At 68.5% G+C, this 43,626-nt stretch carries 29 protein-coding genes and 5 tRNA genes; 13 read left to right on the top strand and 21 right to left on the bottom strand.

What is annotated here, in order from left to right:
- Nucleotides 1-100: 100 nt before the first annotated feature.
- Both VE326_08805 and VE326_08800 read right to left on the bottom strand, forming a co-directional pair.
- The gene (locus VE326_08805; protein ID HYJ33302.1) at nt 101-3,769 is read right to left on the bottom strand and encodes a FlgD immunoglobulin-like domain containing protein; all 3,669 of its coding nucleotides are present in this window, start codon (nt 3,767-3,769) and stop codon (nt 101-103) included.
- Between the two features lie 157 nt (nt 3,770-3,926).
- Nucleotides 3,927-7,028: a protein kinase gene (locus tag VE326_08800; protein ID HYJ33301.1), complete on the bottom strand. Its 3,102-nt coding sequence runs from the start codon at nt 7,026-7,028 to the stop codon at nt 3,927-3,929.
- 113 nt (nt 7,029-7,141) lie between these two features.
- Here VE326_08800 and VE326_08795 point away from each other — a divergent pair, with 113 nt between their 5' ends.
- On the top strand, nt 7,142-7,570 hold the full coding sequence (locus tag VE326_08795) for a nuclear transport factor 2 family protein (protein HYJ33300.1): 429 nt from the start codon (nt 7,142-7,144) through the stop codon (nt 7,568-7,570).
- A 54-nt stretch (nt 7,571-7,624) separates the two neighbouring features.
- Here VE326_08795 and VE326_08790 read toward each other — a convergent pair.
- Nucleotides 7,625-7,700, bottom strand: a tRNA-Lys gene (locus VE326_08790).
- Nucleotides 7,701-7,856: 156 nt separating this feature from the next.
- On the opposite strand from VE326_08790, the gene VE326_08785 reads away from it, so the two are divergent.
- Genes VE326_08785 through VE326_08775 form a run of 3 tightly spaced genes read left to right on the top strand, consistent with a single transcriptional unit; the run spans nt 7,857 to nt 10,471 of the window.
- Nucleotides 7,857-9,179 (top strand): alkaline phosphatase family protein, encoded by a 1,323-nt coding sequence (locus VE326_08785; protein HYJ33299.1) that lies wholly within the window; start codon nt 7,857-7,859, stop codon nt 9,177-9,179.
- A gap of 45 nt (nt 9,180-9,224) precedes the next feature.
- Complete coding sequence (locus VE326_08780; GenBank protein ID HYJ33298.1) at nt 9,225-10,061, top strand: sulfite exporter TauE/SafE family protein; 837 nt, start codon at nt 9,225-9,227, stop codon at nt 10,059-10,061.
- Nucleotides 10,061-10,471 carry a DUF1634 domain-containing protein gene (locus VE326_08775; protein ID HYJ33297.1) on the top strand — a complete coding sequence of 137 codons (411 nt, stop codon included), beginning with the start codon at nt 10,061-10,063 and terminating at the stop codon, nt 10,469-10,471. Before VE326_08780 ends, VE326_08775 begins: the two co-directional genes overlap by 1 nt.
- On the opposite strand, the gene VE326_08770 is transcribed toward VE326_08775, so the two are convergent.
- On the bottom strand, nt 10,468-10,836 hold the full coding sequence (locus tag VE326_08770) for a VOC family protein (protein HYJ33296.1): 369 nt from the start codon (nt 10,834-10,836) through the stop codon (nt 10,468-10,470). The genes VE326_08775 and VE326_08770 overlap by 4 nt on opposite strands.
- Nucleotides 10,837-11,074: 238 nt before the next feature.
- Here VE326_08770 and VE326_08765 point away from each other — a divergent pair, with 238 nt between their 5' ends.
- Nucleotides 11,075-13,330, top strand: a complete 2,256-nt coding sequence (locus VE326_08765; protein HYJ33295.1) for a FlgD immunoglobulin-like domain containing protein — start codon at nt 11,075-11,077, stop codon at nt 13,328-13,330.
- Between the two features lie 124 nt (nt 13,331-13,454).
- On the opposite strand, the gene VE326_08760 is transcribed toward VE326_08765, so the two are convergent.
- Nucleotides 13,455-13,907 carry a single-stranded DNA-binding protein gene (locus VE326_08760; GenBank protein HYJ33294.1) on the bottom strand — a complete coding sequence of 151 codons (453 nt, stop codon included), beginning with the start codon at nt 13,905-13,907 and terminating at the stop codon, nt 13,455-13,457.
- A 163-nt stretch (nt 13,908-14,070) separates the two neighbouring features.
- On the opposite strand from VE326_08760, the gene VE326_08755 reads away from it, so the two are divergent.
- The 4 genes from VE326_08755 (at nt 14,071) to VE326_08740 (ending at nt 15,466) form a co-directional block, all read left to right on the top strand.
- Nucleotides 14,071-14,144, top strand: a tRNA-Pro gene (locus VE326_08755).
- A gap of 51 nt (nt 14,145-14,195) precedes the next feature.
- Nucleotides 14,196-14,269, top strand: a tRNA-Arg gene (locus tag VE326_08750).
- Between the two features lie 14 nt (nt 14,270-14,283).
- Nucleotides 14,284-14,358 (top strand) — tRNA-His (locus VE326_08745).
- Between the two features lie 25 nt (nt 14,359-14,383).
- Entirely contained in the window at nt 14,384-15,466 is a 1,083-nt protein-coding gene (locus VE326_08740; protein HYJ33293.1) for an AI-2E family transporter, read from the top strand.
- A 25-nt stretch (nt 15,467-15,491) separates the two neighbouring features.
- On the opposite strand, the gene VE326_08735 is transcribed toward VE326_08740, so the two are convergent.
- The 10 genes from VE326_08735 to smpB form a co-directional block, all read right to left on the bottom strand.
- Complete coding sequence (locus VE326_08735; protein HYJ33292.1) at nt 15,492-16,700, bottom strand: M20/M25/M40 family metallo-hydrolase; 1,209 nt, start codon at nt 16,698-16,700, stop codon at nt 15,492-15,494.
- A complete protein-coding gene (locus VE326_08730) occupies nt 16,697-17,314 on the bottom strand; it encodes a GntR family transcriptional regulator (GenBank protein HYJ33291.1) in 618 nt (205 codons plus the stop codon). Before VE326_08730 ends, VE326_08735 begins: the two co-directional genes overlap by 4 nt.
- 56 nt (nt 17,315-17,370) lie before the next feature.
- On the bottom strand, nt 17,371-17,832 hold the full coding sequence (locus VE326_08725) for a chromate resistance protein ChrB domain-containing protein (GenBank protein HYJ33290.1): 462 nt from the start codon (nt 17,830-17,832) through the stop codon (nt 17,371-17,373).
- A gap of 104 nt (nt 17,833-17,936) precedes the next feature.
- Nucleotides 17,937-18,704: a CTP synthase gene (locus tag VE326_08720; GenBank protein HYJ33289.1), complete on the bottom strand. Its 768-nt coding sequence runs from the start codon at nt 18,702-18,704 to the stop codon at nt 17,937-17,939.
- A 119-nt stretch (nt 18,705-18,823) separates the two neighbouring features.
- Nucleotides 18,824-19,420, bottom strand: a complete 597-nt coding sequence (rdgB, locus tag VE326_08715) for an RdgB/HAM1 family non-canonical purine NTP pyrophosphatase (GenBank protein HYJ33288.1) — start codon at nt 19,418-19,420, stop codon at nt 18,824-18,826.
- Nucleotides 19,417-20,280, bottom strand: a complete 864-nt coding sequence (gene rph, locus VE326_08710; GenBank protein ID HYJ33287.1) for a ribonuclease PH — start codon at nt 20,278-20,280, stop codon at nt 19,417-19,419. Before rph ends, rdgB begins: the two co-directional genes overlap by 4 nt.
- Nucleotides 20,247-21,143, bottom strand: a complete 897-nt coding sequence (murI, locus tag VE326_08705) for a glutamate racemase (protein HYJ33286.1) — start codon at nt 21,141-21,143, stop codon at nt 20,247-20,249. The genes rph and murI overlap by 34 nt, the downstream gene beginning before the upstream one ends.
- Nucleotide 21,144: 1 nt before the next feature.
- On the bottom strand, nt 21,145-21,735 hold the full coding sequence (locus VE326_08700; GenBank protein ID HYJ33285.1) for a GerMN domain-containing protein: 591 nt from the start codon (nt 21,733-21,735) through the stop codon (nt 21,145-21,147).
- Nucleotides 21,732-23,201, bottom strand: a complete 1,470-nt coding sequence (locus VE326_08695; GenBank protein HYJ33284.1) for an N-acetylmuramoyl-L-alanine amidase — start codon at nt 23,199-23,201, stop codon at nt 21,732-21,734. The genes VE326_08700 and VE326_08695 overlap by 4 nt, the downstream gene beginning before the upstream one ends.
- The gene (gene smpB / locus VE326_08690) at nt 23,201-23,710 is read right to left on the bottom strand and encodes an SsrA-binding protein SmpB (GenBank protein HYJ33283.1); all 510 of its coding nucleotides are present in this window, start codon (nt 23,708-23,710) and stop codon (nt 23,201-23,203) included. Before smpB ends, VE326_08695 begins: the two co-directional genes overlap by 1 nt.
- Before the next feature lie 137 nt (nt 23,711-23,847).
- Between smpB and VE326_08685 the strand changes: the two genes are divergently transcribed.
- The 3 genes from VE326_08685 (at nt 23,848) to VE326_08675 (ending at nt 26,758) form a co-directional block, all read left to right on the top strand.
- Nucleotides 23,848-23,934, top strand: a tRNA-Leu gene (locus VE326_08685).
- Nucleotides 23,935-24,044: 110 nt separating this feature from the next.
- Nucleotides 24,045-26,168 (top strand): hypothetical protein, encoded by a 2,124-nt coding sequence (locus tag VE326_08680; protein ID HYJ33282.1) that lies wholly within the window; start codon nt 24,045-24,047, stop codon nt 26,166-26,168.
- Between the two features lie 26 nt (nt 26,169-26,194).
- Nucleotides 26,195-26,758: a DinB family protein gene (locus VE326_08675; protein HYJ33281.1), complete on the top strand. Its 564-nt coding sequence runs from the start codon at nt 26,195-26,197 to the stop codon at nt 26,756-26,758.
- Between the two features lie 53 nt (nt 26,759-26,811).
- Here VE326_08675 and VE326_08670 read toward each other — a convergent pair whose 3' ends face one another.
- Both VE326_08670 and VE326_08665 read right to left on the bottom strand, forming a co-directional pair.
- Nucleotides 26,812-26,991, bottom strand: coding sequence for a hypothetical protein (locus VE326_08670; protein ID HYJ33280.1), 180 nt, complete (start codon nt 26,989-26,991; stop codon nt 26,812-26,814).
- Nucleotides 26,992-27,116: 125 nt separating this feature from the next.
- Complete coding sequence (locus VE326_08665) at nt 27,117-38,900, bottom strand: LamG-like jellyroll fold domain-containing protein (protein HYJ33279.1); 11,784 nt, start codon at nt 38,898-38,900, stop codon at nt 27,117-27,119.
- Nucleotides 38,901-39,103: 203 nt separating this feature from the next.
- Between VE326_08665 and VE326_08660 the strand changes: the two genes are divergently transcribed.
- Nucleotides 39,104-39,691: a hypothetical protein gene (locus tag VE326_08660; protein ID HYJ33278.1), complete on the top strand. Its 588-nt coding sequence runs from the start codon at nt 39,104-39,106 to the stop codon at nt 39,689-39,691.
- A 241-nt stretch (nt 39,692-39,932) separates the two neighbouring features.
- Here the strand turns inward: VE326_08660 and VE326_08655 are convergent, their stop codons facing one another.
- The 4 genes from VE326_08655 to VE326_08640 all read right to left on the bottom strand — a co-directional run.
- Nucleotides 39,933-40,595, bottom strand: a complete 663-nt coding sequence (locus VE326_08655) for a lamin tail domain-containing protein (GenBank protein HYJ33277.1) — start codon at nt 40,593-40,595, stop codon at nt 39,933-39,935.
- Nucleotides 40,596-40,724: 129 nt separating this feature from the next.
- Nucleotides 40,725-41,402 carry a response regulator transcription factor gene (locus VE326_08650; protein ID HYJ33276.1) on the bottom strand — a complete coding sequence of 226 codons (678 nt, stop codon included), beginning with the start codon at nt 41,400-41,402 and terminating at the stop codon, nt 40,725-40,727.
- A 193-nt stretch (nt 41,403-41,595) separates the two neighbouring features.
- On the bottom strand, nt 41,596-42,219 hold the full coding sequence (locus tag VE326_08645) for a TlpA disulfide reductase family protein (GenBank protein HYJ33275.1): 624 nt from the start codon (nt 42,217-42,219) through the stop codon (nt 41,596-41,598).
- 1,134 nt (nt 42,220-43,353) lie between these two features.
- Nucleotides 43,354-43,626, bottom strand: a 273-nt coding sequence (locus tag VE326_08640; GenBank protein ID HYJ33274.1) for a hypothetical protein, incomplete at its 5' end; no start/stop codon positions are given.

Raw genomic sequence — 43,626 nt, 5'->3', positions numbered from 1 at the left:
CGTCTCGAGCCCGCGCGCGGTCGAGCCCGTTCGTGGGAGATTCTCTCGGCATGGATCGTTCGCGGAACGTGGGTGCGCCGCCTGGGAATCGAAAGGGCGCTCAGCGCAGCATCATCATCTTCTTGGCCGAGATGCCGCCGTTGGGATACGTGATGCGGTAGAAGTAAACGCCGCTCGCGGCGCGGCCCTCGTGTTCCGTCGTGCCGTTCCAGCGGGCCTCGTGCGGGCCGGCTTCCTCCCTCTGATCGATGAGGGTCCGAACCAGCCGCCCTCCAATATCGAAAATCCGGATCACGACTCGTCCCCTGGCCGCGAGCCGGTAGGGAATGATCGTCTCCGGATTGAACGGGTTGGGGCGATTCTGGCCCAGCGCGTTTACCCGCGGGACCGCGTCGGTTGCGGGAACCTCCTCGACGCCCGTCGCCGTCAGGTTGTCCTGGATCGGATAGAGCGGACCGTACGAGCCGGTCTGGAACCCCGACAGCGCCGCCCAGTTGCCCGTCATGTTCGCGTCCGTCGGACACGGCCAGCACTTCGCCGTATCCGCGCCGCCCGCGCGGGCGCCGCGACAGCTCGCGAGGAACTTGTACAGGACCTGCATCCGCTCCTGGACGCCGGAGTGGGGGTAGTTCATGGCGTTCGTCGGGATTCCCGCCTTGCGGACGTACTGGATCGAGTAGCCGTATCCCAGCGCCTTGCTCCGATCGTTGTCCGTCACGACGTCCTTCTCGGACATGTTCGCCACCGCCGCCACGTCGTTCACGCCCGCGAAGAGCGGATAGAACGCCGCGTTCTGCGCGTCGGTGCCGCCCATCTTCGTCAGGGCGTCGAAGCGATTCGCCACGGGGCAGCCGCCGTCCACCGGGTAGGTGTAGCCGGCCGCCAGTCCGGGACCCGAGGCCGGATTGGCGAAGCGATCTTCGACCGTCGGATACAGGACCGCAAAGGTACCGTTCCACGAGCCCGTCGCGGAGTTCACCCCGAGCACGTTGTTGCCCATCGAATGACGGCGCGGGGCCGGATCCGCCCCGGAGGTATTCAACAGCGCGTTGAAGTAGTCGTCACCCGAAACGAACATGCAGCGGTCGCCGCCGTTGGTGCCAGGCGTCGCGCTCGCCCACCACTCCTCGATGAGCCGAGCGTCGGACTCATCTTCCAGCGTGGCGGCGCGGATGTGGCTCGACTGGATCAGGATCCGGTACCAGGTGGAGAGCGACTCGCGAACGGAGTACTCGGTCATGTTCGGGAAGTAGTTCGAGACGCGGCTCGGGCGCTGATTGTCCGGAGCGCCCGTGAGCTCGTGCCCGCCGACGTTGGAGCCCTGGTCCAGCCCCTGGAGGAAACGATACCGGTCGGCGCGCACGCCCAGGCCGCGCAACGCCTGCGTCACGGGATCGAGGCCGTTGGACCAGATGGTGTACGCGCCGTCCAGGTTGAGGATGGGTGTGTTCGTCCTGCCGGCCAGCAGGGTGCCTCCCGCGCCCGGCGCGTAGGTGCCGGGCAGGACACGGAATTCCAGAATGTCGGGAGCCCTCGGGGAGCCACCCGGCAGCGCCGGCAGATCCTCGACCTCGTTCGCCGCGCCTTCTGATCCGAACTGATAGACGACCCCTCCGTTGATGTCCACGGCCTTGAAGTAATACTGCAGGCGCGTGCCGCGCGGCAGGAACGCGAGGCTGTTGTACGCGCCCACGCCGTTGATCGTGAAGCCGCCCGGAAGGTTCAGGCCGGCCTTGTCGCGCGGCGGCCAGTCCATCCGGTACTCGCCGTCGATGACGACGGTGTCCGCGGGCGGACCGGCCGAGATCGACACGTTGTTCGCGTCGAGCGCCGACGAATCCCACGGGCTCCAGGTCTTGTTCGTCGGATCGAACAGGCGGTAGATCACCCGCGGCTGGTCGAACGCCGCGTTGTACGAGGCGTTCGTGCGAGCGATCGTGAGGCCTTCGCTGACGGTCCGGTCGAAGCCCTGCATCCAGTTGATGCCCATCCCGTTCTTGCGAAGACCGGTCACGAGAGAGACCACGATCGAGTCGCCAAGCGGGGTGTTGAAGTTGTCGTGCAGAGCCACGTTCGAGTTGCCCACGGAGCCCGGAACGTCGGAGCCGCGGATCCCCGGCCAGCACGGCGGCGTCGCGCAGTTCGAGCCCGTCATCGTTCCGTCCACGAACGTGCTCTGAGGAAGCGTGCCGGGATACAGACCGAACGTGGGAGCCGGGACGCCGGTCGTTACCCTGAGGCCCAGGTCGTCGTAGAAGAGGCCGTACTGCACCAAGGAACAGTTGGTGAGGTCGCTGGCAAGGAGCGGCACGCACTGCAGCGTGAATCGGAGCTGGACGGAATCCGCCTGGACGGCAGACGCGAGCTCCGCCGAGACCGCGCTCCACGCCTTATCGCCCCCGACCCGGAGGGACAGGTCCGCTTGGGCGTTCGTCCAGTCGGACCATCCGCCCGCGCCGAAGACCCGGTACTCCGTGACCGCGACGAGCCCCGATCCGCGCTGGAGATCCCGGTATTCCCGCCAGCTCGCGGTGACGGAAGCGGTCCCGGCCGGAATCGGAAACGTGCACGTCACGATGGAAGCGAAGGAGCGCGGATTGGTTATACCGGTGCCGGTGTCCGACGCCTCGAAGAAGAGATTCGAGCCGAGCGCTTTGTCCGGGGAGCAGAAATCGGAGGTCGGCTTGGCCGACCCGGTCGCGAGATGCCATAGCGTGCCGGCGCCTGGCACCACCCGCCCCGAGATGTAGCCGGCTGAACCGAACGAGCCCTGGATGGTCTGACCCTCGGAACCGACCGGGTCCGCACCGCCGACCCCCGTGCCGTCGGCGAAGATCGATCCGTTGTCGCTCGTGGCCAGGTCATCGAGCACGACGCCGTTTCCGTAAGGCCAGAGCCCGTCCTCCGAGGACATCCGCTCTTCGCTCGTGAACAGGAGATAGACCGCGCGATCAGCCTGCGCCATGGAGACCGAAACCGCGGTCACCGCGGGCTGGCCCGAACCGGAACCCGTCACCGTCACGCCGCCCGCGACGCCGTTGAGTGAAAGCGCGCCCGGGGTCGAGGGGCTGATCGAGCCGGTCCACGTGACGAGCAGACGAGAGTTGCCGTCGGTCCCGGTCGCGACCAGGTCGTCCAGCTTCGGACGCGAGTTGCCGATCGGATCCACGTCGTTGTTCCCGCCGCCGATCAAGTACACGAAGTCGTAGTTCTGCTCGCACGACTGGTATTGTTGGAACGTCATCGTGTAGTTGCCGGCGTGCGCGCCGGTGTCGATGTAGAGGAGCTGGTAGGTGACGTTGGGATAGCCGACCTTCACGACCCAGTTCGCCTCGTACTTGCCGGCCCAGAGGGCGGCGGTCCCGAAGATGGGGCCGCCGGCGCCGGCGGCCGGCCGCTCGCCCGCCGGAACCGAGGTCGTCACCTTGTGCCAGAGGATCTCCTTCAGCGATTGATCCTGCGCCGTGTAGGGACCTGTGGTGCCGGCCGAGTAGGAGTTCAACGAGTCCGCGACGGGACTGGTGCGCGGAGACCACGTGTTGGATGCCCGGTCGGCGCACGCGCCTGGATACAGGAACCACGAGGTCGTGGTGGCGGATCGCTTGAGAAGCGTTCCCGAGAGGAGCGCCCTGGGAGGCGCGAGAAGTGTCGCGCCCGAGGTCGTCCCGGTGGTGACGGCCCCGCCCTTCGTCTCTTGCTCCCTGGCCGCTCCCGGAAGCGGCAGCGCCAGAAGCAGGAAACCGGTGATCAGGACCGCGCAAAGCGGCAAAGCGGTCGATCGGCGCAAGGCCAGGGCTGGTTTTGCTACGGGAAAGAACGGCCCACGACGGGGCCCATCAGGAATACCGCTTCCGCCAGTGCGCACGGATCCTCCCCCGCGCGCCCCATGACGGATTGACATATCCTAGCACCGACGACGGCGCAAGTCAATCGCTAAGTGCGTATAAAAACGCAGCTTCCACTGACAGGCGCCTACCTCTGTCGAACCCCTCACCGGCTTCCTTCTCGCCCAGCCCGTCTCGGGCAGGAATCAGGTCGCGGTCCAGCTTCGCGCGCTCGCTCTCGGTCAGGGGAACGCCGATCGCGTCGCGGAGCGCGGCCGCCGCGCCCGCGAGGCGCAGCGCGCGCTCCGCGTGCCCCCGCACCGCGGCCAGGACGGCGAATCGCTCCAGAGAGTCCGCCACCCAAACGCTGTCCCCCAGATCGCGCACGATGCGGAGATTCTGCTCCAGGAGCGATCGTCCCTCTTCGAGCGATCCGAGCGAGCACGCGATGCTTCCGAGCTCCCCCGACGTGTAGGCGATCCCCCTCCGGTCCCCGAGCTGCTGCTGGAGCGCCAGCGCCTGCTCGTGGAAGGCTCGCGCCTCACGCAGCTCTCCCCGGTCGCGCGCCACGCTCCCCAGGCCGTTCAGCGCCATCGCTTCCCAGACCGTGTTGCCGATCTCGCGGTTGATCTCGAGCGCCTCCTGGAACAGGGCCGCGGCGGCGTCATAGCGGCCCTGTGCCTGCGCCTCGTTGCCCAGATTGTGGAGGACTCCGGCCTCGGACCGGCGGTCCTTGAGCTCGCGGAACATGCCCAGGCTCTCTTCATACAGAGCCTGCGCCCGCTCGCCGTGGCCACGGTCGTGCGCGAGGCTTCCCAGCGCCTGCAGGGTCGAGGCGATGCCGCGGGGATTGCCGAGCTCGCGACGAATCGCCAGGCTCTCGTTCAGATAGCGCTCGGCGATCGCCTGCGCGCCTTGTCGTCGCGCGAGCACGGCCGCGCCCTGCAGCGCTTCGGCGCGCGCCTCCGATCGAACCGATCCTGCCGGAGACGACAGGATCTGCTCGAGCTGTCTTCGCCCCTCGTTCCAATGGCCGTGCATCCACCAGAACCGATCGAGGGCCGAGGCGAGCCGGAGCGCGGTCTCGCCCGACCCGCTCGCCGCGGCCCAGGCAAGCGCGTGGCGGAAGTTGTCATGCTCCTCTTCGAGGCGGTCGAGCCACGCCCGCTGCGCGGGGCCCATGAGCTCCGGGCTTGCCGCCTCGGCAAAGCGAAGGAAATAGGCGCCGTGCCGTTCCCGGTACGCGGCGTCCGAGCCCGCGGCGGCCAGGCGCTCCTTTCCGTATTCCCGCAAGGTCTCGAGGAGACGGTAGCGCGCCGTGCCCCCGGCCCCCTCTTCCGGAATCACGAGCGAGCGGTCGACGAGCTGGGTCATGAGATCGAGGACGAGATCTTCCGAAATCCCTTCTCCCGAGCAGACCGATTCCACCGCCTCGAGCGTCGCGCCGCCCGCGAAGACGCTCAGCCTCTGGAAGAGCGACCGCTCCGGATCGGTCAGAAGGTCGTAGCTCCAGTCCACGGCGGCGCGCAGCGTCTGCTGGTGCGGAAGCGCGGTCAGGCTTCCCCCCGTGAGCAGACGGAAGCGCGATTCGAGCCGCGCCAGGATCTGCCCGGCGGGAAGGACCTTGATGCGGGCCGCGGCGAGCTCGATGGCCAGGGGAATTCCGTCGAGCCGGGAACAGATCTGCGCGATCGGTTCGGCATTCTCGTCGGTCAGGGCGAACGAAGGCATCACCGTGGAGGCGCGCTCGACGAAGAGCCGCACCGACTCGTACGCGCCGACCTCATTCCTCTTTCGCGGAGCGCCTGCCGAGGCAGCCGGGATGCGAAGGGGCGGCACCCGCCATACGACCTCGCCCGGAACGCCCAGGGGCATGCGGCTGGTCGCGAGCATCCGCCCGTTGGGGCAGGCTCCGACGAGGACCCGCGCGATCTCGAAGCACCCCGGGATCAGGTGCTCGCAGTTGTCGAGAATCAGAAGAAACGCGCGGCCGGAGAGGGACTCGCTCAAGGTCTGAAGAAGGGGACGGCCCGGAATCTCCCGGATGCCGAAGACGCCCGCGACGCCTTGCAGCACGAGCGAGGGATCCGAGAGGGGAGCGAGCTCGACGAGCCACGCGCCGTCGGGAAAGCTCTGAAGGAGGTTTTGCGCGATCTGGATCGAAAGTCGTGACTTCCCGCAGCCTCCCGCTCCCGTGAGCGTGACGAGGCGGGTGGAACGTAGGTGGCGGCCGACTTCCTCCATCTCGTCCCGTCTTCCCACGAAGCTCGTGAGGGCGGGCGGCAGGTTGTTCGGGATCGCCGCGGACCGCGCCTCCATGGCGTCGGGCCGGGTCACCATCGTCTCGGCTTCCTCGGACAACGTCTCCCGAAGCGCCCCCGCCAGCTCTTCGGCCGTCGCGTAGCGCCGCTCCCGATCCTTGGCCATGGCCCGTAGGAGCACGTGGTCGAGCCTTCTCTGGAGTCCCGGGCGGATCCGCGAAGGCGCCGGAGGCTCCACGAGAGCGATCTCGTGCAGGACCGAGAGGGCGGTCGGTCCCTCGAAGGGAAGACGGCCCGTCGCGGCCTCGTAGAGCACGACCCCGAGGGAGAAGATGTCCGAGCGCGTGTCCAGCGTCTCGCCCCGCGACTGCTCGGGCGACATGTACAGGAAGGTCCCCACGAGCGCCCCGGTCGCGGTGAGGGAGAGCGCCGCCGTCGCCATCGGATCCGCGTTTGGGGCAACGAGTCGCTTGGCGATGCCGAAATCGGCCAGCTTGGCCCTGCCGTCGCCCGTCAGGAGAACGTTCGAGGGTTTGATATCCCGGTGGATCAGGCCCACCTTGTGCGCGGCCCCGACCGCGTCCGCGATCTGCGCGCCGATCGAGACCAGCTCGGGGGCGTCGAGAGCGCCCCGCTGGATCCTTTGGTGGAGCGTCTCCCCTTCCACGAGCTCCATCACGATGTAGGGAACGCCGTCGGCCTCTTCGATCGCGAAGATCGCGACGATGCCGGCGTGATGGAGGGAGGATGCGGCCCGGGCTTCCCGCGTGAGCCGCTCGACGGCTTCGGCGTCCCGCGCCAGTGCGGGCGGAAGGAGCTTGATCGCGACCGACCGCTCCAGCCGGAGGTCCTCGGCGCGAAATACCTCGCCCATCCCGCCGGCCCCGAGGCGGCTCACGATGCGGTAGTGACCCAATTGTTGCCCGGGCTGGATCGATTCCATGTTGTGCCTACCTCGGGCGATATTCCAGGATGTCTCCTGGCGGTCAGTGCCTGCGCACGAGTGTGACGAGCAGGGTACCCTAGGAATCGGACCTAAGAATCAGGAGATATGACGTGGACTTGCGCCAAGTCGTCGAGCAGTCCCACGGGGCGTTGGACAAATTCGCGCAGGGAGAGGGACAAGCCTTCAAGTCGCTCTGCTCGCATCGAAACGACATCACGCTTGCGAATCCATTCGGTCCGGTCGCACGCGGATGGACTCAAGTCGGCGAAGCGCTTGACTACGCCTCATCTCGCTTCAGGGATGGGACCGTGACCCGGATCGAGACCATCGCAGCGTATGAAACCGCCGATCTGGCAACCATCCTGGAGATCGAGTATTGGAAGGCCCGGGTCGGCGGCGGAGAGCAGGTGGAACCCTTTGTTTTGCGCGTGACGACGACGTTTCGTCGCGAAGACGACGACTGGAAAATCGTCCATCGCCACGCCGATCCTCTTGCCACGTTTGATCCCAACGGTCCCGTGCGCCAGACACTTCGTTGAGCATCGACCGTCACAGGCGAGCTGGTGAGCGTGCCGTGAGGGCAGCATGCGGGATGGTGCGCCGCCTAGGAATCGAACCTAGAACCTACTGATTAAGAGTCAGTTGCTCTGCCAATTGAGCTAGCGGCGCGCACGTAAGACAGGCGGACGCACCAAGCTACGGGAGCGGGCGGCCAAAGTCAATGGGAACCGCAGCCTGCCGGTCCGGGTGTCACTGGCACGGGGCCACCATGCCTGATACCGTCACCGGATTGGCCCGGCGTTCGCCCATCTCCAAGGAGCTTCCGTGAACCCGTCTCTCCGCTTCTACGCCCGCCTCGCGCTGGCGCTCGCGATCGGCCTCGTCCTGGCGGGAGGCGTCTGGACCTGCGCCCGCGCGAGCGAGAAGCCGCCCAAGGTTCTGGTCATCGGCGTGGATGCCGGCGAGTGGGACGTCCTGGGGCCGCTCCTCGACCGGCAGAAGGTGCCGAACTTCGCGAGACTGCGGGACAAGGGGGCCTCGGGGCGGATCCGGTCGCTCGAGCCGCTGACCAAGAGCCCGATCATCTGGGCGAGCATCGCCACGGGCAAGGTGCCGAGCAAGCACGGCATCTCCGACTTCTTCGTGAAGCGCGGGGAGCGCTCGCGGGCCCGCACGGGCGCCGAAGGGGAATCCCCCACCACGTCGAACCTCTGGAAGGCGCGGCCGGTCTGGGACATCCTCGGCTCGCTGGGCAAGAGAGTGGGGGTCGTGGGCTGGTGGACGACGTGGCCCGCGCAGCCGGTGAACGGCTTCGTGATCAGCGACTACGTGCAGTACGACGACGGCTCGTGGCCCTCGCGCGATTCGCGCCGGACCTACCCCGCCGATCTCGACGCGCTCACCAAGCAGCTGCGCCGCTCCCCGGAGAGCGTCTCGTGGGCCGAGCTTTTCCAGTTCGTCCCGGCGTTCGACACCACCAAGGTCACGCCGCGCCAGGAGCAGCTGGTCCACGACCTCAAGTGGATCTATGCCGCCGACATGACCTTCTATCGCGTGGGCCTCGAGCTCTACCGCAAGAACCACCCCGACTTCATGACCGTCTATCTGCGCGGCACCGACGAGGTCTCGCACCGCTACTGGGACATGGACATGCCGGGCACCTTCTCGCCGCCGCTCAGCGACGCCGAATACCAGTGGATGAAGAACCTGATCCCCAACTACTACGTGTTCACCGACCGCCTCATCGGGGGTCTCCTGAAGGAGGCCGATCCCTCGACGAACGTGATCGTCACCTCCGACCACGGCTTCATGGGCGGCGGCAAGGGGGTCATGGCGCACAAGCTGGATGGGATCCTCTTCCTGCAGGGCCCCGGCGTGAAGCCCGGCGTGACGATCTCCGGCGCGACGGTGCTCGACATCACGCCGACCATCCTCGCGCTGTACGGGCTGCCCACCGCGGCCGACATGGACGGACGCCCCATCGAGGACGCGCTGAAGCCCGCGGTCATGAAGCGGATCTCGCGCGAGAAGGGGCTCAAGACCTACGAGACGGCGGCCTCGGCGCGCCGCGAGGGCGAGCAGCCGATCGCCTCGCCGGTGGACCAGGAGCTTCGCGAGCGGCTGCGTTCGCTCGGCTACATCCAGTAGGAGAGGTCCCCGGCATGCGTCCGATCCGCTAGGATCGCCGGCGCCATGACCATCCTCGATTCCACGCTCTGGATCGCGGCCGGCTCCTTCGGCGCCGGGCTCCTCGGCGCCCTCACCGGTCTGGGCGGCGGGATCGTCATCGTCCCGCTCCTCACCCTCGTCTTCCACGTGCATCTCCGCTACGCCATCGGCGCGGCCCTCGTCTCGGTGATCGCGACCTCCTCGGGAGCCGCGGCGGCCTACGTGCGCGAGGGCTACACGAACATCCGCGTGGCGATGCTGCTCGAGATCGCGACGGTGATCGGGGCCCTGCTCGGCGCGTACGCGGCCGGCTTCATCGCGCCGCGAGCACTCGCCGTCGCCTTTGCGCTCGTGCTCCTCTACTCCGCCTATCGTTCGATTCGACCGCTGCCGGACCGTGTATCGGCGGCGCCGCCTCACCCCCTGGCCGTGAGGCTCCGCCTGAACGGAACGTGGCCGGCCCCCGGGGGCGAGCGGCCCTACACCGTGCAGAACGTTCCCGGCGGGTTCGCGATCATGATGGTGGCGGGCGCGATCTCGGGTCTGCTCGGCATCGGATCGGGAGCGCTCAAGGTGCTCGCGCTGGACCAGGCGATGCGGCTTCCGTTCAAGGTCTCTACCGCGACGAGCAATTTCATGATCGGGGTGACGGCCGCCGCGAGCGCCGGGATCTACCTGCGACGCGGCTACGTCGATCCGGGGCTCGCGCTGCCGGTGATGCTCGGCGTGCTCGCGGGAGCGCTGGTGGGGGCGCGCTTGATGGCCGCCGCCCGCACCCGAACCCTGCGCACGCTGTTCACGGGCGTGATCGTGGTGCTCGCAATCGAGATGCTGGTGCGCGCGGCGCGGGGGGAATTTTGATGGCCAACGACATCGACGGTGGCGTGGCCCGGCCTCCGGAGCGGCGCGAGAGCGCCCTTCAGCTCTGGATCGGCCGCGTGCTGCGCGGAGGCGTCTTCACCGCGGCTCTCGTCGCGGTGTTCGGGGGACTGATCTATCTGCGGCGCCACGGCGCGTCTCTTCCCGAGTACGCCACGTTCCACGGCGTTCCGAGCGGGCTCGACAGCGTGCACGGGATCGTCCGCGGCGCGTTGCAGGGGCGCGGCCGCTGGATCACCCAGCTCGCGCTGCTCCTCCTGATCGCCACGCCGGTGGCGCGGGTCGCGCTCTCGGCCGCGGCGTTCGTCAAGGAGCGCGACGGGACCTACGCCGCGATCAGCGCGCTGGTGCTGGCGCTATTGCTCTACAGCTTCCTGGGCGGGAACTTCTAGCGGGCGGGCTCGAAGAGCTCGACGACGTTCCCCCACGGATCCTCGCAGAGAATCTGCTTGCCGCCGGGACCTTCCACGATCTCGTTCCGAAAGGCCACGCCCTTCGTGCGAAGCGTCGCGACGAAGCTCGCGAGATCGTCCACCTCGATCACGAAGCGGTTCCATCCTCCCGGCTCGGGCTTCCGCCCGTCGGGCATCGGCCGCGCCGCGGATGCCATCGGCCCCGCCGTCCAGAGCGTGAGGTCGCCGCGCGTGAGGATGGCCATGGCCGGGCCGAACTGCTGCTTCAGCTCGAAGCCCAGGGCCCCCGCATAGAACGCGACCGCGGCGTCGACGTCATGAACGATGTAGCGGACCGTGGTCACGGGAAGAGTATACTCGGGCTCCTCGCTGCTTGGACGATTTGCGCGCAACCCTGGGCCGGTCGTAGCGCCGGCCGTCGTGGAGGCACCCGTGACCGCGCCCCTCGCTCAACCGTCTCGTCCTGTCCTGCTCCTGCTCCTGTTGCTCGCGCTCATTGGTTCCAGCTCGGAGGCTCTTGCCGCATGGCCTCAGCACCCCTATGTCTACCCGCCAATCGCTCCCTCCTCGGGAGACCAGTCGTTGGCTCAAGTCCTTGCGGACGGGACTGGCGGCGCCTTCTTCCTCTTCACCGACAAACGGAATGGGACGGAGGACGTCTACGTTCAGCGCCTGAACGCCAAGGGTGACGTCGCAACGGGCTGGTCCTCAACCGGAGTGCAGGTGGCCGCGATCGCCGGGCAGAAGCTCCAGCCGCAGATGACGAATGACGGGTCCGACGGCGTGATCGTCGTGTGGGCGGACCGTCGCTCTGGAAACGGCGATATCTACGCCCAACGTGTGCTGGGGAACGGCACGCTGGCGGGCGGGAGCTGGCCTTCGACCGGGCTCGCGATCTCCACGTTGATCTACAACGAGCGGCGGCCCCAGGTCTGCTCGGACGGGAACGGCGGCGCGCTGATCAGCTGGGAGCTCTCCTTCAGCAACACCGACACCGACGTCTACGCCTCGCATGTCACGGGCGGCGGAAGCATCGTTTTCAGCTGGTCCCTCGACAACAGCCTCCAGGACGCGCGCCAGATCTCGATGGCGACGGACGGATCGGGTGGGTTCTTCGTCGTCTACCAGGACTCTTCGTCTCTGTACAGCGGCCGTCCTCAGATCTACGGACTGCGGTCCAATGGATCGGGGACGCTGATCGTCAACCCTACCCGGATCCTGCTCGAAGGAGGTTTGTACACCGACGTCAACCCCCGTGCGGTCGCCGACGGAAGCGGGGGATTTCAGCTCATGTGGGAGACGAACGAGTCGCACGCCAACTACGATCTCCGAACCCAGCGCTACGCCTCCAACTTCACGGCGACCGGCTATGGCCTGTACACCAGCTTCGGGCTCGACAGTCCCGACTACAACGTGATCCCGGACGGCACGGGAGGCGTGATCGTCTCGTGGCAGGAACGGTTCGGGCATAGCATGATCAATCGCGCCAGCGCGAACGGCGCGGCGCTTGGCTGGCCCGTGGATCTCGGGAGCATCGGATTCGGCCTTCCCGCCGCGATCGCGTCCGACGGCTCCGGGGGCGCGATCGAAGCAACGGGCAATGGCAATCTCTACGCCCAGAGACTCCCGGCAGACGGCGGGAGCGTGGCCCACTGGGGATCGGGTGTCGCCGTGAATCTGAACGGCTTCTATGGTCCGATCGGCGCGGCGTCGGACGGAGCGCACGGTGTGATTGTCGGCTGGGGCTATCCCGATCCGGTCGCGATGCAGGTGCACGCCCAGCGTATCGACCGCTTCGGCGCGCTCGCGAATCCGGAGCCCGCGATGTCCGGAGTCACGGACGTCCGCGGCGACCAGGGGGGACATGTCCGGCTGGCGTGGAACGCGAGCTACCTCGACGCGGATCCGTACTACTCGATTTCCAGCTACTACGTCTGGCGGCAGGCGCCGGCGTCCCTGGCCAGCGCGGCGATCCAGCGCGGCGCGCGCTGGGTCGACGATCCCGCGTCGCTTCAGGCGGCGATCGGAACCGGTTCCTCGGCGACGCGGCTGTTCCGGCACTCCGCGTCATCGGCGTACGCCTGGGAGTTCGTCGCTTCGCAGTCGGCGAACGGCTCGACGCAGTACACGTTCGTGGCTCCGACCACGCGCGACTCCCTTCCGAACGCCAACCCACGGACGTCCTTCATGGTCGAGGCGCGCTGGACGGGGGGTGACGCGTTCTGGGATTCCGCGCCCGACAGCGGGTACTCGGTCGACAATCTCGCTCCCGGTCCCCCGGCCCAGCTGGCCGCGCGCTGGTACTCCGGAACGAGCGTGCTGTCGTGGGCTCCGAACCTCGAGACGGATCTCTATGGATATCGCGTCTACCGCGGGACCGCGAGCACCTTCACGCCCGGACCGTCGAACCGGGTGGCTTCCCCGCCGGACACCGGATACGTCGATGCGGCGGGCGCGGCCTACTGGTACAAGGTCTCGGCGGTGGACGTCCATGGCAACGAGTCCGCCTTCGCAACGGTGCTGCCGCAGGGAGTGAACGGAGTGCCTCCGGGAGCGTCCGCGCCGGAGCTGGTGCTGGCGGTGGCTTCGCGCAATCCGGGGAACGAGGCGATGCTGCGCATCGACCTCACCCGCAGCGGACCGATCCGGCTCGCGCTCTACGATGCGGCAGGCCATTTCATCCGCGATATCGCATCCGGCGAAACGCCGGCCGGAACGACCTTCAAGAAATGGGACGGCCGCACGCGGAGCGGAGCGCCTGCGCCAAGCGGACTCTATTTCGCGCGGCTCGAGGCGGAGGGACGAACGTTGGTTCGGCGGATCATGCTCGTCCGCTGACCTCTTCGCCGAAGTACGTTGTCGGCGCCCATTGAACACGGCGAGTGAAGCGAGACGCCCGCGCGGGGGTTACCCACGCGGGCGTTTCTTCGTTGTCGCTTTCCGCGCGCTTCGCGCGCGGTACCTAGAACGGCAGGTCGTCGTCCGATCCGCCGCCGCTCGGCGCCGGCTGATAGCTGTCGTCCGGAGCGCTGCCGCGGGCCGGCGCGTCGTAGCTCGGCTCGCCGCCTCCGTTCCGCTCGCCGGGGCGCCCGAGCATCTGCATCTGCTCGCAGATGATCTCGGTCTTGTAGCGGGTCTGCTGCGTCTCCTTGTCCTGCCAGGAGCGCGTCTCGAGGCGTCCCTCGACGTAGACCTGCTTCCCCTTCTGGAGGTAGCGCTCGACGATGTCGGCCAGCTTCCCCCAGGCCACGATCGAATGCCATTCCGTCTTCTCCTGGCGCTGGCCGTCCTGGCCCGTCCACTGGCGCGAGGTCGCGAGGCGGAAATTGGCGACGCGCTGCCCGCCGGGCGTGGACCGGACCTCGGGATCCGATCCCAGATTGCCGACCAGGATGACTTTGTTCACTCCTGCCACGGTGTACCCCCAATCCAAGGATGTGTGCGTCGGGGCTTATGCCTCGACGATAGGCGCTGGGGGACCCGTGCGTCAAGGCGATCCGGGCGAGCCCGCTCCCCCGGAGGCCATTGACTGAGCGGCACTTGGCCGGTACTCTCTCTTGCTCGGCGCCGGCAGAAACCGGGGCGTGGCGCAGCCCGGTAGCGCACCTGCCTTGGGCGCAGGGGGTCGGAGGTTCAAATCCTCTCGCCCCGATTTGTGGCCGGCGCCCCCCGACTCCTTCCCTGAGCGCGGCGAAACGCGCGTGGGCCTGTAGCTCAGTCGGATAGAGCAACGGATTTCTAATCCGTCGGTCGGGGGTTCGATTCCCTCCAGGCCCGAGCCAGCTAAGGTGGTGGATGTAGCTCAATGGTAGAGCACTGGACTGTGGCTCCAGTGGTTGCGGGTTCGATCCCCGTCATCCACCCCATTTCTCATACGGCCTCACGGTTCCCATGACCGAAGACCGCACTTCCGATCCGCGTCGCGACCTGTTCTTCATCGTCCGGGCGATCGCGTTCCTCGGGCTCATGCTGTTCCTCCTGTGGCTCGCCGGGGATGTGCTGCTCCTCCTGTTCGCCGGCGTGCTCGTCGCGATCTTCATCGACGGCATCGCGAACTGGATCCGGTGCCACACCCGAATCGGGCGCGGAGCTTCCATCGCGATCGCGCTCCTTGGCCTCGTGCTGGTATTCGGCGTGGTGGGGGTCTACTCCGCGCCGGATATCGCGGACCAGGTGAGCCAGCTGGGGCAGGAGCTCCCGCGAGCGGTGGATGCGGTCCGCCAGCAGCTCGACAAGCACACCTGGACGAAGCTGATCCTCGACCAGCTCCCCAGCGCGAAAGAGCTGCGGTCCCCCGGGACCGGGCTCCTGCGACGGGCAACGGGAGCTCTCTCCAGCACGGCGATCGCCCTCGCGCGCATGGTCCTGATCGCGGCGATCGGCGTCTTCCTCACGATCCAGCCCGGCTTGTATCGCCGCGGCCTCCTGCGGCTCATCCCCATTCGGAAGCGCGAACGCGCGGCCGACGTGCTCGACGCGGTCACGAACAATCTCCGGGGCTGGCTCGTGGGCAAGGTGCTCTCGGCGATCGCGATCGGGGTGGCGACGTGGACCGGACTCCAGCTCCTCGGGATCCCGCTCGCGCTCATTCTCTCCGTGCTCGCCGGCGTGTTCAGCTTCATTCCCAATGTCGGCCCCGTCCTCGCGGTGGTGCCGGCCATGCTCCTCGGGCTCTTGCAGAGTCCGTCGCTCGCCCTCTACGTCTTCCTCCTCTACCTCGGCATCCAGATCGTCGAGACCTATCTTCTGACGCCGTGGCTCGCGCATCGCACCGCGGAGCTCCCGCCCGCGCTGACCCTGGTGACCCAGATTCTGCTGGGCGTGCTTTTCGGGGGTATGGGGGTCATCATGGCGGCACCCGTGACCGCCGCGGGGATCGTGCTGATGCGGATGGTCTACGTGGAAGACGTGCTCGGAGACAAGGGGGCGCAGGAGAACCTGCCCCCGCGGGACCGAGTGGGCAGCTCGGATTAGTGCGCTGGAAGGACCCCGGCCAGCACTAGGGGGCGCCCCAGAAGCGGCGGGCGGCCTCCACGTAGATCCGGGCGCAGCTCACGACGGACGCGATGTCGACCCACTCCACCGCCTCGTGGGGGCCGCTTCCCGTGGGGCCGTAGTTCACTGACGGGATTCCCGCCTCGGCAAAAAGCGCCGAGTCCATCCAGTAGGGCGCCCCGACGTCCCGCGGCCGGTTCCCCGTGATCGCGGCCGCCGCATCCCGCACCGCGACCGCCAGGGGGCTTTCGGCGGGCGTCCGGCTCGCGCTTCGCACCGTGCGGATCGAAACCTCGGCCTCCTCCCCCGCGTCTCGAATCACGCGCTTCAGCTCCTCTTCGATCTGAGCTGCGGTCTCGCCCGGAAGCGTGCGCCGCTCGATCGAGAGCGAGCACTCGGGGGCGTAGGTCGAGAGCCCCGCACCGCCCCGCACGAGGGCACAGTGCATCGAGGCGGGGCCCACGAGCGGCGCGGTCCGCGCGCGGAGCGTATCGGCGTCGAAGCGGTCGAGCGCGGCGATGACCCGCCCCATGCGGGCGATGGCGCTCACGCCCAGGTCGAAGCGGCTTCCGTGCGCCGCCCTGCCCCGCGTCGTGATGTCGGCCCAGACGAATCCTTTGTGCGCCAGGATCAGCTCGCCCTCGCTGGATTCGGACACGATGCAGCCGTCGGCGCGATGGCGGCGGACGAAGTCGGCGGCGCCGATGCTCTCGTACTCTTCGTCCGCGACCAGCGCTAACTGCACGCGGCCCGGGAGAGGGTCCCGCGCGAGCGCGGCAGCCGCCGCCATGCAGGCCGCCACGCCTCCCTTCATGTCGGTCGCGCCGCGGCCGTAGAGGCGCCCCGCCTCGACGCGCGGCTCGAAGGGAGGAATCGTCATTCCCGCCGTCCCGACCGTATCGAGGTGTCCGTACAGGATCAGCGCCGGACCGCCGTCGCCGGCTTCGGCGACGACGTTGGGACGCCCGGGCGCGGCATCCTCCTTCCAGGCGCGAATGCCGTTGGCCAGAAGCCAGCCGCAAGCGAAGTCGGCGATGGCGCCCTCGCCGTGCGCCTCGTCGGGAGCGATCGCGGGATTGACCGAGGGGATGCGGACCAGGTCGGAGAGAAGACCGACGATCGCCTCGGGAGCGAGCGGGTCGGGAACGGGCCGGCTCGGGATGGCGGGCGCCACGGGCGCGGCGGACGGGGCGGTGGCCGGTTTCGCGCTCATGGCTCCGTCGTTGCCTCCAGCCAGGGGCCGAGGAAGTCGAGACTGACCCTCCAGTTCTTCTCGAGGAGCGCCAGCGCGCGCTCCAGGTCGCCGCGCCGGATCGCCGCCTGGATCTCGCGATGCTGCGTCACCGACGTGATGACCTGCCCCGAGTTCCGCATGAACGCCTCCTCGTAGCGGGCCGCGTGGTCCTTCAAGTTCTCGATCATCGAAAGAAGGGTCCGGTTGGGACAGCCCGCCAGGAGGAGGGCGTGCCATTCCCGGTCGCGCGCGAGCGCCATCGAGGCATCCGCCCGGGCCGCTTCGAGACGGCGGTTCGCCATGTCGAGCTCCCGCAGGCGGGATGCCGGAAGGGGCCACGATGCCCGGAGGGCCGCCCCCTCCAGCGTCCAGAGGATCGGGTAGATCTCCTCCGCGTCGCTCCGGCGAAGGGCCCGCACGGAGAAACCCCGGCCCGGCGTGGCGGTGAGAAAGCCCTCCTGCGTCAGCGCGAGCATCGCCTCCCGGAGCGGGGTGCGGCTGACGCCGAGCCGCGTCGAGAGCTCGGCCTCGTTGATCCCCTCCGACGGAGCGAGGTCGCCGCGCACGATCTCACCGAGCAGTAGCCGGCGCACCTCGCTCCGCAGAGGGGTGCGTGCGATCGGCGGCCGGACGCGGTAGGCGGCAGGGCTCAACCGACCGGCGCTTTCGGTCGGGCGGGCTCGGCCCGATGGAGACACCAGGCGTACAGAGCGTCGTAAAGAGGCGCCTCCCGCTCCAACTTGGTGCGATCGTCCCGCCCGTGAACGAGGGCGAACCCCTCCGCGATGGCCCGCAATCCCCGCGCCTCCGGCGCGTGATCGATGTCGTCGGCGACGTCGGCGGCGTGGACGATCGCCGCCACGCCCTGAAGGCCGGGATCCTGGGTGAGCCCATACTTGAGGAGGATGCTCTCGAAGGAACAGCGCCCTTCCACATGCCCAAGCTCGGCTCCAGGGACGTCGTAGGGGATCGCCTTCTCCGCGGCGGCGACGGCGGCCACCTGGTCGGCGGGCACGAACAGGAAGACGGCATCCGGATCCACGAATCGGCGGATCAGCCAGGGACAGGCGATCCGGTCGACCTTGGCGTTTTCACGGGTGATCCATTTCATGGCAGCGCCTCCTTGTATGGTATTCCGTATTTTGTATACAAAATGCTTCCGACCGTCAAGATGCCTTTGTTGAGACGTTCCCCCAGCCCGCTTCGGGTCCTCGACTAGCGAACGGCGGGTTCTTCGCTCCCGGCCAGCTCCCTCGCCGCGGCGCGCACGAAGGCCACGACCATCGGATGGGGCGCGTTGGGGCGCGACTTCCGCTGAGGCTGGAAAAGGGTCGCGATGTAGAAGGGATGCTCCGGCACCTCGAAGATACGCGAATCGCCGCGGTCGCCGAAGCCCGTGAACTCCAGGCCGTGCTCCTCGAAGAGCTCGTCGTAATCGGGGTTCAGCTCGAAGTTGCAGAAATACTCTTCCTCGATGCGGTCGGTGCCGAGGATCTCGCGGGCACGGGATTCTTCCCGGATGTGCACGCGCTGCGGCGGCCCGGAGAGCTTGGGCGCGTCGTCCTCGCGGCCGGGAACGGGACAGGACACCTGATGGATCAGGAGGTTCTCGGCGTTTGGAGCATCCTCCTCGTGTTCCAGATCGGTCCGGCCGAGGACGTTGTGCGCGAACTCGAGCAGGCCGTACTGGAAGCCGGCGCAGGTGGCGAGCATCGGGCGCTTCCCCTCGCGGCCGTAGCGGATGGCGGCCAGGGCGCCGGGTCGGCTGGCGTAGGGGCTGCCGGCGTTGATCCACAATCCATCCCAGTCAGCCAAAACCGATTCGGGATGGGCGGGATCGATCGACGCCGTGCCGATCCACTCGACCTCGACCGGCACGCCGAGCTTCGCGGCCGCGTGCTCGAGGGCCGGCCCGGTGGTCTGGTGCGACACGAAGTCGGGGTTCTTGTCCCCGACGATGGCGATTCGAATCGGAGCAGCCACGGCGTTCCTCCTCTATGACGAGACACGTAGACGGTGTCGGGGTCGCGATGCGGCCGAGGCGACGACCTCGGGTCCGGAACCGGACCAGTGTACGACGCGGCAGCCGAAAAGGATCGGGTTTATCGCGGCCCCGCCAGCGCCTGGCGCAGGGCCGCCGCCGCGCGCGCCCGGTGGCTGATCGCGTCCTTGGCCTTGCTCGACAGCTCGGCGAACGTTCGCGTCTCCCCGCTCGGCACGAACAGCGGGTCGTACCCGAACCCACGGGACCCCCGCGGCGCTTCCGCGATCGCCCCCTCGCACACTCCTTCGACCAGCGCGCCCGGCGCGCCGGGAACCTCGAGCGCCAGGACGCAGCGAAACCGGGCCGTCCGCCGCTCCGGCGGGATGCCGGCCAACCGCTCGAGCAGGAGCGCGTTGTTCGCCTCGTCGCCGGCGCCCCCGCCGGCGTAGCGCGCCGACCGGATCCCGGGCTCCCCGCCCAGGGCGTCGACCTCGAGCCCCGAGTCGTCGCCGATGGCGGCCGCGCCCAGCGCGGCGCTCACGGCCAGCGCCTTGGCGCGCGCGTTCTCGGCAAACGACTGGTGCCCTTCGGGGGGAAGGATCACGCCGGGGTAGGCATCCAGCGACTCCAGGCGGCCGGCGATCCCGCTCAGGAGTTCCTCGAGCTCGCGCGCCTTGCCGGCGTTACGGGTCGCGAGAACGACCCGCTCGATCACGCCCAGATCTTCGGGAGGGTCCGGATGCCGAGCACGCTCCGCTGCTCGGCGATGAGCCGGCGGATGCCGCCCTTGCCCAGATCGATCAGCTGCGCCAGCTCGCGCTCGCTGAAGGCTTCCCCCTCGGCGGTCCCCTGGATCTCCACGAGACGACCGGCGCCGGTCATGACCAGGTTCATGTCGACCTGCGCCTTGGAGTCTTCCGCGTAGCAGAGGTCGAGCGCGGGCGCGCCGTTCACGAGCCCGACCGAGACGGCGGCCACGAAATCGCGCAGCGGCGGTCCCGGCAGCTTCACCCGCGCCGAGAGCCATCGAATCGCGTCGGCGAGCGCGATGAACGCCCCCGTGATGGAGGCGGTCCGGGTTCCGCCGTCCGCCTCGATGACGTCGCAGTCGATCAGGATCTGCCGCTCGCCGAGCGCCTCGAGATTCGCGACGGCGCGGAGCGACCGTCCAATGAGCCTCTGGATCTCCTGCGTGCGGCCGCCCACGTGCCCCCGGTTCACTTCCCGCTGGATCCGCTCGTGGGAGGAGCGCGGCAGCATGCTGTACTCGGCGGTGATCCACCCCCGGCCTCCGCCGCGCAGCCAGGGGGGCACGCGCTCCTCGACGGTCGCCGCGCACAGGACGATCGTGCCGCCCATCTGGATCAGCGCCGAACCCTCGGCGTTCTTCAGGTAGCCGCGCCGGATCGAGAGGGGACGGAGCTCCGCGGCGCGGCGTCCGTCAACGCGGCGGCCAGGACGAGCCGCCGGACCGACCACCGGCCGCGCCACCGAACGCGAGGCCGACCGCGCCACCGAACGGGATTTCGGGCGTGCGGGGCTCATCGCGCCCAGCTCGCCGGGCGCTCGAACCACGGCAGGTCGTCCTGAGGCACGTTGCGCACGCGTCCCATCGCCTTGCCGAGAAACCGCCGGCCCACGAGCTCGAACTGCTGCGGAATGTCAGAGACGAAGCACTCGAGCGAGCCGCGCCCATCCGCTCGCGCGGCTCGCGCGGGACCCCGCGCCGCCGGAACCCGCCGAGCGGACCGCGCGGACGCGCGCGATTCGGCACGCACCGCCGCGGCCAGGCGACGCGCCGTCGCTTCTCCCGAGTCGATGAGCTGGACGCGCCGCCCCAGCACCGCGCGGATCGCGCGCTTGAACACGGGGTAGTGCGTGCACCCGAGGATCAAGGTGTCGATGCGGCGGCGCGCGAGGGGCGCCAGGTATTCGCGCAGCACTTCGCGCGCCGCTTTCGAGTTCTGCAGCCCCTCCTCCGCGAACGGCACGAGCATCGGGCAGGGCTCGGCCCAGACGCGCGTGCGCACGCCGGCGCGGCGGGAAGCCGCGGCGATCGCGTGTTGATAGGCCGCGCTCGCCACCGTGGCGCGCGTCCCGATCACGCCGATCCGTCCGTTCTTCGTGGCGCGCACGGCGGCATCGGCCCCGGGCACGATGACGCCGGTCACGGGCAATCCCTGGAATTCGCGCTCCAGGTGCCGCAGCGCGACGGCCGAGACGGTGTTGCACGCGACGACGATCCGGCTCACGTGGAACTGGGAGAGGAAGCGCACCGCCTCGGAGGCGAAGCGCCGTACGGTCGCGTCCGACTTGGCGCCGTAGGGAACGCGCGCCGTATCGCCGAAGTAGACGATCTCCCACGAGGGAAGGAGCCGCCGCAGATGGCGCACGACGGTGAGACCGCCGATGCCGGAATCGAAGACGCCGAGCCGCACGCTAGCGCCAGTCCTCGGCTTCGAGCGGCTGCAGGGTGTCGAAGTGGCCCCCGATCGTCTCGATCGGGCTTCCCTCGACGAGAATCGTGACGCGCTGCACTTCGGGCAGGTTCTCGACCGCGCTCTTCACGATCGAGCCGAGCAGCTGCCGCTCGCGCCCAGTGCCGCCGCGGAATCCCGCGACCAGCGCCCGGTTCCAGTCGAGGTAGAGCGTCCCCCGCTGCGTCCAGTAGGTGTTGAGCAGCTCGGTGCCATCGGGAAAGGGCGAGATGCGGTTCCCCGAGGGACCGGCGATCAGCTCGCGGAAGATCGCGCGCACCTGGTCCACCGGATGGTCCTTCACGACGACGTCGCGGTATTCGGCGACGAGACTGTCGGAATTGGGAAGCGCGTAGTAGAGGTAGACGCCGCGCACGCCCTCCAGCTCCGCGGCGACGGGCGAATAGCGCGAGAGGCCCAGCTCGTTCCGCCGCCAGGGCGCCTTCCAGATCAGAAGGGCGATGGCGATCCCCAGCGCCGCGGCGATGCCGCCCACGATCCATCGGCGGCGCGCGACGCCAGCCGGTCCGGGGCTGCCGAAGGTCTGGCTCATGCTCTCGATTTTCGCACGAAGTCCTCGATCGCGCGCGCCACGGTCTGGGTGTAGTCGTAGGTGGTGTAGCCCCGCATGCTCATCGATTCGGGGCCGGATCGGGCCGCGGGGGCCGACTCCACGACGATCGCCGGGCAGAGGACCGGCTCCAGGACGCTCATGCCACCGGTCCGCACCAGCACCGGAGCCTGCGGGAAGGAGCGCGCGAGCGCGTCGGCCACGGTCTGGGCGAACGCGATGCTCGCCCCCACCACCGCCGACTGCGCCGAGCGCCACGGCTTGAGCTCGATCCCGTCTCCATCCCCCGGCAGCACGACCGGGACGCCGCCTCCTTCGTTCGGCGACGCGACCGGAGACTCGGCGAGGAGCCGGAAGCCGCCCCCCTTGATGGTTCCATCACCCTCCAGGTGGATGCTGATGAAAAGGTCCGCCCCCGCCTCGTTCGCGAGCTCGGCGCGCCGCGCCGGCGAGAGGAGGACGTCGCTCTCGCGCGTGAGCACGATCTTCGCGTTCAGGCGCGACGCGAGCGCGGTGCGCAGCGAGCGGGCGATCTCGAGCGTGGCGTCCTTCTCGGCCATCCCGCCCGGGAGCTGGGCGCCGAGGTCGGTGCCGCCATGTCCGGGATCGATCACGATCGTGCGCACGGCGTTCGGCTTGCCGCCGACCCGCAGCGGCTCGAGCGGCGTGAAGAGCCCGGCCTCGACCAGCCCCGGGTCGTCGGTCACCGCCACCTTCATGCGGTTCGGCGCGCTCGAGACCTGATAGCCGACCGCGCTGTCGCCGAGAACCAGGCGCAGGTCCACGCCGCCCGGGATCTCGCGGATCTCGCCGCGCGCGACCGCGCCCCCGGTGAAGACGTGGGCCGTGTCGAGGGTTCCCCCCTCGAAGAGCACCCGCACCTCGCCCGGCATTGCGTAGAGGAGGCGCGCGGGAAGGCTCCTGCCCAGCGTCGCGGAGACCTCGGTCACCCGGCCGCGCACGAAGAGCTGCGCCTGACGCACGGAGTGCACGACGCCGCGGAAGCGGATCGTGCGCCCCGTCTCGTCCCACGCCGCGTCGCTCGCCAGTCCCCAATCGAAGATGCGCTCGACGATCTCCTCGGGCGCGTAGACCACCCCGCGCACGAGAGTCGCGGGCCGGATCAGGTTCTTCGCCGCCTCGTCGACGAGCACCACCGGCGCCCCGATCGAAAAGCGCAGCGTGTGCTCGCCGATCCGGAGCGAGAGCTTCTGGATCTCCGGCCGCCAGTACTTGGTGGCGCCGAAGACGCGCGCCAGGTCGTTCGTCGAGACGTAGCGGACGCCGTCCAGAACGATCGGGACGAAGCGCTCCGGATTGCGCGGCTCGGGATAGATGACCGTGATCGGCGCGGCCGAGCGCTCGGCGCGCGTCAGCGCGGGAACGAGCGCGGCGAGCAGGAATAGAAGGAACAGCAGGAGAGAGACGCGGGTCGGAACGTCGCGCATCAGTCCGGGCGCTCCCCGCGCATGACCCCGCGCAGCTCCCGGCGGGAGCGACGCTCGTCCAGCTTCGCGCGCTTGTCGAATTCGCGCCGTCCGCGCACCAGGGCCAGCTCCACCTTCACCTTCCCGTTCTTGAAGTAGAGCGAGAGCGGCACCAGCGTCAGCCCCGACTCCTCGAGCTTGGTGGCCAGGCGGCGGATCTCCGCGCGATGCATGAGAAGCCGCCGCGCGCGCGTGGGGTCGTGGTTCTCGTGCGCCGCGGGATCGTACGGATTGATGTGGGCGCTGCGCAGGAACAGCTGCCCGCCTTCGATGGAGGCGTAAGCGTCCTGAAGCTGCGCCTTGGCGTCGCGCAGCGACTTGACCTCGCTCCCCCGAAGCTCGATGCCGGTCTCGTAGGTCTCGATGACCCAGTAGTCGTGACGAGCCTTCCGGTTCGTCGCGATCACGCGGCGCTCGTCTTCGCGCTTGGTCTTGTCCTGTTTGGGCTTGGAATCCTGGTCGCGCGCCATCCCGTCGTCTCTCCCCCTCGGTCTGTTGCTTGTACCATGCGGGGGTCGGTGGCGCAATGAGGGCGGGGAAGCCTCGATTGACGGGCCGGAGCGTAGCTCGTTATACTGGCCCGCTCTACAACGCCCGCATCTTCGGTGCGGAAGTGGCGGAACTGGCAGACGCGCTGGGTTCAGGGTCCAGTGCCTTCACGGGCGTGGGGGTTCAAATCCCCCCTTCCGCACCATGTTTTTCGATCAGGCCGCTCCCTTCGGCCTCGGTTCGATGCTCCCGTGATTGTGCCCCCCTCTCGCTTGCGCTAGTGTCGGGTTGCTCCCCGCAACCATCGAGGCTTCCGTGACCGAATCCGTCCGAAGCGCGTGGCCATGGAAGCGATGCGGCCTGGCTGTCACCTGCATCGCCGGGGTGCTGCTGCATCCCGTCTCCTCCCGGGCCGCACCGCCCCTCACCTTCCGTTGGCCCGTCCCTTCCCGGGTGGGAGTGACCACGATCACCGAGACCGACACCACGACCATGGTGACCCACGAGGTGGCGCACCTGTACGCGACACCCCATCCGGGAGAGCTCAAGCTGCAGAGTGAGGAACCCCACGTCGTGGATTTCGTGATGGGGTCCTCGCGGACTCCACGTTCGATGATCGACGACATCATGGAGATGGCGAGCAACGAGCCTCCCATGACGATCAGCCGGGACGGCGCGTTCCTGGGATGCCATATCAGCGACGAATACCTCGCCCAGGTCGAATCCTGGATCCGCAAGAAGATCGGGGCCGTTCCGGACACGACCCTCCTGAAGCAGTTCCTCGAGCTCTACCGAAGTCCGGAGATGCGCGCCAAGCTCGAGGCGAAGAGCGGTGAGGTCTGGAATACCTGGGTTGGACAGTGGATCGAATCCACCCTCGACCCGGGCATGCAAGTCGACGCCCGAATCCCGCTGCCCTGGGTTTCGGGCACGATCGAGAGCGACGTCCGATTCCAGAATCACGGTCCCACCCGGACCGGCGGGAGGCTGGACCGCCTCTACTGGGAGGCCCGCACCACGGGTGAAGAGGCGCGTCGAACCTTCGAGCGCGCCCTGCGGGAGACATTATCGAAGATGCCGGCACTCGGCGCTCCGTCCGGGCCGGCCCTGCTCAGCGTGACCCGAACGACCACCCTCGAAATCGTCCTCGACCGCGTGTCGATGCAGCCGAACTACGTGTACGAGCAGACGCAGCTCGATCTGCAGGACTCGGCGGGCGTGCACAGCCGGAAGGAAGCGACATCCTACTTCTTCGAGTGGGACCCGCCCCTAGCCGCCGCGCTGGATCCGGTCTCGCCGGCGGGGCGCTCCGCGTTCCTCGAGAACCGCCTTCCGGACGCCTATGTCGAGCTGCGGACGGACGTGGAAGATGGAACGCGCAATCCCGAGACCTACGCCTACCTGGCGGAGACCTGCCGCAGGCTTGGCCAGCTCGGGGAAGGCGTTCTCTTCGCTCGAAGGGCCCTCGCCCTGGATCCTCGCCATGCCTTCGCGCACGAAGTTCTCGGCGACTGCTACAACAGCCAATATGGGCCGTGGCCGCTCGCGAGCCCCGACTCCACGTGGACGCACTTGCTGCTCGCGGTCGAATGCGACTCGACCGACGGCAACGCGTGGCTCGGCATGTTCCTGGAATCCAGTCGACGAGGCCGCACCGACCTGGAGCAGCGTTCGCTGTCGAAACTCCTCGAGACGGGGTTTCTGATGCCTCCCGTTCTGGCCCGCGCCCGGTGGATGCTGCAGGATCTGCCGGACAGCGCCGTGCTCGTGACGAACGGAGACATGGACAGCTATCCGCTCTGGGCGCTCCAGATGAGAGATCGCCTGCGCCCGGACGTGGCCGTGGTCAACCGATCGCTTCTCCAGGCGCCCTGGTACGCGCGCATGGTGCGGGACCGGCTTCGCGTTCCTCTTCCCTTTGCGGACAGTGTGTTGGATTCGCTCACGCCGCAGAGAGCCGGCTCGAACATCGTGTACGTCTCCGATCAGATCATCCGTGGATGGATGGACCAGCAGGCCTCAGGGACCTTTCGAAGACCACTCGCCTTTGCCATCACGGTATCCGAAGACGGGTTCCCTCCGGGTTTCGCCGCGCGATCGGCACTGGCGGGTCCGGTCTATCTGTGCCGGGCCACGCCAGCGCCCTCCACCGTCGACACGACCGCGATCCGAGTCAGCCTCGGACACGCCCGAGCATCTGATTTCGCCGGCCCGCATCTCTCGGAGCGGGATCGGAGTCCCGTGCGAAGAGCCGCCGTATCCCCTGCAGAAGGCGTCGTGGAGATGTGGTTCCGCTACGCCGACGCGCTGGGTCGAGCGGGACGCCGGAGGGAGTGCCTGAAGGCTCTGGAGAAGACATCCGCCTTCGCCATTGAGGCGGGCACGTCGCCCGCGTGGCGTGAGATGATGGCGAAGATGCGGGCCCAATACAGCCACTGAAGACCCCCAACTCATCGAGGGACCCCATGCCCAGCACGACACTCAAACCGGAACAGCTCCGCGACGCGGGCCGGAACGTCTCGGCAGCCGATTACGCGGGCACGATCCGAGCGTATTACCCCTTCTGGGACACCCAGCACCGTCCGTTTCTCCTCGCGGCGGTCGCGGCGCTGCCTCGCGAGAAGTTCGACTTCAAGCCGCGTCCGGAGATGTTCACCGCGCACCAGATGATCGTTCACATCGCCGAATGCGAACGGCACTGGATCCACGTGGTCATCGAGGGGGGTGCCTACGAGGAGTGGGTCGCGCCTGCCGAGCCGCCCGAGCAGGGGTGGACCAACGTGGTCGACCTGCCGGACCATGCGTCGCTCTTCGCGGCGCTCGAGAAATGGCACCGGAACACGCAGCGGCAGCTCGAACGCCCGGCGTCGGACCTTACCAAGGTGATCACCTGGCGCGATCCCTCGGGGCGGGAATTCTCCTACACGCTGCATTGCATCCTGGATCGCGTGCACGAGCACGAGATCCATCACCGCGGTCAGCTCAATCTGTACCTGCGCCTGATGGGGATCGAGCCACCCTCGATCTGAACGGGTGGCCGCCGCGCGCGGCGACGATCCACCGCGCGCGACCGCTCACCTGCCTACGAGGGCAGCGTCTTGTGCGACCGCTTGCGGAACCCGCGCGAGAGCACTCCCAGAATCGCGAGCGCGGCAGCGAACGCGCCTCCCGCGATCATGGGCTGGATCTTGCCGGCGAGCGCCATCACGGCGAGAAGCATGCAGATCAGCACCAGGAGCCATACCGCGTCCTTGCCTTCCATCACATCCCCCATGGTTCCGGCCGGCGACCGGCCGAACGGCGCCGGTCGAGAGGGGTGGGCCAACCCACTTAGACTCTAGAGCGGCGGCGCCCCCTCGAGACATGGTCCCGAAGTACCCCCCATTCCTAACGGAGGAGTACGAACCGCCGGGTCAGCGCGTGCCCCGGCGCCCGGAAGCGCACGAAATAGACGCCGGAGGGCGCCTGTCCATGCGCCGTCCGCCCTTCCCAGCGCAGGGAATGGCGGCCCGTCGGATATTCCGCGTTGGCCAGCGTCGCCACGAGCCGGCCCGCGGCGTCGAACAGCTCGACCTGAACCCGCTCGGGGCGCGGCAGATCGAAGGCGATCGAGGCGCCGGACGACGTGGGGTTGCTGGACGTCATCCGCATCGAGAACGCGGTGACCGGCTGTTCCGCCACCCCGGTGATCGCATGCGTCGTGAACCCCCACGTCGGTCCGGTCGCGGTGGCCACGCCGTCGCTCACGGTGACGTACCACTGATAGGGCGTCCCGCCGGCCAACCCGGCCAGCGTGAGGCTGGCCGTGCTTCCGGACATGACGCCGGGCACCGTTCCCAGCAGCGCGTACGACTCGGCGGAGCTCATCGAATACGGGATATCGAACTGGCTGTCGGCGTCGTTCTCGGTCTGGTCCAGCCAGGGCGAGTAGGTGGTGACGTGGATGACGTTGTTGGATGGCGAGAACTGCATGAGGCGCAGCCAGCCGTTGCCGCCGTTCGTCCGCCCCTGGTAGTCGGACATCACCGTGTACACGGTATTGCCGTTGAAGGTGTCGACGCGACGGCCTTCGCCCGGCACGTGCCCGCAGAGCATCAGGAAGAGATTGGTGTGGGTCTTCAGCCGGTCGTACGTGGCCTGCCCCTGCGCGCTCCAGGCGCCCGGGTTGCCGGTCCCGATGAAGTTGTGCGAGAGGAGGATCGCGCGGCGGTTGGCGTACGTCGTGAGGAGTCCGTCCGCCCAGTCCAGGATCGCCGCGTCCGGAGTGGTGTCGTACTCCAGGGAGATGACGACGAAGTCCATGCCCCCCGCACTGAAGAGGTTGTACCAGTTGTCGTTGTTCGAGCCGTAGTGGCCGCCGTAATAGGAGCGCCCGGTGAACCGCGCCGACCCGAAGTACTGGTTGTAGAAGACCGTCGTGGCGCCGTCGGGATTTCCGTTGGGCGACTGGTCGTGGTTCCCCACCGTGATCCCGTACGGGAGCCCCTCGGGCAGCCCGGTCGTTCCCGGATTCTCGATGAGGGAATAGCCCGCGTCGGCGTGCTGCCACTCGATGTCGTTGCCGCCGTTGTCGCCGTGCTCTACGCAATCGCCCAGCGTGGCGACGTAGCCGATGTTGCGCGAGGCCCGGTTCGCCGTGATCCAGCTGGTCTGCGACAGCAGGATCGCGTTCGTCCCGCCGTTCAGCTCGCCCGTGTAGTACTGCGTGTCCGGCATGCCCACGATGGTGAAATCGCTCCCGGGCGTGGACACCGCCGAGCGTCCGTAGAACTGGACGGTCAGGCTCTGTCCGTCGGGATCGGAAGCCGACACCTGGAGGGTGGGCGCAAGCCCCACATCGGCGGCCTGGTCCGCCGGTCCGACCAGCAGCGGTGCGGTCGGCGGCAGGTTGAACGCCAGGTTGAACGGCGCGCCGGCGACCCACGTGTACGCGGTGCCGCTGATCGTTCCGTTCACCGAAGTTCCTGCCGAGCTGCCCACGGCCGTGCCGGAGCCCTCGTCCAGCGCCCAGCGGGCGACCAGACCCGCCGCCGGAGCGGCGATCTGTGCGTTGATGGCCCCCTGGATGTCCGCCTGGGTCCGTGCCGCGTTCCAGATCCGCGTCTCGTCCAGCGCTCCGACGAAGAAGCCCTGCGCGGTTCCGGTCGACGTGATCGACGAGGCAAGCGCCGCGAGCTGGATCGAAGCCGACTGCACGGGCTGGCCCACCGCGAGCTGACTCTCAAGGTTGCCGTTCAGATAGAGCTTCCAGGTCGCGCCGTCGTAGGTCGCGGCGGCGTGATACCAGACGCCGTTCGTGATCGGGGTGACGCCGAGAATCGGATGGTTCAGCCCGGGGCTCGCGCCCCCGGCACCCTCCTCGAAGTCGGCGCAGAGGACCGAGCCGGCGCTCTTGATCCCGAGGAAGAAGTTCATGTCCACGTTGCTCCCGTCGGCCTGGGAGGTGCCGTGGGTGACGAGCGGGATCGCGTCGGTCACGCCTCCCGATCCGGTCGACGCCGTGGTGCCGGCGCCGTCGCGCCGGAACCAGGTCTCGATCGTGAACTGCGGGAGGTCGAGCGCCGCGGGATCGCCGAAGTTGACGTAGGTGCTCCCGTTGAACGCCAGCGCGAACGCCGGCGTGGCCTCGGTCGACGTGCAGACCGGCCCGTCATAGCTGGAAGATCCCGCCCCGTTGACGGCGCGGATCCGATAGCAATACTCCGTCGCCGGCGCGAGGCCGGTGTTCGAATAGGTCGTCGCGTCGGCGGCCACGGTGATCAGCGGGGCGAACGGCCCGCCGCTCCCCGACGTGGAGCGCTCGATCTCGAACCCGCTCTCGTTGTCCGAGCCGTCGGTCCAGGTCAGGTCGATGCGTCCCGCGGAAACCCCCTCCGCCGTCAGGTTGCTCGGCAGGGCCGGAGGCGTCGGCGGCGCCGCGTTGAACGGCGCGCCGGTGGTCCAGTTGAAGCCCGAGCCGGTGACCGTCCCATCCAGCGGGACCCCGGCCGTGCTCTGCACGAGCGTTCCCGTCCCCTCGTCCAGCCCCCAGCGGGCAACCAGTCCTGTCGCCGGCGTGATGATGCGATCGTTGATCGTCGCGAGGATCTCGGCCGGCGTGCGCGCCACGCTCCAGATCCGGACCTCGTCGCAGACGCCCTGGAAGAACCCCGCCGCGGGCACGGCGGTCGTCATCGCGGTCCCGAGCGCCACCGGCGCGTCGCTGGCCGAGGCCACGCCGCGGCCGACGGCGAGCTGCGCGTCGAGCCTCCCGTTCACATAGAGACGCCAGGCCGACCCGTCATACGTCGCGGCCACGTGGTACCACGTGCCCACCGTGAGCGGCGTCGCGCCCAGCACCGGATGGTTCAGGCTGGGATTCGGACTCGGGGCGGCCGCTTCCTCGAAGTCGGCGGCGAGGACGCCGGTCGAGGCCTGCACGCCCACGATGTAGTTGATGTCGCGCAGCGGATCTTCCACGTCGGCGCGGCCCTTGGAGAAGAGCGGGACGAGATCGGCGATGCCGCCGGCGCCGGTGTTGGTTCCGACTCCGGTTCCGTCGCGCCGCACCCACATCTCGATCGTGAAGGCGTTCAGCTTGAGCTCCGGCGGATTGCCGAACAGCACGTAGCCGTTCGTGCCGGCCAGAGCCAGCGCGTCGCCGTTTGCGGCGAACACAGCCGCGATCGTATGGGACGCGGTCACGCCCGTGAAGGTGTACGCACCGACCGCGCCCACCGAGGCGCCGTCCACGAGCACGTCAGCCACGTGGTAACCGGCGTCCGCGGCGATCGTGTACCCCTGGTCGGATCCGCAGCCGACGAGCGTCGATCCCGCCGGGGAAACGGTTCCGTTCGGGCCGGCCGACGCCGAGATGGCAAACGACCGGAGCGAGAACGAGGCGGTGATGCTGTGCGCGCTCGCGGAGACCGGCGGGAAGGTGTACGAGCCGACGGCGCCCACCGACGCGCCGTCAACCATGACGTCGGCGATGTCGTGGCAGGCGTCGGGCGTGATCGTGAACGATGGCGTCGAACCCGGGATCACGGGAACGGCGCCGGAGGGATCGATCCCCCCGCCCGGGCCCGCGGCGGCGGTGACCGTGAACGTCGGAACGTCGTACGGGGCGCCCGTGGACCAGGCGTATCCCGATCCCGTCAGCGTTCCCGGAAGGGCTGTTCCCGCCATGCTCTGGATCGCCGCTCCGGTCCCCTCGTCCATTCCCCATCGGGCGACGAGGCCGGGCGCGGGTGCGGTCAGGCGGGCGTCGATCGTCGAAGCGATCTGAGTCGCCGTGCGCGCGGTGCTCCACACGCGCACCTCATCCACGCGCCCGTCGAAGAAGCCGGCCGGCTGGTTGGTCGAGTTGAGCGCGCTCGCCAGCGAGACCGCGACGTTGCTGGAGACCGCGACCGCGCGCCCGACCGCGAGCTCCGCGTCCTGGGCGCCATTGACGTACAGGCGCCACGTCGACCCGTCGTACGTCGCGGCCACGTGATACCAGGTCCCGATCGTGAGGGGCGTGGTGCCGAGCACCGGGTGGTTGAGGCTGGGATTGGGGCTCGGCGAGGCCGCCTCTTCGAAATCGGCGCCAAGGACGCCCGTCGAGGCCTGCACCCCGAAGATGTAGTTGATGTCCTTGAGCGGATCCTCCGCTTCGGCGCGTCCCTTGGCGAAGAGCGGCACGAGGTCCGCGATCCCGCCGGTGCCGGTGTTGGTGCCCGCGCCAGTCCCGTCGCGCCGCATCCACATCTCGATCGTGAAGGCGGAGAGCTTGAGCTCGGCCGGATTGCCGAAGGAGGCGTAGGCGTTCGTGCCCGCGAAATCGAGGGCGTCGAAGTTCGCCTCGAAGCTGGCCGCGATGGTGTGGTCCGCCGCCACGCCGGCGAATGCGTACGTCGTCACGGCGCCCACCGAGCCGCCGTCGACGAGCACGTCGAGGACGTGATAGCCGGGATCGGCGGTGATCGTGTAGCTCTGACCGTCACCGTAGTTCAGGGTGGTCGCGCCGGAGGGAGCGATGCTCCCGTTCGGCCCGGCGGAGGCGGTGATCGTGTACGTGTTGATCGCGAACGTCGCCGCGATGGAGTGGTCGCCGGTCACGCCCGTGAACGTGTACGTCGAGACCGGACCGACCGAGCTGCCGTCCACCAGCACGTCGGCGACGTGGTACCCGGCGTTCGGAGTGATCGTGAAGGCCCGATCGAGCCCGTAGCCGACGGCGACGTCGCCCGACGGATCGATGGCACCGCCCGGGCCGGCGAAGGCCGCGATGGTGAACGTGTCGAGCGCAAAGGACGCCGCGATCGTGTGGCCGGCGGCGACGGCGGTGAAGGTATAGGTCCCCATCGCTCCGATCGAGGTCCCGTCCACCAGCACGTCCGCGATGTGGTATCCGAGCGTCGGCGTGATCGTGAAGGTCTGGTCGGACCCGTAGTCGACCGTGACGCTGCCGGAGGGATCGATGGCGCCGCCGGAACCGGCTGAAGCCGTGATCGTGAACGTGTCGATCGCGAAGCTCGCCGCGACCGTGTGACCCGCGGTGACGGCGGTGAACGTGTAGGTCCCCACCGCTCCGATCGACGTCCCGTCCACGAGCACGTCGGCGATGTGGTAACCCGTCGACGGAGCGATCGTGAAGGCCCGGTCGGACCCGTAGGCGACCGTGACGCTGCCGGAGGGATCGATGGCTCCGCCGGAACCGGCTGAAGCCGTAATCGTGAACGTGTCGAGCGCAAAGCTCGCCGCGATCGTGTGGCCCGCGGCGATCGCCTGGAAGGTGAAGGACGCGACGGCGCCGACCGAAGCGCCGTCCACGAGCACGTCCGCGACGTGATACCCCGTCGCCGGCGTGATCGTGAAGGTCTTGTCTTCTCCTTCGCTGACACCGACGTCGCCGGAGGGGCTGATCGCTCCACCCGGTCCGGACGAAGCCGTGATCGTGAAGGTATTCGCCGCGAAGCTCGCCGCGATCGTGTGCCCCGCGGTAACCCCGCTGAACGTGTAGCTTCCCACGGGTCCCACCGAGGCGCCGTCCACGAGCACGCTGGCGATGTGATACCCCGTCGACGGAGCGATCGTGAAGGCCTGGTCGGCGCCGAAATTCACGGCGATGTCTCCGGAGGGACTGATGCTCCCGCCGGCACCTGCCGTCGCCGTGATCGTGTAGGTGTCGATCGCGAAGGTCGCCTCGATCGTATGCGCCGCCGTGACCGTGCTGAACGTGTAGCCGGCGATCGCGCCGATCGAGCCGCCGTCCACCTTCACGTCGACGAGGTGATGGCCGACGTCCGGTGTGATCGCGAAGGCCTGGTCCGCGCCGAAATTCACGGTAACGGCACCTGGCGGGGTGATGCTCCCGCCGGCTCCCGCCGTCGCCGTGATCGTGTAGGTGTCGATCGCGAACGTGGCCTCGATCGTGTGCGCCGCCGTGACCGTGCCGAACGTGTAGCTGGCGATCGCGCCGATCGAGCTGCCGTCCACCTTCACGTCGACGAGGTGATGGCCGACGTCCGGCGTGATCGTGAAGGCCTGGTCCGCGCCGTAGTTCACGGTGACGGCACCGGACGGGGTGATGCTCCCGCCGGCACCTGCCGTCGCGGTGATCGTGTAGGTATCGATCGCGAAGGTTGCCGTGACGGACTTATTGGCGTCCATGGCGATGGTCTGGGGATTCGTCGACCCCGTGAGGTCGCCCGTCCAGTTCACGAAGTGGTATCCCGTGCTCGGGACGGCGGTGACTTCGACGGCAGAACCCTCGATGTAACTCGCCTGGTTTGGATTTCGGGTGACCGCGCCTCCCCCTGCCGGAGTCACGGATGTCGCGAGCGTGTAGGTCGGAGCCTCGGCCGTCGAGAAGCGTGAAACCGTCCCGACCGTCGTCGCGGCGCCGTCGTTCGCCGTCGCGTACCACTCGTACGTGGTGCCCGCCGTACGTCCCGGCCACGCTACCGAGGCCGTGCCGCCGGACATCACCCCACCGGTCGTCCCGATCAACGCGAACGCGGGCGTCGTCGTCATCGGATAGGTCAGCGTGAACTGGCTGCTGGAATCGGCATCGGCCTCGTACTGGTCCAGCAAGGGCGAGTAGGTCCGCACGCGCAGCGTGTTGTTCGCGGGTGAGAACTGGAGGATCCGGAGCCAGCCGTTTCCGCCGTTGGTGCGCCCCTGGTAGTCGGCCATGAGCGTGTGGATCGTGTTGCCGAGATAGGTATCCTGGCGGCGCCCCTCGCCCGGCACGTGGCCGCAGAGCAGCAGCGACACGTTGGCGTGCCCCTTGAACGCGTCGTAGATCGCCTGCCCCTGAGGTCCGAAGCCGGCCGGGTTGCCGGTGTTCGCGATGAAGTGGCTGAGGAGGATGGCCTTCCGGCTCGCGTACGTCGTGAGGAGGTTGTCCGCCCAGGCCATGATCGCGGGGTCGGGAGTGGGGTCGTACTCCAGCGAGATCACCAGGAAGTCCATCCCGCCCGCGCTGAACAGGTCGTACCAGTTGTCGTTGTTCGCGCCGTAGTGCCCGCCGTAGTAGCTGCGGCCGCTGAACCGGGACGACCCGAAATGCTGGTTGTAGAAGGTCGTGGTTCCGTCGGGGTTCCCGATCGGGGACTGGTCGTGGTTCCCGACCGTCACGCCGTAGGGAATTCCATGCAGGAGTCCAGTGGTCACGGGATCTTCGATGATCGAGTAGGACGCGTCGGCGCGCTGCCACTCGATGTCGTTCCCGCTGTTGTCGCCGTGCTCCACGCAGTCCCCCAGCGTGGCGACGTACGCGATGTGGAGCGCGTCCTTGTTCGCCACGATCCAGTTCGTCTGGGACTGGAAGATCGCGTTCGTGCCGCCGTTCAGCTGCCCGGTGTAGTACTGCGTATCGGGGATTCCGATGATCGTGAAGTCCGGCCCCGGGGTGCCCGATTCGGCGCGACCGTAGAAGGCGACTTGGAGCGCGTTGCCGTCCGGGTCGGTCACGTTCGCGGTGAGCGTCGGCGAGGTCGAAACGCCGGTGGCTCCGTTCGCGGGAGCGACCGCGACCGGAGCGCCGGGCGCGTGGTTCAGGGCGAGGTCGAACGGCGCCCCGCCGTCCCATGCGTACGGGCTGCCCATCAGCGTCCCGTTCACCGAGGTTCCCGCGGAACCGGCGAACGACGGGCCCCATCCCTCGTCCAGGCTCCACCGCGCGACGAGGCCGCTGGCGGACGCGTCGATCGGCACGTTGGCCGTCGACTGGATCTGGTCCTGGGTGCGCGCCACGTTCCACACTCGTACTTCGTCCACCGCTCCGTCGAAGAATCCGGCCGCGGCGCCTGTGGAGAGAAGTGCGCTCGCAAGCGAAGCGGCCACGGTGCTGGCGGCCGCGACCGGCTGCCCCACGGTGAGCGAGGCGTCGAGGTTGCCGTCGAGATAGAGCTTCCACGTCGAGCCGTCGTACGTGGCGGCGACGTGATGCCAGGACCCGATTCCGATCGGCGTCGCTCCCGCGATCGGATGGTTCAGGCTGGGGGAGGCTCCGGCGGCGCCTTCCTCGAAGTCCGCGCACAGCACGTTGTCCGAGGCGCGGATGCCGAAGATGTAGTTGATGTCCTGGGTCGCCGTTTCCGCCTCGGCGCGTCCCCTGGCGAAGAGCGGGATCAGGTCGGGGATGCCGCCGGTTCCGGTGTTCGTGCCGGTTCCCGCGCCATCGCGCCGCATCCACATCTCGATCGTGAACGTGGAGAGCTGGAGCGCGGAGGCGTTTCCGAACGACGCGTACCCGCCATTTCCAAAATCCAGCCCGGTGTTCGTCGAGAACGGCGTGGTCGCGCACGCCGGTCCCCCGTACGCCGAAGCGCCGTTTCCGTTCACCGCGCGCACCCGGTAGCAGTACCCGGTGGCGGGATCGAGGCCGACGTCCGCGTAGGACGTCGTGTTGGCGGCGACGGTCGCAAGCGGCGTGAAGGGCCCGCCGCTCCCCGACGTCGAGCGCTCGATCTGGAACGAGGACTCATTGTTCGATTGGTCATTCCAGGTGAGCAGGACGGCGGCGTGGGTGGGAGCCGTGGCCTGGAGGCCCGACGGCGCGTCGGGCGTCGAGAAGGAGAGGCTGAAGGGCGCCGGACCGGACCAGGCGTAGTTGCTGCCCGTGATCGTGCCCGGCACCTCGGTCCCGGCGCTCGCGTTGACGACCGTGCCGGAACCTTCGTCGAGGCTCCACCGCGCCGCCAGGCCGGCCTGGGCCGCCGCGAGCTGCGCGTTGGCGGTCGCCTGGATCTCGGATTGGGTGCGCGCAACGCTCCAGACGCGCGCCTCGTCGATCGCTCCGTCGAAGAATCCGTTCGTGGCCCCGGTCGAGGTGAGCGCGGTTCCCAGGGCGGCCCGCTGGATCGAGTTCGAGCGCACCGGGCGGCCCACGGCCAGCGTGGCCTCGAGATTGCCGTCGAGATAGAGGTTCCAGCTCGCGCCGTCATAGGTCGCGGCCGCGTGATGCCAGCCGCTTCCCGCCGCGACGGAGGTGGTGCCGGCGACCGGGTGGTTGAGCCCCGGCGACGGGCCGGCCGGCCCCTCCTCGAAGTCCGCGCACAGCACGCCGTCGGAACGGATCCCCAGGAAGTAGTTCATGTCGACGTTGCTGTTGTCCGCCTCGGGTGCGCCGTGCGTGATCAGCGGAATGGCCGCCGGGATTCCCCCGGCGCCGGTCGTCGTGGTCGTGCCCGCGCCGTCGCGCCGGAACCAGCACTCCAGCGTGAACGCGGCGAGGTCGAGGGCGTTCGGATCGCCGAACGTGACGTACGTCGAGCCGGCGAGATCCAGGCTGCCCGGCACGGCGGTCGGCGTGGTGGCGCAGGCGACGGAGGAGTAGGCGGACGGCACGTAGACGCCGAGCGCGCGAACGCGGTAGCAGAACTCCGTATTCGCGTCCCGGTTCAGGTCGTCCCATGCCCCAGCATTCGCGGCGAGGGTCGCAACGACCGCGAACGGTCCTCCGGCTCCGGCCGTCGACCGCTCCACCGCATAGCCCGTCTCGTCGGTGGCGAGGTCGGTCCAGGCCAGATGGACCTGCCCGGAGGTGACCGCCGCGGCGGTCAATCCGCTCGGAGCGGAAGGGGCCGCGAGCGTCGTCGCGCAGGCGACCGCCGCATACCCCGAGGCGAGCGCCCCGTTCACGGCGCGCACGCGATAGCAGTACTCGGCGGAGGCGGCGAGCCCGATGTTCGAATAGCTCACGGCATTGGCCGGCAGGGCGACGAGCGGCGCAAACGGCCCGCCGGCGCCCGTGCTGGACCGCTCCACTTCATAGCCGGTCTCGTCGGTGGCGTTGTCGGTCCAGGCCAGATCGATCTGCACGGGGGTCATGGCGGTCGCGATCAGGTTGGTCGGATCCGCCGGGGGCGGAACGCTCTGCGTCGTGGCGCATGCAACGGGCGCGTAGCCCGACGGGCCGACGCCGTTCACCGCCCGGACGCGATAGCAGTACTCGGTCGCGGGCGAGAGGCTCGGATCCGAAGTGGACGTGGCGTTCGCCGGCAAGGTGACCAGCGGCGTGTACGGACCGCCCGACCCGGTCGTGGAACGCTGCACTTCGTAGCCGGTCTCGTTCGACGCGTTGTCCGTCCACGAAAGGTCGATCTGCGTCGGGGAAACGCCGGACGCGATCAGGCCCGTCGGGTCGGCGGGCGCCACCGGCGTCGCGGCGTTGAACGGCGAGCCGGCCGCCCAGCTCCATGCGGTTCCGGTCAGCGTTCCGTTCAAGGTCGTCCCCGCCGTGCTGCCCACCACCGCCCCCTGGTCCTCGTTCATTCCCCATCGTCCGACCAGTCCGGAGGCAGCGCCCATGATCTCGGCGTTCGCCGACGCGGCGATCTCGGTCTGCGTCCGCGCGACGTTCCAGATTCGGACCTCGTCCACGGCGCCGTCGAAGAATCCGGCGGCGGCACCCACGCTGGTGAGGGCGCTGCCGATCGCGACCGGCGAGATGCTGGCCGAAGCCAGCGGACGCCCGACCGCGAGCGAAGCTTCGAGCGTCCCATCCAGGTAGAGCTTCCAGGCGGTTCCGTCGTAGGTGGCCGCCACGTGATGCCAGACGCCGGTCGTGATCGGCGTGACTCCGGCGACGGGGTGGTTCAGGCTGGGCGAAGCGCCGCCCGCACCCTCCTCGAAGTCGCCGCAGAGCACGCCGTCGGAGGCGCGAATGCCGAAGAGGTAGTTGATGTCCTGGGTTGCCGTCTCGGCCTCGGCGCGACCCTTCGCCACCAGCGGGATCGCGTCGGGAATGCCGCCGCTTCCGGTGTTCGTGCCCGCGCCGGCGCCGTCGCGCCGGATCCAGAGCTCGATCGTGAACGCCGAGAGCTGCAAGGAGGCCGGACTGCCGAGCGCGACGTAGGCGTTCGCGCCCCCGAGCCGGATGCCGGACGCGGCCGCCAGCGGCAGGTTCGAGTCCGCGCTCCAGACCGGCCCGTTCGTCAGCGTTCCGTTCACGCCGCTCGCGACCGAGTTGCCCGCGCCCGTGCCCGCCCCTTCGTTCAGCCCCCACCGCCCGAGCAGCCCCGTCGACGCCAGCACTTCCGCCCCGATCCCCGCCTGGATCTGGGCCTGCGTGCGCGCCACGTTCCAGACGCGCGCCTCGTCCAGGAGCCCCGCGAAGAAGCCCGCGGCGACGCCGGTCGAGGTGAGCGCGGAGCCCAGCGCGGCGTGCTGGATGCTGTCGAATCGAGGGAGCCGCCCCGCTCCCACGACCAACGTGGCGTCCAGATTGCCGTCGAGATAGAGGCTCCACGTCGTGCCGTCGAACACCGCCGCGGCGTGATGCCACACGTTGTTCGTGATCACCGTCGTGCCGGTGACCGGGTGGTTGAGCCCCGGCGAGGCCTGGCCGGCCCCTTCTTCGTAATCGGCCGTGAGCTGGTTCGCGGCGTTGATGCCCAGGAACCAGTTCATGTCCGTGTTGGCGCCGTCGGCCTCGCCGCGTCCCTTCGTGATCAGGGGCACCGCGGTCACCCCGCCGGTGCCGGTGCTGGCGGTCACGCCCGCGGCGGTCCGTTTGAACGCGACCTCGATCGTGAAGGTCGTGGACCCCAGCCCGGGCGCCGCGCCGAACGTGACGTAGTCGTTCACGCCGTCCACCTGCAGCGACTGCTGGGCGGACGCGGGCGACGGAACCGCGACTAGGAGACCGGCGGCGAGGACGAACGGAAGGAGGCGAAGCAGCGACGCAGCTCGCGACATGGCGGAGACTCCTGTCGGTACGACCGTCTCAGGGGCGATGAGGCGGGCCGCGCGTCTCGCGGGTCCCGCGGTGGTTCGGGTCACCGGGAGCTACTTCGGGGAGGTGAATTCTCGAGGGGGGAGCGTAGCGCCGCGCCGGCAGGGGAGAAATGGTACGGAGGTACTGCTACCTAAGTACCCGTTTCCATGCGAAACTGGCGCGCGTGAACGAGCGTGAGTTTTCAGGAACGAGGGCGCGAACGCGGCATGCACGGCTGTGGGCGACGCTTGCCGCGGCCGCATGCGTCGCCCTCGGCGCCTCAGGCTGCAGCCGCTACGACATCCAGGGCGACGGCCAGGGGCGCATCGTCCGGCTCGATCGCCTGACCGGAGCCGTGGATTATCTCCAGGGGACGCGCTTCGTCCGCATCGAGAATCCGGGCGACCACAGGCGCGAGGCCGAGGAGCTGGCCCGCGTGCACGACTGGGGTGCGCTGACGTACGACGGCAAGTACACGCTTCGGTTGAAAACGGCGTTTCGAAACGACCGGCTCTACTATCAGATCGGGATCGTTCCGGTCCCGCCCGCCAACGTCTTCAACTTCCGGGTCGCGCTGAACGACGCGGACGGCTTCCAGGTCGCGAGCCTGTCGCTCAATACTCCGGACGGGGTGCCGACCGCCGACAGCGGGATCGCCTACTCCGGATTCACGCAGTCTGACCCCGAAGTCTACCGCTCGGTCCGCTCCTGGACCCCGCGGGTCGAGCTGTACAGCGGCCGCGTCGCACCCGCCGAGCTGCCCCTTCCCTGATCCGGACGCCAAAAGAAGAGGCGGCCAGCTGTCCCTTCCGGCCGCCGCTTTCGGTTTCGAGTCAGAAACCTTTCGAGCAGAAACCCTAGGAGGTGTTCGGGCCCTGGCGCCGGACGCTGGGGCGCATCGCCCAAAGGCCTTCGGCCGCGCCGCACCCGAGCCCGAACATTGTGAATTATTTCACAACCTACCTGGGAAACACCGGTTTCTTAGTACCTCCAGGAGGTATCCCGAGGTAGCATCACCGATCCCCGAGATAGGTCGCCTTGATCTTTCCCCAGGTGGTCTCGGTGACCGGAAGCGGGCAGCCGTTCCGCGCGCCGGGCGTCGGCGGACAGCCGTTCCCTTGAGGGTCGCCCGCCCCGGTGTACCTGTTGAGCCCGTCGAACAGGACCCACGTCGCGGGATCGTCGATCCATCCCGTGGAGCGGTCGCTCGCCCCCTCGATGGTGCCGTAGCGGTGCGCGTCCACCTGCGTCGTGTCGGCCGCGCCGACCCGGAACAGGATCACCGTGTCGCCCGAGTTGTTGAGGGAGAGCCCGCTCGCGGTGTGCCCCAGCGCGCGCTGCTGCGCGACCGCCATGCTTCCCGTGACGAGGCGCACCTCGCCCGGAAGGAGCGTTCCCGAGAGCTCGTACCGGATCGTGGAATCCGCGTCGGCGATGCGGTAAGGCGCAAGGTCCAGCGGCGCCAGCCCGTTGTTGACGACTTCGACCCACTCGTCGGCGCGCGAGTCGTAGACGCCGTCCCCATCCCAGTCGCGTGCCGGGCCCGCGAGGATCTCGGCGATCCGGAGACTCTCGCCGGGCGCCTGGGCCCTGACGAAGGGAACGAGACGAGCGATCAGCGACGCGGCAATCGTCGCGGCCAAGAGCCACAGCACCAGCACCCACGTTCGAAGCATGACCATCCTCCCCGCGCACGGTGGCGCGTTCGTGGCGTCGGGGGAAATGGATTCGAGGGAGATGGTGACGCAGCGGAGGAGCTCATACCTTATCAGGCCCCTCCCCGAAGGGAAAGGGACATCGGATCCTCACCGCGGAAGGAGCGGATCGGGCGCAGCGGCGATCGCGATCAGCTCCCACCGATGGCGCAGCCCCAACTTGCCGAGAATCTTGTGGACATGATTCTTCACTGTCCCGGACTCAATATGCAGCGCGTTTGCGATCTCCTTGTTGCTGTCACCCCGGGCCAAGTACGCGGCCACCTGCCGCTCGCGGGCCGTGAGCCCGGCCAGGCGATCCGGCGGCCCTGGCTCCTGCGGGACGCGCTTGTGGATCGAGCGGATGAGAGCGCCCGCAAGACGAGGCGGGCAACTGGGCTCCTGCCGCAAGACCGCTCGAAGCTCGACCAGCACTTCCCGCAGGCCACACTCACTGGAAATGAAGCCCACGAACCCTGCCTCAGCGAGCTGTAGCAGGTCCTCGGGTTCGAGTGATCGGTGGAGCGCAACGGGGCGCGTTCCCGGAGCCGCTTCAAGCAGATCCTCTACGAGAAGACGCGCGTCCCCGGGCGGCAGGTCGACGAGAACGATATCGGGATCGTGGGATCGTGCGCGTTCCATCGTCTCCGGCCCGCCGGCGCCGAGGTCCACGGGGCGGACATCGGATCGTGTGGCCAGGTGGTACAGCGTGCATTCCCGCGAGAAGGCCGTGCGGCTGATGAAGCCGACGCAAAGGCAGGCATCGTCGGAGAGGGCCGTCGGGGCCATGGTCTCCTCCCGTACGTGGATCGAGGCTCCCCAGGGAGCCGAGAAGGCGTGGATCGTCCTGAGCTGTTTCTCGGGCGAACATGGGGAGATCTGCGAGCTCTCTGTAATGTGCCGGCGGGGCGACGCCGGCTAGCCCCCGAGAGCGTCGCGATCCTAAGTCATGGGTTTGGTCGCTACAAGCCCTCCTCGATGACTAATGTGGAAAAGTCCCCAGAGGCAACGTCGTGGGGCCCATCGCCCGTTCGACGTCGCCGAGGTCATATGTTTGCGCCCGGACGATCCCACGTTCGTCGATGAGGGTGACCTCACCGGGATCTGAGACACCGAAACTCCGAGCGACGGGGGCTTCCCAGATATCGCGCTCCGTCATCCAGTTCACCCACGTCGACGCGTACGTCGCGAGGAACGACTCGGCTCGCGAACGCTCGGCGTCCAGATTCACTCCGAGAACCTGAATCTCCGGGTAATGGCCCATGAGGTTGGTGAGCGCGACCGCTTCCTGCCGACAGCGGGGGCACCACGACGTCCAGAAGAAGAGAATCAGCGGCCTGCCGAGAAAGTCAGCACGTCGAACCTCCCGCCCGCGTTGGTCCTCGAAGGAGAACTCCGGCGCGGATCGATTCAGCTGTGCCACGCCCGTGGGCGGGGCGCTTCCCAGGCTACGGAGGAGCAGTTGAGACCCGTCGGGCGCGACCGATACCGCGACGAAGGACTCGCCTCCCAGCGTGAATGGAACACGAAGCGGGCCGAACTCGGCGGAGGAAGGGTCGACCTCCAGGTGGTGGTCGTCGTCCACGTCCACGAGGAGTCCGTCCAAAGGGTCGCGACCATACCGGCCGTCTCGATTCCCGTCGAACAGCAGCGCCGTATGGGCGCGGGATCCTAGCTCGATCGAGCCTACCTTGGCATAGACGAGCTGTTGGGCAAAAACGGGTTTGGCTTTGGGATCGCTCTGGGGCTCCAGGAGGACGCGAACCCAATCACGCCCCGTCCTCGAACTGGCACTCGTGTCGCGAAGCCATCCGCGACTCGGAGAGACCAGCAACGAGCGGGTCCCGGGCCGGGCCGGGTACTCGAAGAGGGGCACCTCGATCCAGGACGAGTCTCCAGAATTCGCACGCCCCCGGGCCCGTGCCGCCAAGCCGTCGCGGTATGCGACCTCAAGATTCCAGAAACGGGAGTCATCCTCGAGAGGGGCTCCAGGTTTCCGAGACGCCACAGTCGTGCCGTACCGTCGATCACCCATCGCCTCGCTCCGACGCACGGCGACTTCTCGCATTTCTCCGCGCGAGAACTCCAGATTCACGACGCTGTCGCGAAATGTAATCTGGCGCAAGGCCTCACCTGCGGAAACCCGGCTGGGCAGCAGGAGGAAGCAGACGAGTGGGACGAAGACGTACAACAGCCACCACCGGAGCGCGGAGGAGGCCGGGGGGGGAGACACGCTCCCCCCCAGCACCTCTCTCCTCATGGCTGTTGCGCGCAGTAGTGCGTGCCGCCGAGTGCGACAACGCAACGGCAATTGCAGTTGAATTCCGGATCGATGCCGCAGGCTTCGCCACCCTGCCCGTGCTGCGGGCATGTGTCCGTCTGACACGCGGCGGAGCACAGGACGATCGCTCGCGCCGTGCTGGTGATCTGCGTCGGCTGGTAGAAGGGGTCGGTCTGTAGCGTCGGCGACGCGGGCGCGGGCGCTCCCGCCATGGCGGCTTGCGGCGCCAGCGAGATGAGGGCGCAACACGAGAGAGCCAGGAAGATCGCGATTCGGATTCGACTCGACACGGGAGACCTCCGAGTTTGGAGACACTCCAGCCGGAGGAGCCGGCTGCTCCCCCTCAGGAACGTCGGGGCCCGGAGTTCATCAGATCAGGCAGGTCATTACGATGTATCTCAAGACATATTCTGGATACAGGCGTTGCCCGATCTCAGGGTGCGGCAGGAGCCTTGAACATCAGCCCTCCCGGTGCCTCGTGCGCCACACCGCTCGCGGCGCGCCGAAGTCGGGGAACGTGCGGGGGAGGATCCACAGCGCGGGCAAGAGCAGCAGCGCGGCCGCGCCGGCGCCGTAGCCGGGCTGGCCCAGGACATGGGCCACGTACGGGGTGTTGAGCCATGCCGCGAGCACGAACGCGGCGATCGCCGCACCGCGCAGGGAGCCCAGCCCGAGCAGCGCCACGGCGATTCCTGCGAAGCCGAGCGGGAAGGGCCAGCGCTCGAGCGCCAC

It is taken from the genome of Candidatus Binatia bacterium, from assembly GCA_035631035.1.
Classification (GTDB): Bacteria; Eisenbacteria; RBG-16-71-46; order SZUA-252; family SZUA-252; genus DASQJL01.
This window is presented reverse-complemented; position numbering and strand designations above follow the sequence as displayed.

Coding starts and splice junctions, on each gene's coding strand:
- VE326_08800 (HYJ33301.1), bottom strand. CDS start 7,028: ATGGAATCGATCCAGCCCGGGCAACAATTGGGTCACTACCGCATCGTG.
- VE326_08780 (HYJ33298.1), top strand. CDS start 9,225: ATGACCATCCTCGATTCCACGCTCTGGATCGCGGCCGGCTCCTTCGGC.
- VE326_08775 (HYJ33297.1), top strand. CDS start 10,061: ATGGCCAACGACATCGACGGTGGCGTGGCCCGGCCTCCGGAGCGGCGC.
- VE326_08740 (HYJ33293.1), top strand. CDS start 14,384: ATGACCGAAGACCGCACTTCCGATCCGCGTCGCGACCTGTTCTTCATC.
- VE326_08735 (HYJ33292.1), bottom strand. CDS start 16,700: ATGAGCGCGAAACCGGCCACCGCCCCGTCCGCCGCGCCCGTGGCGCCC.
- VE326_08725 (HYJ33290.1), bottom strand. CDS start 17,832: ATGAAATGGATCACCCGTGAAAACGCCAAGGTCGACCGGATCGCCTGT.
- VE326_08700 (HYJ33285.1), bottom strand. CDS start 21,735: ATGAGCCAGACCTTCGGCAGCCCCGGACCGGCTGGCGTCGCGCGCCGC.
- VE326_08695 (HYJ33284.1), bottom strand. CDS start 23,201: ATGCGCGACGTTCCGACCCGCGTCTCTCTCCTGCTGTTCCTTCTATTC.
- smpB (HYJ33283.1), bottom strand. CDS start 23,710: ATGGCGCGCGACCAGGATTCCAAGCCCAAACAGGACAAGACCAAGCGC.
- VE326_08675 (HYJ33281.1), top strand. CDS start 26,195: ATGCCCAGCACGACACTCAAACCGGAACAGCTCCGCGACGCGGGCCGG.
- VE326_08670 (HYJ33280.1), bottom strand. CDS start 26,991: ATGGAAGGCAAGGACGCGGTATGGCTCCTGGTGCTGATCTGCATGCTT.
- VE326_08665 (HYJ33279.1), bottom strand. CDS start 38,900: ATGTCGCGAGCTGCGTCGCTGCTTCGCCTCCTTCCGTTCGTCCTCGCC.
- VE326_08655 (HYJ33277.1), bottom strand. CDS start 40,595: ATGCTTCGAACGTGGGTGCTGGTGCTGTGGCTCTTGGCCGCGACGATT.
- VE326_08650 (HYJ33276.1), bottom strand. CDS start 41,402: ATGGCCCCGACGGCCCTCTCCGACGATGCCTGCCTTTGCGTCGGCTTC.